The organism is Thermomicrobium sp., from assembly GCF_053493975.1.
Map to the genome: position 1 here is coordinate 1 of NZ_JBRBZA010000045.1, position 43809 is coordinate 43809.

The window sequence follows — 43809 nt, forward strand, 5'->3', positions numbered from 1 at the left end:
CATCGCGGCCTTTCACCAGAAGAGCGCCAGGCGATGGGTATCAGCGACGGGCTCGTCCGGCTCTCGGTCGGTATCGAGGATCCCGAGGACATCATCGCCGATCTGGAACAGGCACTGGCAACCCTCGCCTGAATCGTGCGATCTAGCGACCGCGGCCGTAGCGACAGACCCTCGGCTAGCCCGCCACTATAAGCCGGCGCGCTCCTCGGCGGTGGACCAGTTCGCTCGGCCATCGCTCAGGCTTGACGGGTGCTGCTCAGCGCAGTACACACCCACTGTCGACACGGGATGGCCGGGAACAGGAGCATGAGCGATGCAGGAATCCGACAAAGTCGCAGCGATCCGCGCAGTCATGCCAGCGGTCTGCGAGTACGCCTATCTCAATACCGGAACCTTCGGCCCTTTACCCTCTCTGGTCCAGGAAGCGATGCAGCGAGAAGCGGAGCGGGAACTCCTGCATGGCCGCATCACGAGCGAGAGCTACGAGCGGACCGCTGACCTCAAGCGTCAGGCCCGCGAGGAAGTCGCTCGCTTGCTCGGTTGTCGCCCGGACCAGATCGCGCTCACGCGGCACACCACGGACGGGATCAATCTCGCCGTCATGGGACTCGATTGGCAACCAGGTGACGAGATCGTGACCACCGACATGGAGCATCCCGGCGCCCAGGGGCCGATCTTCAATGTCGCCCGGCGCTATGGTGTGGTGGTACGGACGGCCAGGCTCGGCACGGGAGCAGGCGACGTCGTGGGTGCGCTCGCTCGCCTGATCGGCCGGCGAACGCGCATGGTCGTGCTCTCTCATCTCACGTGGAATACCGGCGCTATCCTGCCCATCGCCGAGATCGCGACACTCGCGCACCAGCACGGTGCACTCGTCGTGGTCGATGGCGCCCAGTCAGCCGGCTCCATCCCGACCGACGTCGCCGCACTCGGAGCGGATGTCTATGCCATCCCGGGCCAGAAGTGGCTCTGTGGACCGGAGGGTACCGGCGCCGTCTACTTCTCCGACGAGGCGCTCGATCGCCTGCAGCTGACGATCGTCGGCTACGCCTCGCTCGCCCCCAACGGATTGGAGCCGATCGGCGGCTACTTCCTTCCCAAACCCACCGCTGAGCGCTTCGAAGTCGGAGGCGTGCATGTTCCCGCGATCGCTGGCCAGGTCGCTGCTCTCCGCTGGCTTCGCGAAGACATCGGGTACCGCTGGATCTTTCAACGCGTCGCTGCCCTCGGCCGAAGAGCGGCCGAGCGACTGGCCAGTCTCGAGGGAGTCGACGTTCTCACCCCGCCTGACCGCATGGCTGGACTCGTGAGCTTCACGGTGCGCGACGGTGATCCGCAGGCGCTCGTCGCTGCATTGGCCCAACGTAACGTCATCGTCCGATGGATCACGCATCCCTACTGCCTGCGCGTTTCGACCGGTTTCTACAACACCGAAGACGACATCGAGCGGCTCGTCGACGTACTCGAAGACGCGCGGCGAGCCATCGCCGCCTCGCGGAGCACAGTGTGATGAGCGAACGGACCCCACCGACCTGGCCAGCTGGACACCGCGCGGCACTCGTCGTCTCCATCGATGTGGATGGCGAGTACGGCGTCATCGCCCAACATGGCGAGTCCGATGGGTACTGGCGAGCCCAGGCACGGTACGATCTCGATGCTGGCCTGATCCGTCTCCTCGAACTCCTCGCCGATTACGATATCCGCGCCACGTTCTGCTGGGTCGGGCGCGTCGCAGAGGAACGACCCGACGCTCTCCGAACGGTCATCGCAGCCGGGCACGAGATCGCGACCCACGGTTGGGATCACCAGATCTACACGCGAATGACGAGGGAAGAGCAGCGCGAAGATCTGATCCGCACGCGCGAATACCTCGCTGCGCTCACCGGCACCGTCCCGGTCGGTCACAAATCCCCTTTCTGGCAGTCGACCCCGGATACTGTCCCGCTCCTCCAAGAACTCGGCTTTCAGTGGAACATGGACTTGGCACTCGGTGACTTGCCGGTGGCGCAGCGTCCGGATCCGACCCGCGAACCGATCATTCAGCTTCCACCGTCTCGCTGGTGGGACGATTACACCTTCTTCATCGAGCAAGCGTTGCCGCCGCGCCTCGTGGCCGAGTTCTGGGAAGAGGACTTCGCGGTCGTGCGCGCCGAGGGCAAGCTCATGTGCCTCACGTTGCATCCGTGGATCGCTGGTCGTCCAGGCCCCTCGCGGGCACTGGCACGCTTCCTGGATTTCGTCGTGACACTCGGTGACGTGTGGATCGCCCGCGCCGATCATGTCGCACTCTGGTGGCGCGAGCGAGAGCGCGACCTCGACCAGTTCGCCACGTCATCGACCGAGTCGTGAGGACACGATCCGCTATGGCGTCGCTGTGTCGCAGGGTAATCGTGATGCATCATGCGAAACGCCTGGAGCGATCTCGGCGACTCTCTCGGCTGACCTGGTCTGCGTACAGGGACGTGACTCCTCGCGATTCGATACAGTTCTGGGAGCGCGGTGACTAGCCAGAACTTGGCTCCGTTTCCCAAGCTCGTCGGCATCTGACGGGAGGATGGAGAGAGCCGATGCACGCCGATATCGTGCTCGTGAACGGTACCGTGCTGACTGCTTCGCCGCACAGGCCTGTCGCGGACGCGATCGCGCTGCGTGGCGAGTGGATCCTCGCCATCGGCGCAGAACGAGACGTCCGCGCGCACGTCGGGCCAGTGACCGACATCATCGATCTGCAGGGCCGGACCGCGACGCCCGGCTTCAACGACGCTCATTGTCACCCGATCGCGCTCGGAATGAGCCTCCGCGAGGTCGATGCCCGCACACCGCCCAACCGTACGATCGAGGAGATCGTGCAACGCATCGCTCAGCGCGCGGCCAGTCAAGAGCCGGGAACCTGGATCGTCGCACGCGGTTACGATCAGGCCCACCTCGCGGAGGGACGGCACCCGACCCGCGACGACCTCGATCGGGCGACCCAGCGCCACCCCGTCCTGCTCATCCGTGCCTGCGGCCACATCGGCGTCGCCAACAGCCTCGCCCTCGCCCTGGCTGGGATCGGTCGGGAGATTCCGGATCCTCCAGGAGGAACGATCGATCGTGGGCCGGACGGTGAGCCGACCGGAGTCGTTCGCGAAGCAGCGCTCCAGCTCGTCCGCACCTGTCTTCCGCAGCCGCGGGTCGAGGATCTCGCCGAGGCTATCCGGTTGGCCGGCGAAACGTTCCTCCGCTTCGGTGTGACCAGCGTGCAAGAGGCGGGTATCCGTCGCGCTGAGGAGTTCCTCGCCTACCAATCGCTCGCCCAGCGCGATGCCCTTCCCGTCCGGACATCGCTGATGATCCTCCTCGACGATCTCCTGGAACCATGCCGGGAGCTCGGTCTGCGCACGGGGTTCGGAGACGCATGGTTGCGCATCGGGCCAGCCAAGATTTTCCTCGACGGGAGTATCGGTGGACGGACTGCACGGATGTCGCAACCCTACTTGGATCGCGACACGCTCGGGCTCTGGATGGACGAGCCAGAGACGATGAAGCGAAAGATCGTCGAGGCCCACTGTGCCGGCTTTCAGTGCTGTGCTCACGCCATCGGGGACGCTGCTATCGAGCTCCTGCTCGATGCCTTCGAAGAGGCGCTGCGCCGGCAGCCACGCCCTGATCACCGTCACCGAATCGAGCACTGCAGCATCCTGCGTCCGGATCTCCTCGATCGCCTCGCCCGGCTCGGGGCCGTGCCGATTCCCGGAACGACCTTCCTGCACGATTTCCAAGAGGTCTACCTGAGCGGCCTCGGGCACGAGCGGCTGCGTTACGCCTATGCGCTCCGCACGTTTCTGGACCACGGTATCGTGGCGGCAGCGAGCAGCGATACGCCTGTCTGCTCGCCCAATGCCATGCTCGGCATCCAAACGATGGTCACGCGACGCAATGCGGCTGGGAACGTCCTCTGGCCCGAGGAATGCATCACGCTGGAAGAGGCTATCCGCGTGTACACGCTGAACGGCGCCTATGCCTCGTTCGAGGAACGGCTCAAGGGGACACTCGAGCCCGGAAAGCTCGCCGATGTCGTGGTGCTCGAGACCGATCTTCGTTCGGTACCGCCGGAGGAACTCGGTCGCGTCCGCGTCGATTACACCATCGTCGGCGGACGGATCGTCTATGCTCGTCCTGGTGCCGCATGACGGACGGAAAGGGAGCGTGCACCCATGGTGTGTGACCTGATCCTCCACAATGCCAACATTCTGACGCTCGACCCAGCCCGGCCCCGTGCTCAGGCAGTCGCGATTTTCCGCGATCGCATCCTGGCTACCGGCAACGATTCGGAACTGCTCGGCTACCGTGGCGCTCACACCACAGTCATCGACCTCGCGGGTGCCACCGTCTTGCCTGGTTTCGACGACGCGCACTGTCATCCGCTCGGTCTGGGGCTGTCTCTCGAGTGGGTCGATGTCTCGCCGGTCGCCACCCCGACGCTGGAACGGCTCCTCGACGAACTCCGCAAGGCTGCGCAGGAACTGCCGCCCGACCGCTGGCTGCTCGCCCGAGGGTACGACGACTCGCGACTGGACGTCCAGCGGCATCCCACCCGCTGGGAACTCGATCGCGTCACTGGTGACCGGCCGACCATCGTCATCCGCACCTGTGGCCACATGCTGGTCGCCAACAGCGCGGCACTCGCCCGTGCCGGTATCACGCGGGAGACACCAGATCCGGAAGGCGGCCGGATCGTGCGCGACGAGACTGGTGAGCCGACCGGTCTCCTCCAAGAGCGGGCCCAAGAACTCGTCCGGCATCTCGTGCCCGAGCCGACTGTCGACGATCTGGAGCGGGCACTTCGTCGTGCCGGTGAACGCTTTCTCTCGCTCGGAATCACCAGCGTCACCGAAGCCGGGATCAGTCGACCAGAGGAGCTCCAGGCCTACCAGAACCTGCACCAGCGCGGCGAATTGCCCGTTCGAGCACGCGTCATGCTGCTCATCGACCACCTCTTGGAGCCAGCGGAGCGCCTCGGACTCCGCAACCGGTTCGGCGACGCCTGGTTGCGCATCGGTCCCTTCAAACTCTTCCAGGACGGAGCCGGTGGTGCCCGGACGGCAGCCATGAGCATCGCCTACCCTGATGAACCGGACAATTACGGGCTCGCGTACTACACACAGGACCAACTCGACGAGGCCTTCCGACGAGTAGCCCGGCTCGGCGCGCAGGCAGCAGCGCACGCCATCGGTGATCGAGCGATCGAGATGATCCTCACCGCTTACGAGCGCGCTCTCCAGGCTCATCCGATCCATGATCACCGCTGGCGGATCGAGCACTGTGGCATGCTCCGCCCTGACCTTTTGGAGCGCATGGCCCGTCTCGGTGTCGTCGCCGTGCCCCAACCGGCATTCGGTTACTACCTCGGTGATGCCTATCGGCGGAATTTCAGCGAGGAGTGGCTCGCTCTGGCCTACCCGACGCGTGCCTGGCTCGAACGGGGTATCGCCGTCGCTTTCAGCTCCGATGCGCCGGTGATCCCGCCCGATCCTTGGATCGGTATCCGAGCAGCCGTGCTGCGCCAGACACTGACCGGACAACCGTTCGGCCCCGAGCAGCGGGTCACCGTCATGGAAGCCATTCGCCTCTACACCGCTGGCGGCGCGTATGCCAGCTTCGAGGAGCACCAGCGGGGTCAGATCGCACCAGGCTTCCTAGCCGATCTCGTCGTCGTCGATCGCGATCCGCTGGCCATCGATCCGGAGGAGCTCCCGAGCCTCCGCACCCTCCTGACAATCGTGGACGGCCGGATCGCCTGGAAGGCGGAGAACGCAGTATTCTAGGAAGTGACGGACCAGACCGGGACGAAGGGAGGGACAGCCACGATGGCGGTGACCGTACGATACCTCGGGCACGCTGCATTTACCGTCGAAGCCGAGGGCAAGCAGGTCGTCATCGATCCATTCCTCACCGGCAATCCGCGCGCTGCGGCCAAACCCGATGAACTCCATCCGGTCGCCATCCTGCTCACGCATGCTCATGCCGATCACGTCGGCGATGCGCTCGCGCTCTCCAAGCGAACCAAGGCGCCCGTGATCGCCACCTTCGAACTGGCCAGCTTTCTCCAGCAGCAGGGTGCGGAGGCGATTCCCGCCAACCACGGTGGAACGGTCCGTTTCGACGGTGGGACGGTCAAGCTCGTTCCGGCGTGGCACACGTCGAGTTACGGCGAGCAGTTCCTGGCTCCCGGGGTACCGGCTGGCTTGGTCGTGCGCATGGGTGGCAAGACGCTCTACTTCGCCGGCGACACCTGCCTCTTCGGCGACATGGCCCTGATCGGCGAAGAGGGACTCGATCTGGCCGCTTTGCCGATCGGCGATCATTTCACGATGGGACCAACCGATGCAGTCAAGGCAGTCAAACTGCTCGCTCCCAAAGTCGTCGTGCCCTGTCACTACAACACCTTCCCATTGATCGAGCAGGATCCGCACGCGTTCGCCAAAGCGGTCGAGGAGCAGACCAGCGCACGCTGCGTCGTGTTGCAACCCGGCGAGCAGCTCGTCCTCGAGTGAGAGGATCGCCGCGTGTGGACAGGCGACAACGCGCCCAGGCCTGGGCGCGAGCGATCTGTGCCAGCTCCGGAGTCCTGATCCTGGATACCGAGACGACTGGCACCGGAAGCCAGGACCAGGTCATCGAACTCGCCGTCTTGGACACGCGCGGGAACGTTCTCCTGGAGACATTGGTCAAGCCGAGCTGCCCCATCGATCCGGCCGCACTGCGGGTGCACGGGCTGAGTGCGGCGCATCTCGCCCGTGCACCTGAGTGGCCGGTCGTGTACCGGGAACTCCGCGCGATCTTCGACATTGCGAGGCTGATCGTGACGTACAACGCACCGTTCGATCGCCGCTTGATCGAACAAACCTGCCGATGCTATCGCCTCCGCTTGCCGGAACTCTCGTGGGACTGCGCCATGCGCCGCTTCGCTGAGTACGCTGGTCCCCCGCCGACCGAATCCTGGCGCGCCTACCATCGCTTGAGCGAGGCGCTCGCACGCCTCGGCATCCCTCATCCCGGAGCGCATCGAGCAGCCGCCGACGCCGAGGCCTGCCGCCGTCTCGTCCGGGCGATGGCGGCTGGCCAGCCGCTCCGCTTCTGAGCGCCCGCACCGCGTACCATTGGGAAGCGGGGGTCATGTGGTGGGAGACGAGCAACCGCCACGATGGACGAGAAACAGCGTGACGACACCGAAACCGCGACGACGCGCGAGCAGTTGACCGTCGAGATGACGCGCACCACCTTCCAGCGCCGTGTCGTGACTCGCGCTAGTCCTGACGCGGTCCTGGAACGCGCTATCGCCTACTTCACGGCACGCGGCTATCGCGCGGGACGGACCGGTCGCCCCAATCAGGTGTACGTCATCGGCAAACGCGAGGGCCCGCTTCCCCGGGTGACGGCTGAGATCCTGGTCCAGCCCAACGTCGGCCGCGCTGGGGCAACGCTCGTGACGGTGTCCGGCTTCGGTCCGCAGCTCCGCGAGCACCTCGCAGCTTTCGTCGAGGAACTCCGCCGCGAACGACGCTCCACGAGCTAGCTGTGCGATACCTCAGCTGATGGCAGTTCTCCAGTCACGATGCCGAAGCGCTCGTTTTCCCGTTCGACCACCTCGAGACCGGCCTCGCGACGCAGCTGGTCGCGCAAGTATTTGGTGACCGCCGCCTTGAGCGTTCCCAGAGCCAGCGTCGCGCATCGGGGCCGTAGCTTGACTGCTTCCGCACCGACGAGCTCTTCCATCAAGTGGTAGTCGGCTTCCAGGACCTGCTCGAGCGTCCATCGCTCTTCATTCACGAGGTCGAGCAGGATATCCGCCGCTGCTTGACTGATCGTACACCCCTCGCCTTCGAACGAGGCCTCCGCGATCAGGTGCCCCTGCTCGTCGACCTTGAGATAGATGGTGACGATATCGCCGCAGCCTGGATTGCCCCCTGGCATCACCACATCGGCATCCGGCAGGGCATGGCGGTGACGTGGCCGACGATAGTGCTCGACGATCTGCTCCATCAGTTCCTGTTTGTCCATCTCGACCCCTTCGACGGTTGACGAATCCCGACTGACGCGGTAAGGTATAGCACAGGTGAGAACGAGAATCATTCTCACTTAGGAGTGAGTCGCTGATCATGATTCCGGCCAGTTTTCGGATGACACCGCAGCGGATGGCGATCTTGGCCGAAGTGCAGAATGCGGAACGGCACCTCACCGCGGCCGAGATCTACGAGCGGGTACGGCGTAAGTACCCGACCATCGCCTATGGGACGGTGTACCGGACGCTGCACCTTTTGGCCAAGCACGGCTTGATTCAAGAATTTCCGTTCGGGGACAATGCCAGCCGGTTCGATCGCCGGACCGACCGTCATGACCACGTGCACTGTGTGGTGTGTGGCGAACTCGTCGACGTCGAGGTGCCGACCGCATTGCTCGCTCGCCAGGTAGCCGCCGAAAAGACCGGGTTCGAGATTCTCGACCACCAAACAGTCTTTACCGGGATCTGTCCATCCTGTCAGGAGAAGCGCGATCGCGCCGTGCAGGAAGCACGAACCAGCCGGCGCTGATCTCTGTCTCGAACTGAGGAAGGGGGACGATGCGGATCGAGTTTCGAAACGATGTGGTATAGTAAGTCTGAAGGGCGACGGAAGGAAGGAGGGTCACGACAGCATGACTGAGCACACACCGCTTTTCGTGATCGAAAACCTGCGCGCGGGCATCGAGGGGAAGGAGATCCTGCGCGGGGTGAACCTGGTGATCGAGCGGGGCGAGATTCACGCCTTGATGGGACCCAACGGTTCCGGCAAGAGTACCCTGGCGTACGTGATCGCTGGACACCCAAACTACGAAGTCTACGAGGGGCGCATCCTGTACAAGGGCGAAAACGTGCTCGAGCTCCCACCCGACGAGCGGGCACGGATGGGCATGTTCCTGGCCTTCCAGTATCCGACCGCTATCCCTGGTGTGACCATGGCCAACTTCCTGCGGCTGGCAGTCAACTCTGTGCGCAAGGCGCGTTTCGGTGAGGACAAGGCTCTCAGCCCTCGGGAGTTCCGTCGATTGCTCCGGGAAAAGCTCGAGATGCTCCGCATGGACGAGAGCTTCGCCTCGCGCTACCTCAACGAGGGATTCTCGGGTGGCGAGAAGAAGCGAGCCGAAATCTTGCAGATGGCGATGCTCGAGCCGGAGTTCGCCGTGCTGGACGAGACCGACTCGGGTCTCGACATCGACGCACTGCGGACGGTCTCCGACGGTGTAAACCGTCTCTTCAACCCGAATATGGCCCTCTTGGTCATCACGCACTATCAGCGCATCTTGAACTACATCCGCCCACACTACGTGCACGTCATGCTGGACGGCAAGATCGCTGTCTCCGGTGGACCGGAACTGGCTGAGGAACTCGAAGAGAAGGGGTACGACTGGGTCAAGGAGCAGTTCGCGGAAGCAGCCTCCTGACCGAGCTGTAGCGAAGGAGGAACGTGCCATGACGACACCAGAAGTGGAACTCAAGCGATTGGGAAGCGAGTACGCTGAGAAATACGGGTTCCGTGACCCCGAGCAGTATGTCTTCAAAGCACGCAAGGGCCTCGATCGGGAAGTGGTCGAGCAGATCTCCTGGATCAAGAATGAGCCGGAGTGGATGCGCGAGTTCCGACTCAAGGCGCTCGAATACTTCCTGCGGCGTCCGATGCCGACCTGGGGCGCGGACCTGTCCGAACTGAACTTCGACGAGATCGTCTATTACATCAAGCCGACCGAGCGACAGGGTTCGAGCTGGGAGGAACTGCCCGAGCACATTCGTCGCACCTTCGATCGCTTGGGGATTCCAGAAGCGGAGCGACAGTTCCTCGCCGGTGTCGGGGCCCAGTACGAGTCGGAGGTCGTCTACCACTCGCTCCGCGAGGAACTCAAGCGGCTCGGCGTGATCTTCTGTGATATGGATACGGCCGTCCGCGAGTATCCGGACCTGGTCAAGCAGTACTTCGGGACCATCGTGCCCCCCAACGATAACAAGTTCGCTGCTCTCAATTCAGCTGTCTGGTCGGGAGGCTCCTTCGTCTATGTCCCGGAAGGAGTGCGGGTCGAAGTACCGCTCCAGGCCTACTTCCGCATCAATGCCGAGAACGTCGGGCAGTTCGAGCGCACGCTGATCATCGTGGAGCCTGGCGCCTACGTCCACTACGTGGAGGGTTGCACCGCGCCGATCTACAGCGCTGCCTCGCTGCACAGCGCGGTCGTCGAGATCATCGTCAAAGAAGGCGCCCGCTGCCGCTACACGACCATCCAGAACTGGTCGAAGAACGTTTACAACCTCGTGACCAAGCGGGCGGCCGCCTATCGTGATGCCACCATGGAGTGGGTGGATGGGAATCTCGGCTCCAAGGTCACCATGAAGTACCCAGCCGTGTGGTTGATGGAGCCGGGTGCCCGCGGTGAAGTGCTCTCGGTCGCCTTCGCTGGTGATGGCCAGCATCAGGATGCTGGTGGCAAGATGGTGCACGTCGCACCGTACACTTCATCCCAGATCATCTCGAAGTCGATCTCCAAGGGGACTGGCCGAGCCAGTTACCGCGGTTTGGTCAAGGTGCATCGCGGTGCCCACCATGTGCGCGCCAACGTGGTGTGTGACGCGCTCCTGCTCGACGAGCAGAGCCGCACGGACACCTACCCGTATATGGAGATCGAAGAGGAGCAGGTGTCGATCGGCCATGAGGCGACGGTGAGCAAGGTGGCTGAGGAACAGCTCTTCTACCTGCAGAGCCGGGGACTCACCGAAGCCGAGGCGATGAGCATGATCGTCAACGGTTTCATCGAGCCGATCACCAAGGAACTGCCGCTGGAGTACGCGGTCGAGTTGAACCGGCTGATCGCGCTCGAGATGGAAGGTTCAGTCGGATGAGACGCAGGCGGTCTGGCCCATCCCAGACCGCCGCACCGTCACCTGAGGGGAGATCATGAGCACGAGGGTCGCAGAACGGACACGAGGCTTCACCCGTGAGGCAGTCGAGGAACTCTCGCACCTCCTCGACGAGCCGACCTGGTTGCGCGAACGGCGTCTCGCCGCCTGGGAGATCTACGAGCGGACGCCGATGCCCAGCCGGACCGACGAGGAATGGCGACGGACCGACATCCGGCGCCTCCCGATCGATCAAGTCGTGCCCTTCGCCGGGATCGGTCAGCGAGTGAGCGGGCCAGACGTGCTCCCATCCGCTCTCTTCGAGATCCTCGGCGATGCTGCCTTGCGATCAGGGCTTCTAGTGCAGGTCGATAGCTCCGTTGTCTGCACCCAGCTCGATCCGCAGCTCGCTGCCGAGGGTGTCGTCTTTACCGATCTCTTGACCGCAGCGCGCGACATGCCGGAACTCCTCCAGCGAGTCTTCATGACCGAAGCAGTGAGGCCGGAGGACAACAAGTTCGCGGCGCTGCACGCTGCCTTTTGGAGCGGCGGAACCTTCCTGTACGTCCCGGAGGGGGTGGAGGTCGCTCTCCCGCTGCGCAGCTTCGTATGGGCGGAAACGCCGGGCTCGGCGATCTTCGCGCACACGCTCCTCGTTGCTGAACCAGGAGCGAGCGTCGTCTTGATCGACACCTGGGCTTCTCCCACCGTGGAGGAACCGTTGATCGCCTCCAATGTCGTCGAGATCATTACCGGCGAGGGTGCACAGGTTCGCTACATCCAGCTGCAGGACTGGGGGCGGAGCGTCTGGAACTTCACGACCCAACGAGCCCTCTTGCGGCAGGACGTAACCGTCAACACGCTGAACGTCAGCCTCGGCTCGCGGCTGAGCAAGGCATTCATCGCCAGCAATCTCGTGGGACCCGGTGCGACTGCCGAAATGCTCGGGCTCTACTTCGCCGACGATGCGCAGCATCTCGATCACCAGACGCGCCAATGGCATGTCGCGCCCTATGCGTCGAGCGACCTCCTGTACAAGGGAGCGCTCAAGGATCGTGCCCGCACTGTCTTTAGCGGCCTGATCGAGGTCTTCCCACAGGCCCAGCGGACCGACGCATACCAAGCGAACCGCAACTTGATCCTTTCCCCGACCGCTCGGGCCGATACGATTCCGAACCTCGAAATCGGTGCCAATGACGTGCGGTGTACGCATGGTGCCACTGTCGGGCAAGTGGAAGAGGAGTATATTTTCTACTTGATGAGCCGAGGCATCAGCCGACCAGAAGCGGTGAAGCTGATCGTCGATGGCTTCTTCGATGAGGTGATCGAGCGGGTGCCCGTCACGGAGGTACAGGAGACCGTGCGGGCAGCCATCGCGCGGAAAATCGGGCTATGACGACATTCACTGGAATGCAGCCACTCGATGTCGAGCGGATCCGAGGGGACTTCCCGATCTTTCAGCGGACAGTCCGCGGGGGCAAACCTCTCGCCTATCTCGATAGTGCGGCAACGTCACAGAAGCCGGCGAGCGTCATCGAGGCGCTCGCTGGCTTCTATCGCACGAGCAACGCGAATATTCACCGCGGCATCTACGAGTTGAGCGAGGAAGCCTCGGTCCTCTATGAGGAAGCGCGCGCCAAAGTCGCGCGCTTCATCGGAGCCGCCCGCAGCCAAGAGGTCGTCTTCGTCCGCAATACGACGGAGGCGATCAACCTGGTGGCCAGAACATGGGGTACCACCGCGCTCCAGCCAGGAGACGTCGTCGTGACGACGATACTCGAGCATCACTCGAATATCGTCCCCTGGCATCAGCTCGCCGCCGAGCGCGGTATCATCGTCCGCTTCGTCGATATCGACGAGAACGGCCGGCTCCGACTCGATCAGCTGGAGGAGCTACTGAACGCATATCCGGTCAAGCTGGTCGCCGTGACGCACGTTTCCAATGCGCTGGGGACCATCAATCCGATCCCAGAGATCGTTCGCCTCGCCCACCGTGCCGGTGCACTCGTGTTGGTCGATGCTGCCCAGAGCGTTCCTCATTTCCCGGTCGATGTCCGCGAGCTCGGAGCCGACTTCCTGGCCTTTTCCGGCCACAAGATGCTCGCGCCATTCGGGATTGGCGTTCTCTGGGCCCGCTACGACTTGCTCACCAGCTTGCCACCATTTCTCGGCGGCGGTGGCATGATCCGCACAGTGACGACCGAGGGTTTTTACCCAGGTGACGTACCAGCCCGCTTCGAAGCTGGAACACCGAGCGTTGCCGACGCGGTGGCTCTGGGAGCCGCGATCGACTATCTGGAGTCGATCGGCATGGCAGCCATCCGGCAACACGAGCGGGCTCTGCTGGCCTACGCGCTCCCCCGTTTGGAGGAAATTCCGGGCATCCGGCTCTATGGGCCGGTCGGTGACGATCGCAGCGGTGTCATCAGCTTCACCATCGGCGACGTCCATCCCCACGACGTCGCCGCCGTGCTCGATCAGCACGGAATCGCAGTCCGTGCTGGTCACCATTGCACGCAACCCTTGATGCGGCGCCTCGGCGTCGTGGCGACGACGCGCGCGAGCTTCTATCTTTACAATGCCGAGGACGACGTGGATCGCCTCATCGAGGCACTCCGCGAAGTACGCCGAGTTTTCGGCGTCGCGGGGTGAATGGCTGACTGGAGGACAGGCCGTGGCCGAACTCTACCGGGAGCATATCCTCGACCATTACCAAAATCCCCGCAACTACGGGACACTGGAACGACCGGACCGCACCTTCGAGGATTCGAACCCGCTATGTGGTGATCGGATCCGTATCGATCTCAAGCTGGAGAACGATCGGATTACCGACATTCGATTTACCGGCCGTGGCTGCGCGATCAGTCAGGCTGCAGCGTCGATCTTGACCGAAATGGTTAAAGGGAAAACGCTCGAGGAGGTCAAACAGCTGGGAGCTCAGGATCTCCTCGAAGAACTCGGTGTCCCCATCAGTCCGGCACGGCGCAAGTGCGCTCTGCTCAGCCTGAAAGTACTCAAAGCAGCCGCCTATGGCCTCGACGAATGGCCGACTTGATCGGCACGACGGGACGCGGCCCGATGCAGAAGCGATCCGACGACCTCGAGCGCCGCTTGTTCGTTGATTCCACAACAGAAGGAGGCGAGATGGCGAAGTTCACCGAAGATGATGTCCGCGAGCGCCTGAAGCAGGTCATCGACCCTGAGCTCGGCGTCGATGTCGTGAATCTCGGATTGATCTATGGCATCGATCTCATCGACCGGGAGGACGGCAAGACGGACGTGCTGATCACCATGACGTTGACCACGTTCGGTTGCCCCCTCGGACCGATCCTGACTGAGGAAGTGAATTACGCACTCCGCGATCTCCCCGAGCTCGGAAACGTGGAGATCAATCTCGTCTGGAGCCCGCCCTGGACGCCGGACATGATGAGCGAAGAAGCGAAAGACGCCTTGGGGATCTGGTGATCAGACGACGTCCCCTGCTTGGCCTCCCGGGCTTTCTGATCATCTGGCTGGTCGTCGGCCTCGCTTGTCGAGGGCCAGCCATCTACCCGACCGTCACCGAGCCATCAGGAACCGCAACCCCATCGCCCACCGAGTCCGCTCCGACGGCCGCAACCACCCCGATCGCATCACCGGTACCGGTGCCCCGACCGACACCCTTCCCGACACCGAACCCGACTCCGCCTCCACCGACCCCACCCATCGGAGCGACGCCACTCGCCACGCCCACTTCGCCACCGCTCTCGATCCCCACCCCCACCTTCGCTCCGGTGCAATCGGTCGCACGCGTCATCACACGGCTCGAGACCACACAGCCGGTCATCGCGCTGACCTTCGACTGCGGAGCCGACCGTGGTTACGCGGAGGAGATTCTCGACGAACTGGCGCGCCACGACATCCGCGCCACTTTCGGAATGACAGGCGCTTGGGCCCGCGCGAATCCCGACCTCGTTGCGCGCATGCTCGGTGAAGGACATCGTCTCATCAATCACTCCGATACGCATCCCTCCTTTACCGGCCGATCGACAGGATCTCCACCATTGCCGGACGACCAGCGCGCAGCCGAAATCCGAGGGGCCGAGCGGGCAGTCGCTGCCGTCTCGGGCAGCGAAATCACCATGCGCCCATACTTCCGGCCACCCTACGGGGATTACGACGAGGCGCTCCTTGCGCTCCTTCCGGAACTCGGCTACAGCGTCCTCCTCATGTGGACAGTCGATTCACTGGGCTGGCGCGGCATTCCGCCCGAAGAACTCGTCACGCGCGTTCTGGCAGCAGCACAACCGGGTGCCATCGTGCTCCTTCATGTCGGTGCACAGTCGACCGATGCCGCTGCACTCCCGCAACTGATCGCGGCACTCCAACAGCAGGAATACCGTTTCGTCACGATCGATGCGCTGGACAACTGAGCCACCGTCACGTGTCAGGAAAAGCTTGACGATGCGCGCGTTTCACCCAGAGCATGGCAAGCGCTTTGGCATACTTCCTCTTGGAGCTGTGCTCGAGCGCAGCTCCACTGTTGGGAACTACCGGAGTGATGGTGCAAGAGCCGTAGGGACGACTCTTGCGGAGTGAGGAGGCTCGAATCATGCATCGAGACGCGATCGAGCGGCTCACGCGACGCGGTTTCCTGCGCCGTGCCGGTGCAGTGGCGATCGCGGTCCCGGCCGCCAGTGCCCTGCTGGCTGCCTGTGGTGGAGGCGGTGGCGGCGGTGGAACCAGCGGTGGCGGCGGTGGCAAGATCACGATCGAGATGGGCGAATACTATTACAAGCCAGCGACGATCACTGTCTCACCGGGCGCCAGCTTTACGGTGACGCTCAAGAACGTCGGAGCGCTGCCACATAACTTGTATGCCGAACAGATCAATCCCATGGAATCGCCGATGGTCGATCCCGGCAAGTCCGTCGACTTCACCTTCACGGCTCCGAGCCAAGCAGGCACGTACGACTTTTGGTGCACGGTTCCCGGGCACAAGGAACTGGGGATGGTCGGTAAGCTCGAGGTGAAGTGACCGCGCCACGAGCCCGATGATTTCAGAGCGACCTGGCTTCCCACGGTCGCTCGTTTTTTTTCGGACAGCACCGAGTCTATGCGCCAGGCACGCTTGAGGAGTGTGGACCCACGATCTACCCGCGCGACCTGCACCTGGGCTGGCACGTATGTTAGGATCTGGCTAGCCACCGACCGGCACGCGTCACTGAGGAGCGGTCGGAACGACGACCGGTCCCGGAACGACATCTCTACCACCTGGCCACAGTTTGGACGACCAGAGGGGAGGACGACTATGGCACACCAGCGAACGGGGCAGTACCGGGATGGTCAGCTGGACGTGCAGCTCCCCGACTACGCGCGCGAGCTCCTCGAGTGCTCGACCTTGATCATCGTCTCCAACCGCGGACCGGTCGAGTTTCACCAGACCAACGACGGCGAGATCATGACGAAACGGGGCACAGGCGGAGTCATTACCGCCATGAGCGCTGCGGCACGCTTCGCCGACGCCATTTGGGTGGCCTGTGCGATGACTCCCACTGATCGCGTCATCGCGGAGGAGATGCGGCAACGGCGGGAAGCGCTCCTCACGATACCGGATCTGCCTGGTTTCCGACTACGCTTCGTCGTACCCGATACCGAAGCGTACCGTGGCTATTACAACCGGATCGCCAATCCCTTGCTTTGGTTCCTGCAGCATTATCTTTGGGATACTCCTCGCGCGCCCGACATCGACCACGAGACCTGGCAAGCCTGGCACGAGGGATACGTTGCCGTCAATCGCCTCTTCGCTGAAGAGGTGGTGGCCGCCGTTGCGGCGGCCCCACGTGAGCCCATCGTGCTCTTGCAGGACTATCACCTTTACCTGGCCCCGACCTTCATCCGCGAGTTGCGTCCTGACTTGCTCCTGCACCACTTCGTCCATATCCCGTGGCCGGACCAGGACTACTGGCGATTGCTCCCACTTCCCATGCGGCGTGCGATCTGCGAGGGCCTGCTGGCCAACGATATCGTCGGATTCCAAACGCCTCGTCATGCTCGGAGCTTCCTCAATACGGTCGATGCGAATCTGCCAGAAGCAGAAGTCGACTATCGGCGGCGCGAAGTGACCTATCGCGGGCATACGACCCGCGTCCGCGTCTATCCGATCTCGATCGACCCCGAACTGGTCCGAGCCGTAGCCGAGAGCGAGGACGCCCGCCGGCATCGTGAACACCTGGAGACGTTCCGCAACGAATACACCATCATCCGGGTCGATCGGGCCGAACCGAGCAAGAACGTGGTGCGCGGCTTTCTCGCATACGACCGCTTGCTCGAAAAGCATCCGGAGTTGATCGGGCGCGTCAACTTCCTCGCTTTCCTCGTCCCGACGCGGATGGAGGTTGCCGAATACATCAACTACCTCGACGAGATCAATGCGGTTGTCGGACGCATCAACGCCAAGTACGCGAACGCTGCGGAGATCGAGGGGATCCACTGGCAGCCGGTCCATCTCTTCGTCGGTGACGACTATGCCCGCGCACTCGCGGCGATGAAGTTCTACGACGTGCTTTTGGTCAATGCGATCTTCGACGGCATGAATCTGGTGGCCAAGGAGGGAGCGCTGCTCAACGAACGCAACGGAGTCCTCATCCTCTCGGAAGGAGCCGGAGCCTACCAGCAACTCGGGCAGTGGGCATTGACCGTCTCGCCGACGGACATCGAGGGTACAGCGGATGCCCTCTGGCAGGGACTGACGATGCCCGCCACAGAACGGGCTTGGCGGGCCGAACAGTTGCGCCGTCACGTTCTCGAGCACGATCTCCGTCGTTGGCTCGTCGATCAGCTGCACGACATCGCCGAACTCCGCTCCGAGCGCGCGCCGCACCGTCTCACCGTCCCCTCATAACCGTGCTGCCTCCCCATACGGGGCTTTGGTACAACTCATCCGGCGCGGGCTGCACCCGTCGCCAGGAGGGACAATGGTGTTCGAGCGCATCGGCCGATTTTCCTTTCGCTACCGCTGGATCATGCTCGCATTCTGGCTTATCGCTGTTCTGGTGGTCCTTCCCACCTTACCCCGCGTGACTGGTCGGCTCGAAGTCGGTGGTTTTTCGAGTCCGCACACGGAAGCTGCTCGGACGCGCGAACTCCTTCGCGAGCGAATTCCCGGCTACAGTCCGAGTTCGCTGCTCGTCCTCTTCTCGCATCCGACGCTGTCTCCTAGCGACCCCGCCTTCGTGGAGCAAGCGCAGCGCGCCCTGAGCGCTGTTCCCTCGATTCCCCACGTGACTGGCATTCGCTGGTTCACCGAAAACCCGAGCCAAATCGCACCGGATGGTTCACTGGCCTACGCGGTGATCGCGTTGGACTTGCAACCGGAAGAAGCGCAGCGAGTCTTGGACGAGATTCAGGCAGCGATTGCCCCGACCGATCTCCGGGTCCAACTGGCGGGGGCTCCAGCCTTCTATGCGGACCTGGAGCGTGTGACCGAGCGCGACCTCCGGCGCGCCGAGCTGATCGCTTTCCCGTTCGCACTGGCTGCTCTGCTCTTCGTCTTCGGTAGCGCTGTCGCTGCTGCAGTTCCCCTCTTCATCGGTGGCGTGACCGTCGCCCTCGTTCTCGGCATCGTCTATGGACTGACGCACCTGACGGAACTCTCGATCTTCACGCTCAACGTTGCCTCCCTGCTCGGCCTGGGCCTCTCGATCGATTACTCCCTGTTTCTCGTCAGTCGCTTCCGGGAAGAACTCGCAACGCACGATCTCGCGGATGCGGTGGCCCGCACGACGGCGACTGCCGGGCGAGCGGTCTTCTTCTCCGGACTGACGGTCCTGATCGGTCTCTCCGGTCTCGGCTTCTTCGAATTCCTCTTCATGCGGTCGGTCGGCATCGCTGGCATGCTCGTGGTGCTGGTTGCCGTGAGTGCCAGCTTGACGCTCTTGCCCGCTGTTCTCGGTATCCTGGGCCACCGGATCGATGCACTTCGGGTCATTCGTCGTGGTACCGAAACGGGTCGCTTCTGGCACTGGATCACCGAGTTCGTCATGCAGCGTCCCTGGCAAGTCGCGCTACCAGTCGTCGCCTTCCTGGTTCTTCTCGGACTTCCCTTCCGCCACGTCGAACTCAGCTCGCCCGATGCGACCATCCTGCCCACTTCGACCCCCTCTCGCCAGGCATTGGAGACCTTTCGCCGCGCGTTCGGCGATGGGGAACTCTCACCGATCGTCATTGCGGTCGAATCCGAGCGACCAGTCAATGATCCTCACACACTGGCTTCTCTCTATGACTTCACTCGCCGGCTCGCGGCGGATCCGCGGGTGACCAAGGTCACCAGCATCGTGACCATCGACCCGCGGATCAGCCTGGCCCAATACCAGCTCCTGTACGCTGATCCGGAGCGGATTCCCGAGCCACTGCTGCAGCGCGTGTACCGGGAGCTTGCTGGTGATCATCTCACTGCGGTTTACGTGTACACCGACGCACTGCCAGCCAGTGATCGCGCGAAGGCTCTCCTGCACGACATCCGCGCGATGGATCCCGGCCCAGGGTTGAAGCTTTGGGTCGATGGCGGCACAGCGGAAATCGTCGATGTCGTCGACCGAATGTACAGTGAGTTTCCCTTAGCTGCGATAACAGTCATTCTGGCAACGTACATCGTGCTCTTCCTGCTTCTGCGCTCGGTCTTCCTCCCGTTCAAGGCGATCATCCTCAACGTCGCGAGTCTCACGGCGAGTTACGGTGCACTCGTTTTCGTGTTCCAGGAGGGACACTTCAGCTCGCTGTTGCGCTTCTCGCCGCTCGGATTTACCGAGGCATCCTTACCGATCGTGATGTTTTGCATCCTCTTCGGCGTTTCCATGGACTATGAAGTGTTCTTGCTGAGCCGGATGCGGGAATCTTGGGACCAGACTCGAGACAACCGCTTAGCCGTCGCCACGGGGCTCGCCCGCAGCGGTCGCATCATCACGGGTGCCGCCCTCATCTTGGTCGTCGTCGCGGCCGCCTTCGTGACCGCCGATGTCGTCTTGATCAAGGCGCTCGGATTGGGTATCGCGCTCGCGATCGCGCTGGATGCCAGTATCGTCCGCACGCTGCTCGTCCCCGCCACGATGCGCCTACTCGGCCAATGGAACTGGTGGGTTCCGCGCCGCCTCGCGCGGACTCTCGACACGGTAAGGATCGGACACTGAATGCGCCGACGAGCATTTCTCGCCACCCTTGCCTTCGGACTGCTGACTTGCCGAAACGCCAATGAGCAGCCAGCGCAGGAGCACACGGCCACTCCGGTAGCCAGCCCGCGACCGGCCAGTCTCTTCCTCACTCCACCGCCAGCACCCGGTCCCGTCGTGTTTCCGCGTGATTTCGGTTCGCACGATGTTTTGACCGAATGGTGGTACTACACTGGTCATCTTCGATCGACAGTCGGTGAGCGTTTCGGTTTCCAGTTCGTCATCTTCCAAGTGCAGCGCTTCGGCTATCCTGTCGTCTACGCCGCGCACGCTGCCTTGACCCTCGTCGATCGACAGGCCTTCTTGTGGGACGAACGGTTGATCGCTGTCCCGCAGCGGCAGGAGAGCTGGCCACTCGTACTCGCCGTGGCAGATTGGACGATAGCCAGCGATGGTGAGACGGATCGGATCTCGGCCCGCAGCAGATCGTTCAGCTTTACTCTGGAACTCCAAAATCAGCGTCCACCGCTCCTGCACGACGAGGATGGCTACTTTTCTTGGGCACCGGAGACCGGTTCCTACTACTATTCGCGTACACGGTTGGCGACCTGGGGCGTCGTTTCTGTCGGTGGTCATGACGTCACCGTTTCGGGCCTCGCGTGGAACGATCACCAGTGGGGCAACTTCCTCCTCGGAGCAGGCGGTTGGGATTGGTTCGCCATTCAACTAGAAGACGGCACCGATCTCATGCTTTGGCAATCGCGTGATGCTGCTCAACGCGTCATTCAGCGGAGCGGCACACTGCTCCGAGCCGATGGAAGTATCCGCTGGCTGCACGACGCCAATATCCGTCTCCACGCGACTGGATCCTGGCAAAGTCCGCACAGCGGTGCGATCTACCCGAGTGGGTGGCGGATCGAACTGCCCCCCGGCATGACGCTCACGGTTACCCCGCTCGTGCTCGATCAGGAGCTGCAAACCCTCCGTTCGACAGGGGTGATCTACTGGGAAGGCGCCGTTTCGGTGATCGCCGAACAGGCTGGTGTGAACACAGCCGGTCAGGGGTACGTAGAGCTGACCGGATATGCCACGCCCTCGGTTTCGTTTCCCCCGCCGTGAGGGATCTGGGCCAGCGAATCACCGGCGACGGCATGACGCAGCGGGATAGCCCGAGTACTCTTGACAGGTCTCGACGAAAACGCTAAAATACGCTGCAACAACCGAGAGGCCGGCGCTCATCTCGAGCGGTGGAGGGAACGGCCCGACGAAACCCGGCAACCAGCGCAGGCCACTGCGCCAGGTGCCAATGCCGGCGGAGCGGAAAAGCTCCGCACGATGAGCGCGGTCCTTGCGACGACGCAAGCCCCTCCACCATGTCGTGGAGGGTTTTCGATTCAGTCCCTCCACGCAAGTCGATGAGATCGTGACGGGAGCGAGTGGAGCACGTTGCTGCCACGACGTGCCTGAGGGAGGGATTCCTGTGACATCCACTCTGCCGGTGACGTACCAGATTGCGCGGATCGCCACACCCGACCAGCCTTTTGTGACCGAGCATGGCGATGTCCTGCCGGTCGTGGAGATCGCTTACGAGACATGGGGAACACTGAGCCCTACCGGTGACAATGTCGTCCTCATCTGCCATGCCCTGACCGGGAGCAGTCATGTCGCGCCGCATGGCCCAGGCGATCAACCAGGCTGGTGGGATCCCATGGTCGGCCCCGGCCGCTTCATCGACACCGACCGGTACTTCGTCATCTGTGCCAACGTGCTCGGGAGCTGTTACGGCTCGACCGGTCCACGTTCGATCGACCCCCGGACCAGCCGTCGCTACAACCTTCGCTTCCCTCTCATTACTGTTCGCGATATCGTGCGTTCCCAAGCGATGCTCCTGGACCACCTCGGGATCGAGCGGGTCTATGCCGTGATCGGTGGCTCGCTCGGCGGCATGCAGGTACTGGAGTGGGCAGCGATGTATCCGGAGCGAGTGGAGCGGATCGTTCCCATTGCTGCTGGCGCCTCTTTTTCCGATCAAGGCATCGCCTACAACGAGGTCCAGCGGCGCGTCATCATGCTCGACCCAGCATGGCAGAACGGGGAGTACGAGGATGGAGAGGGTCCACGCTATGGACTGGCGATCGCCCGCATGCTCGGCATGATCACCTATCAGTCCGACGAGCTCATGTCAGCGCGCTTCCAACGCCGGGCAGGGGCACGCTACACCGAGTGGCCTGAGTTCCTCGGACGCTACGACGTCGAGGGCTATCTCCACTACCAGGGAGACAAGCTCGTGCGCCGCTTCGATGCCAACAGCTACCTGTACCTCACTCGCGCCATGGACTCCCATGACTTGGGTCGTGGCCGTGGTGGCTATCATGCTGGCCTTTCCCGAATCCGCGCTCGAACGCTCGCTATCGGTATCCGCTCGGACATCCTCTTTTGGCCCAACCAGGTGAGGAGCCTCGCCGAAGACTTGCGTGCGCTCGGCGTCGATGCTCGCTATTGGGAACTCGACTCCCCCAACGGGCACGATGCCTTCTTGAAAGACTTCGACCAGATCGGGCCAGTGATCGCTGCCTTCCTCACCGAGCCCTGAAAGCCGTACCCAAACCACCCGCGCTCGCCGTCAGCCGGTGGCGAGGAGACCCGCCCGACGAGCTGGACAGCGCTGTCCGGCTCGTCGGTTTTCTCCTGCCGGTCGCGGCCTCAGGCAGCTGGTTCGAGGGTAGGCAGGAGCGCTGGCCCGAAGCGAACAGCGTCGAGCACGTCAGCGATCACGGCACTCGCGGTCGGTGACGGCCCAGCACCTGGCCCGTAGAGAACGATGGTTCCCACGCGATCCCCGGTCAACTCGATGGCGTTGAGATTCAAACGAACGTGCGCCAGAAGATCGCTCGCTGGGACGAAAACCGGTCGCACGCGCAATCGCCAGATCCCGTCCGCCAATTCCGCCTCGGCGAGCAACTTCATCGCTCCACCGCGGGTACGCGCGTCGAGGATCTGATCCGGCGTCACACTGGTGATGCCGCGCCGCTCCACCACTTCCGGTCGGATATGCCTGCCTGCGGCCAAAGAGGCGAGAATACTCAGCTTGTAGGCAGCATCGTAACCCTCCACATCGGCGGTCGGATCGGGTTCTGCGTACCCGAGTTCTTGCGCTTGTCGCAGCGCCTCCTGATAGGGTACCCCTTCTTCCGCCATCAGAGTCAGGATGAAATTCGTCGTTCCGTTCACGATACCGCGGATGCGATGCAGACGATTCGTGGTCAAGAGCTGCCGCAGGCTGACCATGAGCGGAATCCCTGCGCCGACACTCGCCTCGAACAGCAGGGCCCGCTGGTGTTCCCGTGCTACCGCGACCAGCTCGGCGAAGTGCTTGCTCAAGGCCTCCTTGTTGGCCGTGACGACGTGTTTACCCGCCTCGAGCGCACGTTTCATGTAGGTCGCTGCTGGTTCCTCTCCTCCGAGCACCTCGACCACGACTCGAACCGATGGATCCGCTAAGATCGGCTCGATCGAGGTCGTCGCCGCACGCTCGCCGAGGCCAGCCTGGACAACCCGTTCCCGATGCCGCGCGAGCCCCCACCGCACGTCCAAGAAGAGCCCAGTCCGCTCCGCTATACGCTCACGCTCCTCACGGATCATGCGAAGGACAGCGCTTCCGATCGTACCTACTCCGAGCAGGGCGATCCCGACAGTCTCCATATGACGTTCTCCTCACCCGTGACTTGACCATCCCACGCCCGCTTGGTACAGTGACAGCGGGCGCTGACAGGGTAGGTGAGCCCGCGCCCTCTGCGCAAGCGGACGAACCGGCAGGACGAACGTCGTGCGGACAGCGAAGCGGACGACAACCGGAACGACCGCGACTCGCTGCGCCGGCGTGCGCTCGGGGAGTCCGTAACGCGCGGTCGAACTCGAGCGAACGCCGGCAGGGGTTCAGACCTCTGCCGGTTTTGTTGTGTCGGCACCCTCAGTGAAGGGAGGAACTCGTGTCCGATCGAATCGACGTCGCCATCCTGGCGGCAACCGGTAGCGTCGGCCAGCGCTTCGTCCAACTCCTGGCTGGCCATCCTTGGTTCCGGATCGCCGAACTCGTCGCCAGCGACCGCTCGGCCGGGAAGCGCTACGCGGAAGCCGTGAACTGGCGTATCAGCGCTGCTCCGCCAGAAGAAGTTCGCGACCTCGTGGTGAAGCACATCGAAGAGCCGATCACGAGCCCGATCGTTTTCTCGGCCCTCCCCGGTGGAGTGGCTGGGCCGATCGAGGAGGCATTGGCCGCTGAAGGAAAGAAGGTGTTCACGAACGCGCGCGACCACCGGATGGATCCGGATGTGCCTCTTCTCATCCCCGAGGTGAACCCCGACCATGCCCGCGCGATCGAGCGACAGCGGCAGCTCCGCGGATGGCGCGAGGGGTTCATCGTCGCCAACCCTAACTGCTCGACGATCCATCTCGTCCTCGCGCTCAAGCCGATTCATGATGCCTTTGGGATCGAGCGAGGCATCGTCACCACGCTCCAGGCGTCCTCGGGCGCCGGTTATCCTGGTGTTCCTTCGCTCGATCTCATCGATAACGTGGTCCCGTACATCGGTGGAGAAGAAGAAAAGATCGAGGCTGAATCGCGCAAGATTCTCGGTCGCTGGATCGACGGGAGCTTCGAGGACGCCCCGATCGTGCTCAGTGCGCACTGCAATCGAGTCCCTGTGCGCGACGGACACATGGAGACCGTCAGCCTGGATCTGCAGCGGTCAGCGACCCCGGCGGAAGTGGTCGACGTGCTGCGAGCGTTCCGTGGCCGTCCCCAGGAACTGGAACTCCCCAGTGCTCCCCGCCACCCCGTCATCGTGCTGGACGAGCCCGATCGACCGCAGCCGGTTCTCGACCGAGACGCAGAGCGTGGGATGGCATCGGTCGTCGGCCGGGTTCGACCATGCTCAGTGTTCGACATTCGGTTCGTCGTTCTCGGCCACAACACGATCCGCGGAGCCGCCGGAGCCTCGGTCTTGAACGCCGAGCTTTTCTACCGCGAGGGGTTGCTCTAGGACGCAACCGAGAGCGCGGCAGGGCGCCTCCTGCCGCGCTCTCGCTCACCAAACAGCTGATACGAGCTCAGGAATGCGAGCGGCGAGTTCTGGTCGGGTCACCAGCGGATAGGCCAGGCTATCGGCCAATGCCAACCAGGACGCCTCGATGATGTTCTCCGAGGAACCCACTGTGTTCCAGCTGCCGTGCGCGTCACCGGAGCGGATCCAGACGCGCACTTTCGCGCCCGTACCGTGATGGTCATCGAGGACGCGAACCTTATAGTCTTCGAGATCTACTTCAGCGATCTCCGGATAGAACTCCTGCAGTGCCTTGCGCGTGGCCCGGTCCAAGGCGTTCACCGGTCCGTTACCCTCGGCCGCGGTGTGGAAGACGTGCTGGCCGATGCGCAACTTCACCATCGCCTCGGCGAGCATGCCGCGCCCATTGCGATATTCGGTCAGGACCGTGTAGTCGAGCACCTCGAACGGTGGTCGGTAATCGGGCAGGTTGCGGCGGATCAAGAGTTCCAATGATGCATCAGCGTCCTCGAACCAATAACCATGAAACTCGAGCTCTTTGATCTGCTCCAGGATTCGCCGCACGACCTCCGGCTTGTCACCGAGCTCGATACCGAAGCTCCTCGCCTTAACGACGATGTTGCTCCGACCGCTCAGTTCGCTGACCAGGACGTGCCGAGTATTGCCCACGACTTCCGGCGGAATGTGCTCGTAGGCCGAGGGGTGCTTGGCGATCGCGTTCACGTGCAGTCCTGCCTTGTGCGTGAACGCGAAGGCTCCTACGAATGGGAGGCGAGGATCGTGCGCCAGGTTGGCGACCTCCGCCACGTATCGGGACATCTCGGTGAGCTTCCGCAGGTTGCCCGGTGGCAAGCAACGATAACCGAGCTTGTACTCGAGAATCGGGATGATCGAACAGAGATTGGCGTTCCCGATCCGTTCCCCGAGTCCATTTATCGTCCCCTGAACATGCGTGGCACCAGCCAGAACTGCGGCGATCGAGTTGGCGACAGCCAGTTCGCAGTCGTTGTGGGTGTGAATGCCCACAGTACAGGAGACCGAGGAGAGCGCATGGCGCACTGCTCGCACGAGCGGGTCGGTCAGTGTCCCACCGTTGGTGTCGCACAGCACCACCGCGTCCGCGCCCGCATCGCAGGCGGCCCGAAGAACGGCGAGCGCGTAGTCCGGATCCTCCGCATAGCCGTCGAAGAAGTGCTCGGCATCGAAGAAGACTTCGCGTCCGGCCGCCTTGAGAAAAGCGATCGATTCTGCAACCATCCGGAGATTCTCTTCGAGGCTCGTGCCGAGGATCACGCGCACTTGAAACGGTGAGGCTTTGCCGACGATCGTCACCGTCGGTGTCTCCGCTTCCAACAGGAGACGCAAGTTGACGTCCTCTTCGACCGTTCCGCCAGCTCGGCGTGTGCTTCCGAAGGCAGCGATCCTAGCATGTCTCCACTGGAGGTGTCGGGCACGCTCGAAAAACGCCATGTCCTTCGGGTTCGAGCCTGGCCAGCCGCCTTCGATATAGGCCACACCCAGTTCGTCCAATGCCCGGGCGATCTTCAACTTGTCTTCCGTCGTCAACGAGACACCGGATCCCTGCGTCCCATCCCGCAACGTCGTATCGTAGATCACCACTCGTCGTTCGCCGTTCTCGCCCATCCGCTCCCTCCATCCTTCTCCGAAACGTTCGGCGGCCTCCCCGCGTCGGGGAGGCCGCCTCATCGTCATCCACTGGTTATCGTTTCAGGCCTGACCAGCTACGCTCCTCCCCAACGCCGCACGCCCCGCCACGCGGGGCCGAATAATCGCGATAATGATCGAGAGGGTCGCGAGTGTCAGCGACGCTGGGCAATTCATGAGCTGCCCGGCCTCCTGTTCTCGCCTTCTAGCCTAGCGCACGCTCCTCCTCGTGTCAACCGGATCGTTCCCTTCCCGGATTCGCGCTCCTCGCGGTGTTCAGCCGGACACGGTACATCCTTCACGCACCGAGTGGAAATTCGATGGGTACTTCGATCAAGGTCGGAAAATCGCGTTCCAGTGCCCGCACGATGGCTGCCTCGAGCGCCTGGGGACTGGTCACGTACTCACTCGGAACGCCATACGCAGCCGCCAGCTGCTGGAAGTCCGGATTGACCAAGTCCACCGCGATGAAGCGCCCTCCGAATGAACGTGCTTGTTCGTCCTTGACCGCCGTGTAGCTCGCATCGTTGAAGAGAACGATCGGGATACCGATCCGGAATTGGACTGCTGTGGCGAGTTCTTGCATGGTGAACTGGTACCCGCCATCGCCGACGAGCGCGACGACCGCAGCGTCAGGACGCGCGATCTTCGCCCCGATGGCCGCTGGCAGCGCGAAACCGAGCGTGCCGTAACCGGTCGGGAACAGATACGTTCCTGGCTCGTAGACCGGATAGTGCCGGTTACCAACATAAGCCATCATCGTCATGTCGTTGACCAGAATGCCATCCCGCGGTAGCGCCGCACGGATGGCTTTCAGCCATTCAGCCTGACCTGCTCCCCAGGCGTTCGCGAGCGCCTCACGCTTGGTCGCCTGCAAGACGTCGACCGGCCATCCCTGTTTGGAGATGCCGCGTACCGCGAGCTCGCTCAACAGGGCTCGCACCGTTTCGCGTGCATCAGCGACGATCGGGAGCGTCGGCGGATAGTTGCGCAAGATCTCCTGAGCATCGATATCGATCCGGATGCGCCGGTCCGGCAGTGGCAAACGCCCATTCGCCGTATCTTGTGCACCCAGCTTGGATCCGATCACGATGACCAGATCCGATTCCCGCAACACACGCTCGACCGCGTTTTCGGGTTCCCAGAGATTCCCCAGACAACGCGGATGATCCTCGGCAATCGCCCCCTTTCCCTGCAAGGAGGTGACGACTGCCGCTCCCAAGCGTTCAGCCAGCGCAACGAGTTCAGCCGTTGCGCCACTGGCGACCGCGCCCCCACCACAGTAGAGAACCACGCGCTCCGCTTCCTCGATCATGCGAGCAGCTAACTCGATTGCCGACCGCCTCGGTTGGGGGCGCTCCATCGCCAGCGATGCGAGTTCAGCCAAATCGATCTCGCCACAACCATGGAGAACATCCAAGGGAACCTCCAGATGCGTCGGGCGCCGTCGCCCACCGATCGCTTCCGCGAAGGCCGTCTGGAGGAGTCGGGGAACATCCTCCACTGAGCGCGCACGATCTGCCCATTTCGTGACCGCACGCATGATGCCGAGCTGATCCTTGCAGTCGTGCAGGTGGCCGAGCATTTGCCCCTGCCAGGCTTGCTCGACATTCGACGCAATGACGACGACTGGGGAGGAATCGGCATACGCTTCGCCGATCGCTGTCGCGATGTTCGTCACGCCCGGCCCGGTAATGACGATGGCCACACCGGGCTTCCCCGAAACGCGCGCGTACCCATCGGCCATGAAGCCCGCACCCTGCTCGTGCCGCGCGAGCACATGGCGCATGGGCGACGAATACAGCGCATCGTAAATCGCCAATGTATGAACACCCGGAATGCCGAAAACGACCTCCACGCCGAGCCGCTCGAGCGTGCGGACGACCGCTTCACCTCCACTGACCCGCATCGTCTCCCACTCCATCCCTCATGCCAGCCAGCGCGGCGATTATACGGCCGAAGGTGCCGGCAGAGCGCGTCTTTGCTCGAGTTCTGCTCGGCTCCTACAGGAGAACGATTCCGGTACGGGTTGGCCACCACTTCGGCTTTCGCTCATCTTGCTCGCAGCAAGACAGCTCGCAAAAGCAGAGCTTCTGCATCCTCGCCTAGCGGCTTCCCCGAGCAGCCGCCACAAGCTCCCCGCGTCGTTTCCTATCCGCAGCCATTCATGACGACGGATCTCCGCGCTGTGCCGAGCGACGAGCGGCCCGAGCGTTCGCTCGCCGGTTCCTGGCATCTGATTGGCAATCCAAGAGAAATTGCAAGCGACCCACCCGGATCCCACTTCACCGATTCCGAGCACCACTCGGTCGAGTTCGTCCAGGATCGGACCGGACCGACTCGGGACTCGACGCCGGCTGCAGACACTCGACAACCGGAACCCGATCGTAAACCCGTTCCGATGCTCACGTATCGCTCGATTCGTCCGCGCGCTGCCGGGATGGCACTTTGGGTCGGAGCCTCTCGCTCGAACCGTCCGCGTCCGCAGCACAGATGCACGGGGTCAACAGCCGAGGCTACACGCCCATCCCGCTCTCCGGCCGTAGAGCGATCAGACGGGGTGAGCGACCCGCTCGGCCGAGCCGATCGTTCTCACGTTCGGCGACGGCTACCGTGACGTCTCCGAGCAGGCATAGCCGGTCCTGAGCCGGGAGAACTTTCCATGCCACGGTCTTCGTGATCACTGGATTGCTCGACTCGCCGCGCGTGTTCACCGAGGTGATGGTTCGCGAACTCGAGCGCTCCGGGGCGATCGAACTCGACGCTCAGACGCTCCACTGTGTCGATTTGACCCAGGTGTCCGATGCGCAACAGCGGCAGACGCGGCTGAGTGCGCGACGACACTTTCCGCAGCACTCGGTCATGCGGTGCTTCGCGTACCCAGGTTGTGAGGTCGCTCAGCGCGCGAGGGCAGCAGCGACTGCGGTGGCGTACCGCTTGGCGGTCATGAACGAGCGAGACCGAGCGGGTGCGAACGATGACCTGCTCGCTCGACCTCGCCTCCGCGTCTCGAGGGGGTTGACACTCGAGCGCTTCGCAGCACTCCTGACCGTGACCAACTGATCACTCAGCTCGGGCGTCCGCGGGGTTCCAAGATCCTGACCTCCGCGACATCACCGACGAGCGCAGCCAAACGTCGGGCATCCTCCACCGACCCCACGATAGTTCCATAATGCATAGGGATCACGACACGAGGTCGAAGCATGCGGACCGCCTCGGCAGCCTCTTCTGCCGTCATGACGTAGGTTCCGCTGACCGGGAGAAAGGCGTAATCGACCGGACCGAACTGCGCCATCTCTGGTATGGCATCGGTGTCACCAGCGAAATACCAGGTGACATCCTCAGCTCGACAAATGAACCCGACATGCTCTCGTTCTCGAGGATGGAATGGCACACCGGGGCTACGAAACTTGTTCACGTTATAGGCTGGCACCGCCCGAATCGACAAGCGACCGTGTTGTACCTCATCGCCCGGTCTGATCACGTGAACGGGGGGTACGAGTTCGCGAGTATTCGCCGCTGTGGGGTTCGCCACAACGAACGTTTTGTGAACGTCGCGGATCCTCGCGATATCGGCCGGTGAGCAGTGATCGAAGTGCTCATGACTGATCAAAATGACATCGGCAGTTGGCTCACCGTCCGGAATCCGGAAAGGGTCATGATAGAGACGTAGCCCAGCAACGTCGATTCGGAAGGCCGACTGAGCGTACCACGTGACGTCAAAAGTCATCGTCTGTTCTCCTCTTCGAGCGGAAGCGCACGGACACCTCGATGGTCGGTGAGTGCTCGCGTCGGGGAACGTTCCGCGACCGGATTACTCGACGCCGAGTTCGGGCTACTGCGTCGCACCGCGTTCGACAAGGTGAGTCGAGTACGTCAGTCGCCGCTTCAGGAGCGAACAGACCGCCTCCGGCTCACTGAGTACCAGTTATCTGCCGATCGCACCCGCACCCAAGCGCACCTTTGACCGGTATGTGGCTCGAGCGCGACGATCCGCGTCGAGTCCGGCCAGTTCGATGCTAGCTCACCCGCTCGGCCTGCCCAATTACTTGTGGAGCGATCGGCCCCAGCAAACGTTCGAGGGCCATGATGTGACTGCACGTGCCGAGGCCGAGTGCCTCGAAGGAATGGCACGTGCAACTCCAATTCCCGTCCGCAAAATGGACGTCGTACACATCGTGCTCACCGCGGAACCGGACGTGCAGCGACTGCACCTGGACCCGTTCCGGTTCCGCAGCATAGCGGCGTGCCTTCTCGATCTTTCCGATGAGGCTCGAATTCATGATCCAGCCCCCTTCCGGTCCATCCTGTCGCGCCTGACCGACCATGAACACACAGGGCACCAGGCTAGCTTCCCAGTGCCCTCGACCACTCTTCGGTTGGCGGACCACCGTGCATTTCGGGGTCCTCGCCTTCCTGCTCAGGGGTTTCTAGCCAGATTATAGCGCATCGCTTCCCGAGGCACCAGATCCGACGCGTTCGCGTCGGGAATCTCACCCATTTGCCGCGCACGAAGCCGTCCCGAACCGGCGTCGCACCTGGTCGCCGAAGAGCACTCCTACAGCCCCCCACGCGATCCCGCCCGTGATGCCCCGAGGAGTATCCCTTTGCTGGCTGCTGGGAAGTCGCTCACTCGGCGAGCAGACGGAAACTCGTCGTCGCGCGGCGATCACGTTACACTCCGATGGGGGTATCGATGGAAACCAGTATCGCTGTGCTCGCTGGCGGCCAGAGCCGACGCATGGGGCGCGACAAGGCACTACTGGACTTTTGTGGCGAGCCGCTCCTCGCTCGCGTCTTGCGCCGCGTTCGACACCTAACCGACGACGTATTCGTCGTCGCGAGCGATCGCCCAGCGTACGCCCAGTTCGGCGTCCCGATCGTACCCGATCGTATCCCGGGAAGCGGACCGCTCGGTGGAATCTATTCGGCACTGCTCGCCGCTCGCCATGAGTATTGCCTCGTGCTCTCCTGCGACCTTCCCTTCGTTTCTCCAGAGCTTCTGGCTGCCTTGTTCGCTATGCCGCGCGACTACGACGTGCTCGTGCCGACCAGGGCAGAACGGACTGGCCAAGGAGGAGCCCTGACGTATGAGACACTCCACGCCATCTATTCGAAGCGCTGCCTGGGCGCGATCGAGCGACAGCTCGCGGCCGGAAGCCTCAAGATCGTGAGCTTTTTCGCTGAGGTTCGCGTCGTCCCCGTCCCAGAGAGCCACCTCCGCACCATCGACCCAGAGCTGTTGTCGTTCGCCAATGCCAACACTCCCGAGGCTTACCGTGCAGCTCTGGAGCGAGCGAAACGAACCGAGCAATGTCCCGGGCCTCCCATGGAGGGCAGCTCATGACAGCACGACCGATCTCTCCCTTCGCCGAGCGTGCCGGTCGCCCGCTTCTGATGGGCCGTTCTTGGGCCGTCTCGAGTGGTCATTCCCTCGCCTCTTGGGCAGGTGCCCGCGTGCTGGAGCACGGCGGCACTGCCGCCGACGCCGCTGTCGCTGTCGCCGCGGCGTTGAACGCAGTCGAGCCACACATGTCCGGTATCGGCGGTGATCTCTTCGCCCTCGTCTACGAGGCAGCGACTTCGACCGTCTGGGCGGTAAACGGTACAGGGCCGGCACCGCTCGATGCGACTCCGGAGCGCTTCCGAGATGGCATTCCGGAACGCGGTCCACTCGCTGCTTCCGTTCCGGCTGCCGCCCGCGCTTGGGAGTTGCTGGTCCAACGCTGGGGCCGGCTCCCGCTCTCGGTGACCCTCGCGCCGGCGATCGAACTAGCCCGCGACGGCTTCCCAGTCAGCCATAATCTTGCGGCCTACATCGAGACCTACGCTGATGTTCTCGCCAGCTATCCCGAGACGGCTCGGACCTTCCTCCCAACTGGTTCGCCACCTCGCCCGGGCGATGTGCTCCGTCAACCGGATCTCGCTCGCACGCTGGAAGCGGTCGCGGCGGAGGGCGTGAACACCTTGTACGAAGGTGATCTCGCCGAGCGCTTGACGCGCGCTGTCCTGGCAGCTGGTGGGCTGTTGACACGCGACAGTCTTCGGCTGGCTCGAGCAGCGATCGTCGAGCCACTCCAGCTCGCGTACCGAGACTGGACCATCTGGGTTCCACCACCGAATTCCAGTGCTCATACACTGCTCGAGATGCTCGGTATCTTGCAGTACTTTCCACTCGCCAGGTGGCGCCCGCTTTCGCCCGAACTTCTGCACGTGATGATCGAAGCCAAGAAATTCGCCTTCCTGGATCGTGAGCGCTTCACCGGCGATCCCCATTTCGTTGGTCCTCTCCCGCCCGACATCCTCGACCCTGAGCGACTGCAGCGGCTCGCGGCGGCGATCGATCTCACGCGAGCGAGGCCGGTGCTCCCGACTCGACCTGTCCGCGAGGACCACACGACCTCGTTCTCGGTCACAGATCGCGAGGGTAATCTCGTCGTCGTAACCGCCAGCCTCAATATGGCATTCGGTTCCGCGTTCATCGCCGGCGATACCGGCATCTTGCTGAACAATCGCATGACCTACTGGCACTTGGAGCAGAATCACCCGAACCAGCTCCAGCCGGGGAAGCGCGTTCGTCACACGCTCAGCCCGGTCTTGCTCACCAGACCAGGAGAACGGCTCAGTCTCGGAACCCCGGGGAGCGATGCTCAAGTGCAGATCCTGGCGCATGTTCTCGTGCATTGGCTCGAATACGGTTTCGATCTCCAGACAGCTATCGAATTGCCGCGCTGGCGACATCGCGGTCCGGGGCACGAGTCCAATTGGCCGCACAGCTCTCTCGACCTCGTCCAAGTCGAGGGGAGACTCCCCAACGCCACGATCGAGGGTCTCCAAGCACGCGGCCATCGTGTCGAACGGCTTGCCCGGTGGGGTCCGATCGGTTCCTGCCAGGGGATTCACTGGCGTGGTGCTGAGCGTGTCGTCGAAGCTGCTGCCGATCCGCGTAGCGACGCCTATGCACTCGCCTGGTGAAGGGATCCGACGATGCTGACCACATGGCGGCCTTCCGGGATCGTGACGTTTACCAGTGACTATGGCGTGCGTGACAGCTATGTGGCACAGGTCAAGGGAGTGATCCTCGAACGAGCGCCCACAAGCACGATCATCGATGTCACGCACGAGGTAGCAGCCCAAGACATCCTCGAGGGAGCGTTCCAACTCGCAACCGCCTGGCGGGCCTTTCCTGTCGGCACGATCCATCTGGCTGTGGTCGATCCTGGGGTGGGTAGCGAGCGGCGCGCTGTTTTGATTCTGGCGGATGGGCATGCCTTCGTCCTGCCAGACAACGGACTTGCGACCTTCGTCCTCGCAGAGGTGCAACAGGTCGCTGCTTGGTCGCTCGATCGATCAGAGTGGTTCCGGCACCCGGTTTCACCGACCTTCCATGGACGAGACATTTTCGGTCCGATCTGTGGTCTGCTCGCCAGCGGGAGAGCTCCGGCGGAAGTCGGTACGCCGCTCGACCCAGCTTCCTTGGTGAAACTCCCGATCCACTCAGTCATCGCGGGCGGAGGAAGCGTCGTCGGGCCCATCGTTTCGATCGATCGTTTCGGGAATTGCCGCACCTTGATCCGGCGCGAGCAGCTTCCTGGCGAACCGGAAACGCTCTCTATTCGCTGCGGTCAGCTGGAGTTGCTCGGTATCGTGCGCACCTTCGCCGATGTCGCCCCTGGCATGCCGCTCGCTTATTTCGGCAGCCACGGTGGCTTGGAAATCGCCGTCCGCGACGGCAATGCTGCGGCAACCTGGCACCTCGAGCGGGGCATGTTGGTCGAAGTCCGCCGCGCGCTCACATGACGGCGTGCTATACTGCCCGGAGAAGCGGGAAGGTAGAACGGCATGGGACGGGTGAACACGACGAAGGCACGCCGCAAGACGACCAAACGGACCGCTCGGGCAAACAACACCCCTGTCCCGGCTCGTTCCGTCTCGCCTTCTCCGGCCACACCCTCCGGAAGCCGGTCATCGACGCAACCTCAAGAGATCATCAGCCCATGGGGACGAGTCGACGAAGAGTATGCGCTGATCAAAGCTGATCTGAGGCGTCTCCTTTGGGTCACCGCTCTGCTGCTCGGCTTGCTCCTGTTGCTGACGATCGTCCTGCGGTAGAGCCGGTGAGAAAAGCCCTCGTCCCTTCGTGGGGAACGAGGGCTCGCTGGTCTGCGGCAACGTCCTCACTCGCTGATCGTCTCGTCGATGTCGAACTCCACGACGAGCGCATCCTCGTCGACCGCACTGAGCGGCTCTTCGGTGATCTCCTCGTCGCTCTCGACGATCTCCTCCTCTTCGACCTCCAGCACCTCGGCTTCTTCCTCTTCTGGGAAGAATTCCTCTTCTTCGATGATCTCTTCTCCTCGGGCAAAGGTTTCCGGAAGGTATGGCCGCGGCGGAGCGATCTTCGGCTGGGGCGGGAAAGACGGTGTATCCAACAGGTGCGGCGCACGGAAGACTTCCCGGAGAATCACCCGCAACGTATCGCCAGTGAGCTGGACAACGAACGCGCGGTATCGGTTCCCCTCGCGGGTGAGCCGGGCCACGCGACGCGCAAGGCGTCCCTCGAGTTGTCCGAGGCGAGTGCCGTCAGCATCGAGAACGATGACGGCATCATCTCGGATATCCAGGAAGACCTCTTGCCCAGGGAAGAGCTGTGCGAGCACGGCGGGTGCGGCAGGTCGCAGCAAGTCCGTAACGTAAGTTCGACCCATCTCCTCCATGAACACGTCCGCGCGCGGTGCTGGTCGCCTCACCGGCACCGGAATCGTGCCACCGCTCGTCTGGCTCACCAACCACTCCAACCGGGTCACGTTGCGCTGCGCGATCGCATTGCCCGGCTCGATCTCCAGTGCTCGCTGATACGCGGCCCGCGCATCGGCCACGCGACCGAGTTCGGCCAAGGCGTGCCCCAAACGATTCCAGGCAGCGACATCGCGCGGGGACAACTCAGTGATCCGTTGATTGAGCTGGACCGCGCGTTCCCAGTTGCCTTGAAAGGCCGCCTGCTTGGCGGCCTGTGTCAAGCGGAACAGCAGTCGTCGCTCATGACTACCCTGATTGGTCAGCATCGACATCGTCGTACTCCGCCTCCGTCCGCACTATCGCGTCAATATGGCTGGCTCGGCTGCTTCGACGGTGACCGGTTCCCCGAGGAGGTACCATGGGCTCGCGTGGGTGACGCGAACCTTCACGAAGCGCCCACGCCGGTCGCCGGGAGCCTCGAAGAAGACGAGCGTGTTTCCTCGGGTTCGACCGCGCCAGCGACCACGCGCCAGCCCATCGACGAGGATCTCCACCGTTCGCCCTACATACCGCTCGTTTCGTTCCCGAGCGATCCGTTCCTGAAGTTGCTCGATAGCTCGGTGACGCCGCCGCTTCTCCTCGCGGGGCACATCGTCGGGCCAACGCGCCGACAAGGTTCCTGGACGTGGCGAGTACATCGCGACATGCACCTTGTCGAACCGGATCTCTTCGAGCAACCGATAGGTGTTCAGGAACTGCTCCTCCGTCTCGCCCGGAAATCCAACGATGATATCGGTCGAGAGCGTGACGTCCGGAATCAGTTCGCGGATCCGCGCGATCCGTTCGCGGTACTCCTCCACAGTGTAGTGACGCCGCATGCGGCGCAGTACCTCGTTATCGCCTGATTGCACCGGCAAATTGACGTGCTCGCAGACTTTGGGAAGATCCGCAACCGCACGAATGAGCTTGTCACTGAAGTATTTGGGGTGCGAGGTGAGGAAACGAATCCGCTCGATCCCCGGCACGTCGTGCACGCGCGCGAGCAAGTCAGCCAGGTCCGGCTGGCCAGGCAAATCATGCCCGTACGCGTTGACGGTTTGTCCGAGCAAGGTCACTTCCCGTACACCACGTGCGGCGAGCTTTTCCACTTCCGCCACCACCTGCTCGACAGGGCGACTGCGCTCGCGACCGCGCCGGTACGGGACGATGCAGTAGGAGCAGACGAAATTGCACCCGTAGATGACTGGCACGAAGGCCGTCACTTCCGGGTCAGTCTGGCCCTCGTCGTAGTAATGCGGTAACTCGACGAGATCGATGTCGACGTCAGCGAGTTCTGGCACCAAGGAAACGAGGCGCTCGAACTCCGAAGGCCCATACCACAGATCGACCCACGGGAATCGCTCGGCGAGCCGGCGCTCCTGACCGGTGACGAGACAGCCCGTCACCGCGATCCGGACATCTGGTCGGCGCCGCTTGAGGCGTGCCAGGGCTCCGATATACCCGAGGGCCTTGTCTTCAGCCTGTTGTCGCACCACACAGGTATTGACGATGACGATATCTGCGTCCCACTCTCGCACCGCTGGGACGTACCCAGCTTGCCGCAAGAGTGCAGCGGCCTTGGCTGACTCCGCTTCGTTCATCTGGCAACCGATCGTCCAGATGTGGAAGCGCTTGACCCCCGGAACCGCATCGCCGACCGAAGCGGGGGCTGGCTGGAGCTGAATGAGCTGCATGGATCTCCCTCCACAGGCGTTTTGCGCCCGTGTCTCGTACAGTCTGTCATTATACCGCCCGAGCAGGATGCTCGAGCGACGGGCCGCACTCGGCGAGACCGTGTGCTAGGATAGTGCGCGGGTGGCGCTCGATCAGGCGAACGGCCGTCGCGCGGGGCTCGCGACCTCGCGCTTGGTTTCCGGCGCTGAGAGAGGGGTATCGCTGATGCAGCGACGCTGCGGGACGTGCCGCTACTTCGAAGAGGGTGGGCTCGCTGGATCCGGCTGGTGTCGCCACCCCCAGCGGCAAGGCCTCCAGGACGTCGTCTTCGTCCGGCGCGGTGAACTCGCCTGCCGCACCAACTGGGATCAGGACCTCTGGGAGCCGCGCGAGTCCGATAGCCGCCCTGCCCTGTCGGTGATCGCCGGCTCGTGGGCTGAACGGGCAGATTCTCCGAACCCTGCCCTCCACCCCGAGGCCACTCCGGTCAGTCCCTCCTCTGTTTCCCCTGCAGCCGCTCGCTCAGTGCACCATCACCATTCCAAGCCAGCGACCGAAAGCTACCGAGCGAACGGTCAGAGTGGTGAGACGGAACCGTTCCCGACTATCGAAGAGCATGCAGGCCGAGAACCGACCGAACCATCGCTCCTCATCGAACCACGGCTCGACGACGTGCAGCCCGCGGCCCATGCCTCGCTCGCTGCGCTCCCGCGCATTTGCCGCACTTGTCGCGATTTTCGGCCAGTAGGAGATGGACGTCACGGCTGGTGCGCCAATCGCTATGCCTTTCCCGAACGAACGCTCGTCGCTGCGGAGACGTTGGGCTGCCACGGGACACTGGGTTCCTGGTGGTTACCGACCGATGATTGGTGGCTCCAGCAAGCCGATATTTCCCACCATGGCCAGCCGACGCCCTTGGTCGACGAGTTGCTGCGCCAGCTTCTGAGCATGCGTCAGCAGGAACGCCGGCGCCGAGCGAGCTCCTGAGGGGGCACGGCATGAGTGAGTTCGGGGAATTATTGCGGAACGCACGCGCGTACCGCGGCGTGACGCTCCTCGACGCCGAGCGTGCGACCCGCATCAACCGCCGTTATCTCGCTGCGCTGGAACAGGAAGCGTTCGAGCAGCTCCCACCCCTGACCTACGCACGCGGCATCGTTCGCCTGTACGCCCAGTACTTGGGTCTCGATCCGGTCACAGTCCTCGCCAAGTTCGAGGAAGCGCACGGTCAGCGCAGCATGGGATTCCGCGTCGTCCCCTCGGTACAGCCTGTCCGAGAACCACTCATGCACTGGGCACCGAACTTCGCTGTGATCGTCTTCATGCTCGCGATCTCCGCGATCGTCTTCGCACTCGTCTACACGACCTACCTGGTTCCCCGCGAGACGCTGCCGACACCGGCGACGAGCAGCGTCCTGACCAGCACCGAGGCAGGCGGGCCAACGATGACCGGAGCACAAACCGCGCCGGTAGCGAATGCCGCGACCGTCCCCACTGTGCCACCAGGCACGGTACCGGTGAGCAGCCCGGCGAATGCAACAGCCTACCCTGCCCCGGCGTCCTCCACCGAAGCGAAACCGGAGCTTTCCCCCACATCAGGAACGACAGGAACACCAACCCCTGCCGGACCGGCGACGACCGAGCACACCTTCGAGATCGTGACCACGGGTCGGGTCTGGGTTCAGGTGACCGTCGATGGCCGCACGGTGCTCGCTGAAGTGCTGAATGAGGGAGACCGACGGCGTTTCCGCGGCAAGACGATGACGGTCAGCTCGGGTAATGCACCACTCGTGCGGATCATCGTCGACGGCCAGGATCGCGGGCCGCTGGGTCAACGTTGGGACGCCACCGCCAGCTACCCGTGATCGAGAACGGCCCGACGAGCTTTCACTCGCCGACACCGCGGACGAACGCGGGAACCAGGGTGCGCAGAGCTCGGGGCTCGACCGTGACAGCGAGCTCGGTGATGCCGATCCAATTGTCCCCATCGATCTCGGCCGGGACCGGTGTCGCTGCTCGCACGACCACCCGTGTCCCACGGTACGAGGAGACGTAGCGCGAGCGCCACAAGCGACCGAGCGCGGTCCAGGCGAACAGCTCCAGCCAACCCACGAGATGCGGCGGCTGCAAGATGAGTACGTCCAGCACTCCATCGCTGGGATCGATCGCTGGTCCGAGACGGAAATACGGATGAACGAGAAACGAGCCGTTGGCCAGAAGCACGCTGCGCGCGCTCACCACGTGCTGGATCCCATCGATCTCGACTGTAAAAGGCCAGGGGCCGTCCAGCAGATGGCGGAGTCCCGGGAGGAGATAGGTTCGCCACGCGAAGAAACGCTTGGCGGACGGAGGCGCATCGCGGACGATCGCCCCATCGATACCCGTACCGCCCAGGAACAGGAGGACTCGCTCTGCGTCCACGCGACCAACGTCGAGAAAGCGGAAGCGGACTGGGCCGGCGAGGAGGCGCGCCGCCCGCACTGGATCATCCGGGAAACCCAGCAAACGTGTAACGTGATTGGTGGAGCCTCCGGGCAGTGCACTGAAGACCGCGTCACTACCGACCACACCAGCAGCCACGCGGCTCGCTGTACCATCCCCACCGAATGCCACGACCACTTCAGCTTCGCGAGCCGCCTGGCGTGCCAGCCTCGCCACCTCATCGGGTGAAGCGCCGACATGGACAGTGACCCGGAAGCGCCTGGTCAGTTCCTCCCGAACGCGCGCCACGCTCGACGGGCGCACCCGCCCAGCGCCGCTGTTGACGATGAGCGCGAGCGTCGGAAACGCCTTCATGAGGTCGCCGGCGCCCCGATTCGATAACGTAGGATCGCCCCGATGCTGCCAAACGGCTCCAGTCGCGCGCGCAAATCCCGCTCATTGAGAAAGACGAGATTCGCATTCTGCCGATAAGCCTCGGCGTAGACTTCCGGCACGATGTTCTCGCGCAGGCGCGTCAAGCCGCCACAGAACACGCACTCGCTCGCCTCACTGCCGATCGGTTGCAGGGCACCGCAGCGCAAGCAGTATCGCCCCGGCGCACTCAGCTGGTCATCGACGACGAGGCTGTTGACATTCTGCATCTGCACCACTTCGACGACGCGCTCTAATCCGACCACCGCCATGTCTTGACTGAGTGCCTCCTCCAGCACTAAGTCGACATAGCGTCGCCGCTCCTGCTCCTGCCACGCGGTCACGATGCGCTTGGTCTCCTCGCGGATCTCCTTGGCTGTCGCCTCCATCAAACTGTTGAAGGATCCGACATAGCGCTCGCGCAAGTACGGATGCAACCCATCCACGAAGTCCGCGACCACCTCGTCGGGACCAGCGACCACGAGGAAGCGGAACGGATCTTGCTCGAAGAGCTGGAACAGCACTTGCCCGACTCGCTGGAAATGCTGGCGCACATGATCCTCGATGTGGCGGGCAAAACGTGCCTGCGACCAGCCTCCCTGCCCATGCTGGCCGGGGACTTCCTCGTCCAGTCGCACGGCCACCTCTTGGAAGCTCACCAAATGGCCGCGGAAGATCCTTGCCCGGTCTCGCGAAATCACACACGTACAGACCGGCTCGAACAACTCGACCACGCGCACCAGGCGCCCGATGACAGGCCGGAAATCGAGATCGGCTTCATTACCGACCTCGCGCGGCACATGATAGACGCGCCAAAGGCCAGCCCGGCTACTCGCGAAAAGGGCTACTCCCTGACCGAACTCGTCTCCGTGATCGCGGAAGAAGGCGCGGATCCGTTCGACGTCCTCGTCGACCGCTTGGGACTGCGCTCGGTTCAGTCCGATCTGTTCGCGCGCTCGCTCCAACTCCTTGAGCAAGTTTTTCAGCCGAATCGAATAGTGATCGTCCGTGATATGCTCTTTATCGACTCGCAAATAGAGACTGATGATCGGCCATTCGTCGCTGCGCAGTGCCCCCAAGCCTTCGACCTCACGACGCGTTATCTCCACGCTCGACCCTCCCCATACCCGTCGCTCAGATGCTCAATCCACTGTCGTTCAGGAACGCTCGCTCACCGCTTCTTCGGGACCAAAGAGGCGTTCGACCAAATAGTTGGCGAGCCAGGTCGCTGCGGCGGCGAGTACCAGATTGAGAACCCCACGGACGAGGTTGCGCACCATCCGACTGCTCCTTTGGCCACGCACGCGAGCCCTCCGGCCTCCCCGCTCGATTGTCTATCCAGCAGTCTACCACGCTCGATCTCAGCGTTCGCGGCGATTCGCGCTGGCAGTCCTCGTGCTCTCGCCATGTCAGGACAGGCGGCTCAGGATGCGCGGTGTCGCTCGGTTTCCCGCCACCATCCCGCCGCGACGCCCAGAAGACCGAGAGCAGTCACGCCACTCAGAACCACAGCGACGATGTCGGCAAGCAACGGCCAGCGAGACGCACCAGGAAGGTCGGTGAAGGGCCAAGCTAGCCATCGGTGGATGACCAGGAGTTGCGTGAACTGCCCCCCGACTGCGTGTGCCAGAACCCACAAAAACCAGCGCGCGACGAGGATCGACCAGTACACGGAGACGAGGACGGGAATCCAATTGGCGAACTGCACCGCGACTGCCCCGCGCCGTCGGAGACGCCGGGCACGCAGTGGAGGCCGACCAGTCATCCCCGTGCAGTCCTCTCCCTTTCAGCGAGCAGTTCCTGAATCGCATCCCAGATCCGTTCCGCTACTTCCTCCTTCGGAAGATCAGGTAACTCCTCGGGTCCGCGACCAGGTCGCAACAACGTGACGCGCGCAGTCTCTGCCCCCATCGTCCGTCGTGCATCGTTGACGACGAGCAGATCGATCCCTTTCTGAACGAGCTTTTCGCGGCCATGCTCCAGGAGCCGTTCTGTTTCCGCTGCGAACCCGACCTTGAGGAGTCCAGGACGCACGAGCGATGCCAAGATGTCCGGTGTCGGCTCCAGCTCGAGCAACAGCGAGGCCGTACGCTTCTTGATCTTTTCGGCAGAAACGTGACGGGGGCGGAAGTCAGCGACGGCCGCACACATGACCAGCACGTCCGCATCGTTGATCGCTTCCTCGACGGCTGCCGCCATCTCGGCCGCGCTCTCGACAGGGACGAAGCGAACACCGAATGGAGCAGGCAAACAGGTCGGACCACTGATCAACGTCGTCCGTGCCCCGCGGTCGCGTGCCACCTCGGCCAACGCATAACCCATCTTGCCGCTCGAGTGATTGCTCAAAAATCGTACTGGATCGATCGCTTCGCGTGTCGGACCAGCAGTCACGACCACTCGGCGACCAGCCAAGGGCCCGGCACGACCGAGCACCGTCCGAATGGCCCCGAACAGCTCCGCGGGCTCGGCCATTCGACCCTCCCCGACCATCCCGGAGGCGAGTGGTCCACGATACGGTCCGATCACCGTGATGCCACGCTCCCGCAGGCGCTCCAGGTTGTCCTGCGTTGCTGGATGCAGGTACATGTAGTGATCCATCGCCGGCGCGACGATGAGCGGTGCTGGGCAGGCGAGCGCGGTCAGCGTGACAGCGTCATCCGCAAGACCGTGCGCGAGCTTGGCCAGGGCATCAGCTGTCGCCGGAGCGATGATCATGACGTCGGCAGCCGCACCGAGCGTGACATGTCCAGCTTGTTCCCCTTCCCACACGCCGACCGTCGTGACTTGTACCGGGCGACGCGTGATCGCTTGGAAGGTCAAGGAGCCGACGAACGCGGTGGCAGCTTCCGTCATCACCACATCGACGATGGCGCCACCCTGGATCAGGCGACGGACAAGCTCGACCGTCTTGTACGCAGCGATCCCGCCCGTGACACCGACGACGACCCGTTTATTCGCCAGTACTCTGGCCACAGCCGGACCCCTTCGCTCCGCGCTCGAGCTGCAGTGATCGGGCAGCGAGCACTGCCCGAACCTCAGCAAAACCGCTCTCGAGCCGAGGGTACACGAACCAGACGGTCGCCAACGCGAACGAGACGCCAGTCAGGATCCGCAGCTGCCACGTACTCTCGCGCAGACCGACGAGCTGCGTCAGACCATCGATCGCCATCGGCAGCGACAAGAGGAGCGCACCCCGCCAGGAAAGCGGTCGGAGCCAGCGCCGGACAACCGCATACACCATTCCCAGCGCGAACACGCCCATGTAAATAGCCAGGTCGCGCTGGCAGTACGCCATTTGGTGACCGAAGAGGAAAAAACTGCGCTCGGGCTTCTGGTGGCAGACGAAGCGGTACGCAAAGTAGATGGCATTCGCCAACGTCGTGTACCCGTGGGCGAGGAGCCAGGGGGCGAGGAACGGCAAGAATGCGAACACGCCAGCGAGCAGGTTCAGTCCAGCGAGCCAGTGCCGAGCCCAGAACGCGACCGACCGATTCACGACGGCTTCGAACCGCTCGGCCCGCACCACCGCGATCGGCGTGGGTGCAGGATGTGGCTGATCCATGGGCCGTTCCCCTCTATAGGTCCCTATAGGTCGCACCTTTGACGCAATCACCCGGGAAAGTTTATACTGGCAGAGATTGCGTGGGCGCTGGCCCCCATCGTCTAGAGGCCTAGGACACCACCCTTTCAAGGTGGAGATCGCGGGTTCGAATCCCGCTGGGGGCAC

The 43809-nt window shown here is 63.1% G+C and carries 43 protein-coding genes, 1 tRNA gene and 1 riboswitch; of the genes, 30 read left to right on the forward strand and 14 right to left on the reverse strand.

What is annotated here, in order from left to right:
- From ACWIVK_RS07980 to ACWIVK_RS08015, 8 genes are all read left to right on the forward strand, one after another.
- A partial coding sequence (locus tag ACWIVK_RS07980) for a PLP-dependent transferase (RefSeq protein WP_448576160.1) occupies nt 1–132 on the forward strand: 132 nt, incomplete at its 5' end.
- 181 nt (nt 133–313) lie between these two features.
- The gene (locus ACWIVK_RS07985) at nt 314–1510 is read left to right on the forward strand and encodes an aminotransferase class V-fold PLP-dependent enzyme (RefSeq protein ID WP_448576118.1); all 1197 of its coding nucleotides are present in this window, start codon (nt 314–316) and stop codon (nt 1508–1510) included.
- Nucleotides 1510–2349, forward strand: a complete 840-nt coding sequence (locus ACWIVK_RS07990) for a polysaccharide deacetylase family protein (RefSeq protein WP_448576119.1) — start codon at nt 1510–1512, stop codon at nt 2347–2349. The genes ACWIVK_RS07985 and ACWIVK_RS07990 overlap by 1 nt, the downstream gene beginning before the upstream one ends.
- 218 nt (nt 2350–2567) lie before the next feature.
- The gene (locus ACWIVK_RS07995) at nt 2568–4172 is read left to right on the forward strand and encodes an amidohydrolase (RefSeq protein WP_448576120.1); all 1605 of its coding nucleotides are present in this window, start codon (nt 2568–2570) and stop codon (nt 4170–4172) included.
- 24 nt (nt 4173–4196) lie between these two features.
- Nucleotides 4197–5807 (forward strand): amidohydrolase, encoded by a 1611-nt coding sequence (locus ACWIVK_RS08000; RefSeq protein ID WP_448576121.1) that lies wholly within the window; start codon nt 4197–4199, stop codon nt 5805–5807.
- 42 nt (nt 5808–5849) lie between these two features.
- Nucleotides 5850–6536 (forward strand): metal-dependent hydrolase, encoded by a 687-nt coding sequence (locus tag ACWIVK_RS08005; RefSeq protein ID WP_448576122.1) that lies wholly within the window; start codon nt 5850–5852, stop codon nt 6534–6536.
- 14 nt (nt 6537–6550) lie between these two features.
- Entirely contained in the window at nt 6551–7123 is a 573-nt protein-coding gene (locus ACWIVK_RS08010; protein WP_448576123.1) for a 3'-5' exonuclease, read from the forward strand.
- A 63-nt stretch (nt 7124–7186) separates the two neighbouring features.
- A complete protein-coding gene (locus ACWIVK_RS08015) occupies nt 7187–7558 on the forward strand; it encodes a hypothetical protein (RefSeq protein ID WP_448576124.1) in 372 nt (123 codons plus the stop codon).
- Here the strand turns inward: ACWIVK_RS08015 and ACWIVK_RS08020 are convergent.
- Nucleotides 7555–8043, reverse strand: a complete 489-nt coding sequence (locus tag ACWIVK_RS08020; protein ID WP_448576125.1) for an iron-sulfur cluster assembly scaffold protein — start codon at nt 8041–8043, stop codon at nt 7555–7557. The two genes, ACWIVK_RS08015 and ACWIVK_RS08020, sit on opposite strands and share 4 nt — an antisense overlap.
- A gap of 98 nt (nt 8044–8141) precedes the next feature.
- Between ACWIVK_RS08020 and ACWIVK_RS08025 the strand changes: the two genes are divergently transcribed.
- From ACWIVK_RS08025 to metX, 13 genes are all read left to right on the forward strand, one after another.
- A complete protein-coding gene (locus tag ACWIVK_RS08025; RefSeq protein WP_448576126.1) occupies nt 8142–8573 on the forward strand; it encodes a Fur family transcriptional regulator in 432 nt (143 codons plus the stop codon).
- Between the two features lie 103 nt (nt 8574–8676).
- Complete coding sequence (sufC, locus tag ACWIVK_RS08030) at nt 8677–9462, forward strand: Fe-S cluster assembly ATPase SufC (RefSeq protein WP_448576127.1); 786 nt, start codon at nt 8677–8679, stop codon at nt 9460–9462.
- Nucleotides 9463–9490: 28 nt separating this feature from the next.
- Nucleotides 9491–10906, forward strand: a complete 1416-nt coding sequence (sufB, locus tag ACWIVK_RS08035) for a Fe-S cluster assembly protein SufB (RefSeq protein WP_448576128.1) — start codon at nt 9491–9493, stop codon at nt 10904–10906.
- Nucleotides 10907–10961: 55 nt separating this feature from the next.
- Nucleotides 10962–12299 carry a Fe-S cluster assembly protein SufD gene (sufD, locus tag ACWIVK_RS08040; RefSeq protein ID WP_448576129.1) on the forward strand — a complete coding sequence of 446 codons (1338 nt, stop codon included), beginning with the start codon at nt 10962–10964 and terminating at the stop codon, nt 12297–12299.
- Nucleotides 12296–13555, forward strand: a complete 1260-nt coding sequence (locus ACWIVK_RS08045) for an aminotransferase class V-fold PLP-dependent enzyme (RefSeq protein ID WP_448576130.1) — start codon at nt 12296–12298, stop codon at nt 13553–13555. The genes sufD and ACWIVK_RS08045 overlap by 4 nt, the downstream gene beginning before the upstream one ends.
- A 22-nt stretch (nt 13556–13577) precedes the next feature.
- Nucleotides 13578–13958: a Fe-S cluster assembly sulfur transfer protein SufU gene (sufU, locus tag ACWIVK_RS08050; protein ID WP_448576131.1), complete on the forward strand. Its 381-nt coding sequence runs from the start codon at nt 13578–13580 to the stop codon at nt 13956–13958.
- An 89-nt stretch (nt 13959–14047) separates the two neighbouring features.
- A complete protein-coding gene (locus ACWIVK_RS08055) occupies nt 14048–14368 on the forward strand; it encodes a metal-sulfur cluster assembly factor (RefSeq protein ID WP_448576132.1) in 321 nt (106 codons plus the stop codon).
- The gene (locus tag ACWIVK_RS08060) at nt 14365–15315 is read left to right on the forward strand and encodes a polysaccharide deacetylase family protein (protein ID WP_448576133.1); all 951 of its coding nucleotides are present in this window, start codon (nt 14365–14367) and stop codon (nt 15313–15315) included. Before ACWIVK_RS08055 ends, ACWIVK_RS08060 begins: the two co-directional genes overlap by 4 nt.
- A gap of 179 nt (nt 15316–15494) precedes the next feature.
- Nucleotides 15495–15920, forward strand: a complete 426-nt coding sequence (locus ACWIVK_RS08065; RefSeq protein ID WP_448576134.1) for a plastocyanin/azurin family copper-binding protein — start codon at nt 15495–15497, stop codon at nt 15918–15920.
- 273 nt (nt 15921–16193) lie between these two features.
- Nucleotides 16194–17786, forward strand: coding sequence for an alpha,alpha-trehalose-phosphate synthase (UDP-forming) (locus ACWIVK_RS08070; RefSeq protein ID WP_448576135.1), 1593 nt, complete (start codon nt 16194–16196; stop codon nt 17784–17786).
- A gap of 73 nt (nt 17787–17859) precedes the next feature.
- The gene (locus tag ACWIVK_RS08075; RefSeq protein ID WP_448576136.1) at nt 17860–20070 is read left to right on the forward strand and encodes an MMPL family transporter; all 2211 of its coding nucleotides are present in this window, start codon (nt 17860–17862) and stop codon (nt 20068–20070) included.
- Nucleotides 20071–21168, forward strand: coding sequence for a lipocalin family protein (locus ACWIVK_RS08080; protein WP_448576137.1), 1098 nt, complete (start codon nt 20071–20073; stop codon nt 21166–21168).
- 113 nt (nt 21169–21281) lie between these two features.
- Nucleotides 21282–21391: riboswitch (SAM riboswitch) on the forward strand.
- Nucleotides 21392–21529: 138 nt separating this feature from the next.
- Nucleotides 21530–22642, forward strand: a complete 1113-nt coding sequence (gene metX / locus ACWIVK_RS08085; RefSeq protein WP_448576138.1) for a homoserine O-acetyltransferase MetX — start codon at nt 21530–21532, stop codon at nt 22640–22642.
- Nucleotides 22643–22752: 110 nt separating this feature from the next.
- On the opposite strand, the gene ACWIVK_RS08090 is transcribed toward metX, so the two are convergent.
- Nucleotides 22753–23751 carry a homoserine dehydrogenase gene (locus ACWIVK_RS08090; protein WP_448576139.1) on the reverse strand — a complete coding sequence of 333 codons (999 nt, stop codon included), beginning with the start codon at nt 23749–23751 and terminating at the stop codon, nt 22753–22755.
- Nucleotides 23752–24038: 287 nt separating this feature from the next.
- On the opposite strand from ACWIVK_RS08090, the gene asd reads away from it, so the two are divergent.
- A complete protein-coding gene (gene asd / locus ACWIVK_RS08095; protein ID WP_448576140.1) occupies nt 24039–25091 on the forward strand; it encodes an aspartate-semialdehyde dehydrogenase in 1053 nt (350 codons plus the stop codon).
- A gap of 45 nt (nt 25092–25136) precedes the next feature.
- On the opposite strand, the gene cimA is transcribed toward asd, so the two are convergent.
- On the reverse strand, nt 25137–26756 hold the full coding sequence (gene cimA, locus ACWIVK_RS08100) for a citramalate synthase (RefSeq protein WP_448576141.1): 1620 nt from the start codon (nt 26754–26756) through the stop codon (nt 25137–25139).
- A 319-nt stretch (nt 26757–27075) separates the two neighbouring features.
- Complete coding sequence (locus ACWIVK_RS08105) at nt 27076–28686, reverse strand: thiamine pyrophosphate-binding protein (RefSeq protein ID WP_448576142.1); 1611 nt, start codon at nt 28684–28686, stop codon at nt 27076–27078.
- 767 nt (nt 28687–29453) lie between these two features.
- Between ACWIVK_RS08105 and ACWIVK_RS08110 the strand changes: the two genes are divergently transcribed.
- Nucleotides 29454–29840, forward strand: coding sequence for a hypothetical protein (locus ACWIVK_RS08110; RefSeq protein WP_448576143.1), 387 nt, complete (start codon nt 29454–29456; stop codon nt 29838–29840).
- Between the two features lie 4 nt (nt 29841–29844).
- Here ACWIVK_RS08110 and ACWIVK_RS08115 read toward each other — a convergent pair whose 3' ends face one another.
- Both ACWIVK_RS08115 and ACWIVK_RS08120 read right to left on the reverse strand, forming a co-directional pair.
- Nucleotides 29845–30507 (reverse strand): MBL fold metallo-hydrolase, encoded by a 663-nt coding sequence (locus ACWIVK_RS08115; RefSeq protein ID WP_448576144.1) that lies wholly within the window; start codon nt 30505–30507, stop codon nt 29845–29847.
- Nucleotides 30508–30796: 289 nt separating this feature from the next.
- Nucleotides 30797–31060, reverse strand: a complete 264-nt coding sequence (locus ACWIVK_RS08120; RefSeq protein WP_448576145.1) for an SWIM zinc finger family protein — start codon at nt 31058–31060, stop codon at nt 30797–30799.
- 413 nt (nt 31061–31473) lie between these two features.
- Between ACWIVK_RS08120 and mobA the strand changes: the two genes are divergently transcribed.
- Genes mobA through ACWIVK_RS08140 form a run of 4 tightly spaced genes read left to right on the forward strand, consistent with a single transcriptional unit; the run spans nt 31474 to nt 34889 of the window.
- Nucleotides 31474–32124, forward strand: coding sequence for a molybdenum cofactor guanylyltransferase (mobA, locus tag ACWIVK_RS08125; RefSeq protein ID WP_448576146.1), 651 nt, complete (start codon nt 31474–31476; stop codon nt 32122–32124).
- Entirely contained in the window at nt 32121–33752 is a 1632-nt protein-coding gene (gene ggt, locus ACWIVK_RS08130; RefSeq protein WP_448576147.1) for a gamma-glutamyltransferase, read from the forward strand. Before mobA ends, ggt begins: the two co-directional genes overlap by 4 nt.
- A gap of 12 nt (nt 33753–33764) precedes the next feature.
- Nucleotides 33765–34577: an SAM hydrolase/SAM-dependent halogenase family protein gene (locus tag ACWIVK_RS08135; RefSeq protein ID WP_448576148.1), complete on the forward strand. Its 813-nt coding sequence runs from the start codon at nt 33765–33767 to the stop codon at nt 34575–34577.
- Nucleotides 34578–34619: 42 nt separating this feature from the next.
- On the forward strand, nt 34620–34889 hold the full coding sequence (locus ACWIVK_RS08140; protein WP_448576149.1) for a hypothetical protein: 270 nt from the start codon (nt 34620–34622) through the stop codon (nt 34887–34889).
- A gap of 65 nt (nt 34890–34954) precedes the next feature.
- Here ACWIVK_RS08140 and ACWIVK_RS08145 read toward each other — a convergent pair whose 3' ends face one another.
- Both ACWIVK_RS08145 and miaB read right to left on the reverse strand, forming a co-directional pair.
- On the reverse strand, nt 34955–35848 hold the full coding sequence (locus ACWIVK_RS08145) for a tetratricopeptide repeat protein (protein ID WP_448576150.1): 894 nt from the start codon (nt 35846–35848) through the stop codon (nt 34955–34957).
- 24 nt (nt 35849–35872) lie between these two features.
- Entirely contained in the window at nt 35873–37249 is a 1377-nt protein-coding gene (gene miaB / locus ACWIVK_RS08150; protein ID WP_448576151.1) for a tRNA (N6-isopentenyl adenosine(37)-C2)-methylthiotransferase MiaB, read from the reverse strand.
- A gap of 205 nt (nt 37250–37454) precedes the next feature.
- Between miaB and ACWIVK_RS08155 the strand changes: the two genes are divergently transcribed.
- Nucleotides 37455–38216 carry a hypothetical protein gene (locus ACWIVK_RS08155; protein ID WP_448576152.1) on the forward strand — a complete coding sequence of 254 codons (762 nt, stop codon included), beginning with the start codon at nt 37455–37457 and terminating at the stop codon, nt 38214–38216.
- A gap of 11 nt (nt 38217–38227) precedes the next feature.
- The gene (locus tag ACWIVK_RS08160; protein ID WP_448576153.1) at nt 38228–39094 is read left to right on the forward strand and encodes a RodZ domain-containing protein; all 867 of its coding nucleotides are present in this window, start codon (nt 38228–38230) and stop codon (nt 39092–39094) included.
- Nucleotides 39095–39116: 22 nt separating this feature from the next.
- On the opposite strand, the gene ACWIVK_RS08165 is transcribed toward ACWIVK_RS08160, so the two are convergent.
- The 6 genes from ACWIVK_RS08165 to ACWIVK_RS08190 form a co-directional block, all read right to left on the reverse strand.
- Nucleotides 39117–40025, reverse strand: coding sequence for a diacylglycerol/lipid kinase family protein (locus tag ACWIVK_RS08165; protein WP_448576154.1), 909 nt, complete (start codon nt 40023–40025; stop codon nt 39117–39119).
- The gene (locus tag ACWIVK_RS08170; RefSeq protein WP_448576155.1) at nt 40022–41191 is read right to left on the reverse strand and encodes a baeRF10 domain-containing protein; all 1170 of its coding nucleotides are present in this window, start codon (nt 41189–41191) and stop codon (nt 40022–40024) included. Before ACWIVK_RS08170 ends, ACWIVK_RS08165 begins: the two co-directional genes overlap by 4 nt.
- 48 nt (nt 41192–41239) lie before the next feature.
- The gene (locus tag ACWIVK_RS08175) at nt 41240–41362 is read right to left on the reverse strand and encodes a hypothetical protein (RefSeq protein ID WP_448576156.1); all 123 of its coding nucleotides are present in this window, start codon (nt 41360–41362) and stop codon (nt 41240–41242) included.
- 143 nt (nt 41363–41505) lie between these two features.
- Nucleotides 41506–41847 (reverse strand): hypothetical protein, encoded by a 342-nt coding sequence (locus ACWIVK_RS08180; RefSeq protein ID WP_448576157.1) that lies wholly within the window; start codon nt 41845–41847, stop codon nt 41506–41508.
- Nucleotides 41844–43055 (reverse strand): bifunctional phosphopantothenoylcysteine decarboxylase/phosphopantothenate--cysteine ligase CoaBC, encoded by a 1212-nt coding sequence (gene coaBC, locus ACWIVK_RS08185; protein WP_448576158.1) that lies wholly within the window; start codon nt 43053–43055, stop codon nt 41844–41846. Before coaBC ends, ACWIVK_RS08180 begins: the two co-directional genes overlap by 4 nt.
- Nucleotides 43033–43644: a DUF2085 domain-containing protein gene (locus ACWIVK_RS08190; RefSeq protein WP_448576159.1), complete on the reverse strand. Its 612-nt coding sequence runs from the start codon at nt 43642–43644 to the stop codon at nt 43033–43035. Before ACWIVK_RS08190 ends, coaBC begins: the two co-directional genes overlap by 23 nt.
- Nucleotides 43645–43734: 90 nt before the next feature.
- On the opposite strand from ACWIVK_RS08190, the gene ACWIVK_RS08195 reads away from it, so the two are divergent.
- A tRNA-Glu gene (locus tag ACWIVK_RS08195) sits at nt 43735–43808 on the forward strand.
- Nucleotide 43809: the final 1 nt, after the last annotated feature.

Bases quoted from the DNA above. Each gene is read 5' to 3' on its own strand.
- ACWIVK_RS08165 (WP_448576154.1), bottom strand. From the start codon at position 40,025: ATGAAGGCGTTTCCGACGCTCGCGCTCATCGTCAACAGCGGCGCTGGG.
- ACWIVK_RS08190 (WP_448576159.1), bottom strand. From the start codon at position 43,644: ATGGATCAGCCACATCCTGCACCCACGCCGATCGCGGTGGTGCGGGCC.
- ACWIVK_RS08055 (WP_448576132.1), top strand. From the start codon at position 14,048: ATGGCGAAGTTCACCGAAGATGATGTCCGCGAGCGCCTGAAGCAGGTC.
- ACWIVK_RS08025 (WP_448576126.1), top strand. From the start codon at position 8,142: ATGATTCCGGCCAGTTTTCGGATGACACCGCAGCGGATGGCGATCTTG.
- ACWIVK_RS08015 (WP_448576124.1), top strand. From the start codon at position 7,187: ATGGACGAGAAACAGCGTGACGACACCGAAACCGCGACGACGCGCGAG.
- ACWIVK_RS08065 (WP_448576134.1), top strand. From the start codon at position 15,495: ATGCATCGAGACGCGATCGAGCGGCTCACGCGACGCGGTTTCCTGCGC.
- ACWIVK_RS07995 (WP_448576120.1), top strand. From the start codon at position 2,568: ATGCACGCCGATATCGTGCTCGTGAACGGTACCGTGCTGACTGCTTCG.
- ACWIVK_RS08000 (WP_448576121.1), top strand. From the start codon at position 4,197: ATGGTGTGTGACCTGATCCTCCACAATGCCAACATTCTGACGCTCGAC.
- ACWIVK_RS08020 (WP_448576125.1), bottom strand. From the start codon at position 8,043: ATGGACAAACAGGAACTGATGGAGCAGATCGTCGAGCACTATCGTCGG.
- ACWIVK_RS08160 (WP_448576153.1), top strand. From the start codon at position 38,228: ATGAGTGAGTTCGGGGAATTATTGCGGAACGCACGCGCGTACCGCGGC.
- ACWIVK_RS08140 (WP_448576149.1), top strand. From the start codon at position 34,620: ATGGGACGGGTGAACACGACGAAGGCACGCCGCAAGACGACCAAACGG.
- ACWIVK_RS08075 (WP_448576136.1), top strand. From the start codon at position 17,860: ATGGTGTTCGAGCGCATCGGCCGATTTTCCTTTCGCTACCGCTGGATC.
- ACWIVK_RS08045 (WP_448576130.1), top strand. From the start codon at position 12,296: ATGACGACATTCACTGGAATGCAGCCACTCGATGTCGAGCGGATCCGA.
- sufC (WP_448576127.1), top strand. From the start codon at position 8,677: ATGACTGAGCACACACCGCTTTTCGTGATCGAAAACCTGCGCGCGGGC.
- ACWIVK_RS08145 (WP_448576150.1), bottom strand. From the start codon at position 35,848: ATGTCGATGCTGACCAATCAGGGTAGTCATGAGCGACGACTGCTGTTC.
- ggt (WP_448576147.1), top strand. From the start codon at position 32,121: ATGACAGCACGACCGATCTCTCCCTTCGCCGAGCGTGCCGGTCGCCCG.
- ACWIVK_RS08175 (WP_448576156.1), bottom strand. From the start codon at position 41,362: ATGGTGCGCAACCTCGTCCGTGGGGTTCTCAATCTGGTACTCGCCGCC.
- miaB (WP_448576151.1), bottom strand. From the start codon at position 37,249: ATGCAGCTCATTCAGCTCCAGCCAGCCCCCGCTTCGGTCGGCGATGCG.
- ACWIVK_RS08090 (WP_448576139.1), bottom strand. From the start codon at position 23,751: ATGGAGACTGTCGGGATCGCCCTGCTCGGAGTAGGTACGATCGGAAGC.
- ACWIVK_RS08120 (WP_448576145.1), bottom strand. From the start codon at position 31,060: ATGAATTCGAGCCTCATCGGAAAGATCGAGAAGGCACGCCGCTATGCT.
- ACWIVK_RS08115 (WP_448576144.1), bottom strand. From the start codon at position 30,507: ATGACTTTTGACGTCACGTGGTACGCTCAGTCGGCCTTCCGAATCGAC.
- ACWIVK_RS07990 (WP_448576119.1), top strand. From the start codon at position 1,510: ATGAGCGAACGGACCCCACCGACCTGGCCAGCTGGACACCGCGCGGCA.
- ACWIVK_RS08070 (WP_448576135.1), top strand. From the start codon at position 16,194: ATGGCACACCAGCGAACGGGGCAGTACCGGGATGGTCAGCTGGACGTG.
- ACWIVK_RS07985 (WP_448576118.1), top strand. From the start codon at position 314: ATGCAGGAATCCGACAAAGTCGCAGCGATCCGCGCAGTCATGCCAGCG.
- ACWIVK_RS08135 (WP_448576148.1), top strand. From the start codon at position 33,765: ATGCTGACCACATGGCGGCCTTCCGGGATCGTGACGTTTACCAGTGAC.
- ACWIVK_RS08080 (WP_448576137.1), top strand. From the start codon at position 20,071: ATGCGCCGACGAGCATTTCTCGCCACCCTTGCCTTCGGACTGCTGACT.
- sufD (WP_448576129.1), top strand. From the start codon at position 10,962: ATGAGCACGAGGGTCGCAGAACGGACACGAGGCTTCACCCGTGAGGCA.
- ACWIVK_RS08005 (WP_448576122.1), top strand. From the start codon at position 5,850: ATGGCGGTGACCGTACGATACCTCGGGCACGCTGCATTTACCGTCGAA.
- sufB (WP_448576128.1), top strand. From the start codon at position 9,491: ATGACGACACCAGAAGTGGAACTCAAGCGATTGGGAAGCGAGTACGCT.
- ACWIVK_RS08105 (WP_448576142.1), bottom strand. From the start codon at position 28,686: ATGCGGGTCAGTGGAGGTGAAGCGGTCGTCCGCACGCTCGAGCGGCTC.
- cimA (WP_448576141.1), bottom strand. From the start codon at position 26,756: ATGGGCGAGAACGGCGAACGACGAGTGGTGATCTACGATACGACGTTG.
- ACWIVK_RS08180 (WP_448576157.1), bottom strand. From the start codon at position 41,847: ATGACTGGTCGGCCTCCACTGCGTGCCCGGCGTCTCCGACGGCGCGGG.
- ACWIVK_RS08155 (WP_448576152.1), top strand. From the start codon at position 37,455: ATGCAGCGACGCTGCGGGACGTGCCGCTACTTCGAAGAGGGTGGGCTC.
- mobA (WP_448576146.1), top strand. From the start codon at position 31,474: ATGGAAACCAGTATCGCTGTGCTCGCTGGCGGCCAGAGCCGACGCATG.